At 69.1% G+C, this 55,011-nt stretch carries 59 protein-coding genes, 4 pseudogenes and 1 riboswitch (1 of these 64 only partly in view); of the genes and pseudogenes, 38 read left to right on the forward strand and 25 right to left on the reverse strand.

Going from position 1 to position 55,011, the window contains the following annotated elements; translation table 11 throughout:
* Positions 1-253: 253 nt before the first annotated feature.
* The 5 genes from ACTWPV_RS47060 to ACTWPV_RS47080 form a co-directional block, all read right to left on the reverse strand.
* Complete coding sequence (locus tag ACTWPV_RS47060) at positions 254-2,644, reverse strand: PEP/pyruvate-binding domain-containing protein (protein WP_443156824.1); 2,391 nt, start codon at positions 2,642-2,644, stop codon at positions 254-256.
* Entirely contained in the window at positions 2,550-3,032 is a 483-nt protein-coding gene (locus ACTWPV_RS47065; RefSeq protein WP_443156825.1) for a MarR family winged helix-turn-helix transcriptional regulator, read from the reverse strand. Before ACTWPV_RS47065 ends, ACTWPV_RS47060 begins: the two co-directional genes overlap by 95 nt.
* A gap of 729 nt (positions 3,033-3,761) precedes the next feature.
* A complete protein-coding gene (locus tag ACTWPV_RS47070; RefSeq protein ID WP_443156826.1) occupies positions 3,762-4,982 on the reverse strand; it encodes a glycosyltransferase in 1,221 nt (406 codons plus the stop codon).
* 156 nt (positions 4,983-5,138) lie between these two features.
* A complete protein-coding gene (locus ACTWPV_RS47075) occupies positions 5,139-6,368 on the reverse strand; it encodes a cation:proton antiporter (protein ID WP_443156827.1) in 1,230 nt (409 codons plus the stop codon).
* Positions 6,369-7,025: 657 nt separating this feature from the next.
* Positions 7,026-7,940, reverse strand: a complete 915-nt coding sequence (locus tag ACTWPV_RS47080; protein WP_443156828.1) for an NAD(P)-dependent oxidoreductase — start codon at positions 7,938-7,940, stop codon at positions 7,026-7,028.
* Between the two features lie 104 nt (positions 7,941-8,044).
* On the opposite strand from ACTWPV_RS47080, the gene ACTWPV_RS47085 reads away from it, so the two are divergent.
* From ACTWPV_RS47085 to ACTWPV_RS47095, 3 genes are all read left to right on the forward strand, one after another.
* Positions 8,045-8,371 (forward strand): MerR family transcriptional regulator, encoded by a 327-nt coding sequence (locus tag ACTWPV_RS47085; protein ID WP_443156829.1) that lies wholly within the window; start codon positions 8,045-8,047, stop codon positions 8,369-8,371.
* Between the two features lie 152 nt (positions 8,372-8,523).
* Positions 8,524-8,742 (forward strand): hypothetical protein, encoded by a 219-nt coding sequence (locus tag ACTWPV_RS47090; RefSeq protein WP_443156830.1) that lies wholly within the window; start codon positions 8,524-8,526, stop codon positions 8,740-8,742.
* Between the two features lie 888 nt (positions 8,743-9,630).
* Positions 9,631-10,128, forward strand: coding sequence for a hypothetical protein (locus ACTWPV_RS47095; RefSeq protein ID WP_443156831.1), 498 nt, complete (start codon positions 9,631-9,633; stop codon positions 10,126-10,128).
* Here the strand turns inward: ACTWPV_RS47095 and ACTWPV_RS47100 are convergent.
* Positions 10,085-11,065, reverse strand: coding sequence for a PucR family transcriptional regulator (locus tag ACTWPV_RS47100; RefSeq protein ID WP_443156832.1), 981 nt, complete (start codon positions 11,063-11,065; stop codon positions 10,085-10,087). The genes ACTWPV_RS47095 and ACTWPV_RS47100 overlap by 44 nt on opposite strands.
* 274 nt (positions 11,066-11,339) lie before the next feature.
* Between ACTWPV_RS47100 and ACTWPV_RS47105 the strand changes: the two genes are divergently transcribed.
* Complete coding sequence (locus ACTWPV_RS47105) at positions 11,340-11,516, forward strand: hypothetical protein (RefSeq protein WP_443156833.1); 177 nt, start codon at positions 11,340-11,342, stop codon at positions 11,514-11,516.
* 3 nt (positions 11,517-11,519) lie between these two features.
* Here the strand turns inward: ACTWPV_RS47105 and nhaA are convergent, their stop codons facing one another.
* Positions 11,520-12,935, reverse strand: a complete 1,416-nt coding sequence (nhaA, locus tag ACTWPV_RS47110; RefSeq protein WP_443156834.1) for a Na+/H+ antiporter NhaA — start codon at positions 12,933-12,935, stop codon at positions 11,520-11,522.
* Positions 12,936-13,828: 893 nt separating this feature from the next.
* Here nhaA and ACTWPV_RS47115 point away from each other — a divergent pair.
* The 9 genes and pseudogenes from ACTWPV_RS47115 (at position 13,829) to ACTWPV_RS47155 (ending at position 20,192) form a co-directional block, all read left to right on the forward strand.
* Positions 13,829-14,226, forward strand: a pseudogene (locus ACTWPV_RS47115) (metalloregulator ArsR/SmtB family transcription factor).
* Complete coding sequence (locus tag ACTWPV_RS47120; protein ID WP_443156835.1) at positions 14,223-14,357, forward strand: NAD(P)-binding protein; 135 nt, start codon at positions 14,223-14,225, stop codon at positions 14,355-14,357. Before ACTWPV_RS47115 ends, ACTWPV_RS47120 begins: the two are co-directional and overlap by 4 nt.
* 761 nt (positions 14,358-15,118) lie before the next feature.
* Entirely contained in the window at positions 15,119-16,441 is a 1,323-nt protein-coding gene (locus ACTWPV_RS47125; RefSeq protein WP_443156836.1) for a M28 family peptidase, read from the forward strand.
* Between the two features lie 343 nt (positions 16,442-16,784).
* Entirely contained in the window at positions 16,785-17,120 is a 336-nt protein-coding gene (locus ACTWPV_RS47130) for an ArsR/SmtB family transcription factor (protein WP_347648626.1), read from the forward strand.
* 12 nt (positions 17,121-17,132) lie between these two features.
* Positions 17,133-17,561, forward strand: a complete 429-nt coding sequence (locus tag ACTWPV_RS47135; protein ID WP_443156837.1) for a hypothetical protein — start codon at positions 17,133-17,135, stop codon at positions 17,559-17,561.
* The gene (locus ACTWPV_RS47140) at positions 17,558-18,124 is read left to right on the forward strand and encodes a GNAT family N-acetyltransferase (RefSeq protein ID WP_443156838.1); all 567 of its coding nucleotides are present in this window, start codon (positions 17,558-17,560) and stop codon (positions 18,122-18,124) included. Before ACTWPV_RS47135 ends, ACTWPV_RS47140 begins: the two co-directional genes overlap by 4 nt.
* 151 nt (positions 18,125-18,275) lie before the next feature.
* A complete protein-coding gene (locus tag ACTWPV_RS47145) occupies positions 18,276-18,692 on the forward strand; it encodes an ArsR/SmtB family transcription factor (RefSeq protein WP_443156839.1) in 417 nt (138 codons plus the stop codon).
* Complete coding sequence (arsB, locus tag ACTWPV_RS47150) at positions 18,692-19,783, forward strand: ACR3 family arsenite efflux transporter (RefSeq protein ID WP_443156840.1); 1,092 nt, start codon at positions 18,692-18,694, stop codon at positions 19,781-19,783. The genes ACTWPV_RS47145 and arsB overlap by 1 nt, the downstream gene beginning before the upstream one ends.
* On the forward strand, positions 19,776-20,192 hold the full coding sequence (locus tag ACTWPV_RS47155) for an arsenate reductase ArsC (RefSeq protein WP_443156841.1): 417 nt from the start codon (positions 19,776-19,778) through the stop codon (positions 20,190-20,192). Before arsB ends, ACTWPV_RS47155 begins: the two co-directional genes overlap by 8 nt.
* Before the next feature lie 250 nt (positions 20,193-20,442).
* On the opposite strand, the gene ACTWPV_RS47160 is transcribed toward ACTWPV_RS47155, so the two are convergent.
* The gene (locus ACTWPV_RS47160) at positions 20,443-22,203 is read right to left on the reverse strand and encodes a SpoIIE family protein phosphatase (RefSeq protein WP_443156842.1); all 1,761 of its coding nucleotides are present in this window, start codon (positions 22,201-22,203) and stop codon (positions 20,443-20,445) included.
* Between the two features lie 660 nt (positions 22,204-22,863).
* The gene (locus ACTWPV_RS47165; RefSeq protein WP_443156843.1) at positions 22,864-23,706 is read right to left on the reverse strand and encodes an SDR family oxidoreductase; all 843 of its coding nucleotides are present in this window, start codon (positions 23,704-23,706) and stop codon (positions 22,864-22,866) included.
* Between the two features lie 196 nt (positions 23,707-23,902).
* Between ACTWPV_RS47165 and ACTWPV_RS47170 the strand changes: the two genes are divergently transcribed.
* A complete protein-coding gene (locus tag ACTWPV_RS47170; protein WP_443156844.1) occupies positions 23,903-24,793 on the forward strand; it encodes a helix-turn-helix transcriptional regulator in 891 nt (296 codons plus the stop codon).
* Between the two features lie 368 nt (positions 24,794-25,161).
* Here ACTWPV_RS47170 and ACTWPV_RS47175 read toward each other — a convergent pair whose 3' ends face one another.
* Positions 25,162-25,491, reverse strand: coding sequence for a hypothetical protein (locus ACTWPV_RS47175; RefSeq protein ID WP_443156845.1), 330 nt, complete (start codon positions 25,489-25,491; stop codon positions 25,162-25,164).
* 136 nt (positions 25,492-25,627) lie between these two features.
* Positions 25,628-26,575, reverse strand: coding sequence for a quinone oxidoreductase family protein (locus tag ACTWPV_RS47180; protein WP_443156846.1), 948 nt, complete (start codon positions 26,573-26,575; stop codon positions 25,628-25,630).
* 137 nt (positions 26,576-26,712) lie between these two features.
* Here ACTWPV_RS47180 and ACTWPV_RS47185 point away from each other — a divergent pair, with 137 nt between their 5' ends.
* The 3 genes from ACTWPV_RS47185 (at position 26,713) to ACTWPV_RS47195 (ending at position 28,091) form a co-directional block, all read left to right on the forward strand.
* A complete protein-coding gene (locus ACTWPV_RS47185) occupies positions 26,713-27,135 on the forward strand; it encodes a MarR family winged helix-turn-helix transcriptional regulator (protein ID WP_347648616.1) in 423 nt (140 codons plus the stop codon).
* A 34-nt stretch (positions 27,136-27,169) separates the two neighbouring features.
* On the forward strand, positions 27,170-27,409 hold the full coding sequence (locus ACTWPV_RS47190; protein ID WP_443156847.1) for a hypothetical protein: 240 nt from the start codon (positions 27,170-27,172) through the stop codon (positions 27,407-27,409).
* A gap of 277 nt (positions 27,410-27,686) precedes the next feature.
* Positions 27,687-28,091 carry a hypothetical protein gene (locus ACTWPV_RS47195; RefSeq protein ID WP_443156848.1) on the forward strand — a complete coding sequence of 135 codons (405 nt, stop codon included), beginning with the start codon at positions 27,687-27,689 and terminating at the stop codon, positions 28,089-28,091.
* A gap of 220 nt (positions 28,092-28,311) precedes the next feature.
* On the opposite strand, the gene ACTWPV_RS47200 is transcribed toward ACTWPV_RS47195, so the two are convergent.
* Positions 28,312-28,845, reverse strand: a complete 534-nt coding sequence (locus ACTWPV_RS47200; RefSeq protein WP_443156849.1) for a VOC family protein — start codon at positions 28,843-28,845, stop codon at positions 28,312-28,314.
* Between the two features lie 84 nt (positions 28,846-28,929).
* Here ACTWPV_RS47200 and ACTWPV_RS47205 point away from each other — a divergent pair.
* A pseudogene (locus ACTWPV_RS47205) lies at positions 28,930-29,049 on the forward strand (hypothetical protein); the annotation flags it as partial.
* Between the two features lie 335 nt (positions 29,050-29,384).
* Here the strand turns inward: ACTWPV_RS47205 and ACTWPV_RS47210 are convergent.
* Entirely contained in the window at positions 29,385-29,810 is a 426-nt protein-coding gene (locus ACTWPV_RS47210) for a hypothetical protein (RefSeq protein WP_443156850.1), read from the reverse strand.
* 392 nt (positions 29,811-30,202) lie between these two features.
* On the opposite strand from ACTWPV_RS47210, the gene ACTWPV_RS47215 reads away from it, so the two are divergent.
* The 5 genes from ACTWPV_RS47215 to ACTWPV_RS47235 all read left to right on the forward strand — a co-directional run bounded on the left by ACTWPV_RS47215 (position 30,203) and on the right by ACTWPV_RS47235 (position 34,045).
* Positions 30,203-31,150, forward strand: coding sequence for an NADP-dependent oxidoreductase (locus tag ACTWPV_RS47215; RefSeq protein WP_443156851.1), 948 nt, complete (start codon positions 30,203-30,205; stop codon positions 31,148-31,150).
* 17 nt (positions 31,151-31,167) lie between these two features.
* Positions 31,168-31,644 carry an ester cyclase gene (locus ACTWPV_RS47220; protein WP_443156852.1) on the forward strand — a complete coding sequence of 159 codons (477 nt, stop codon included), beginning with the start codon at positions 31,168-31,170 and terminating at the stop codon, positions 31,642-31,644.
* Positions 31,641-32,333 carry an alpha/beta fold hydrolase gene (locus tag ACTWPV_RS47225; protein ID WP_347648609.1) on the forward strand — a complete coding sequence of 231 codons (693 nt, stop codon included), beginning with the start codon at positions 31,641-31,643 and terminating at the stop codon, positions 32,331-32,333. Before ACTWPV_RS47220 ends, ACTWPV_RS47225 begins: the two co-directional genes overlap by 4 nt.
* 40 nt (positions 32,334-32,373) lie before the next feature.
* Positions 32,374-33,306: an LLM class flavin-dependent oxidoreductase gene (locus ACTWPV_RS47230; protein WP_347648608.1), complete on the forward strand. Its 933-nt coding sequence runs from the start codon at positions 32,374-32,376 to the stop codon at positions 33,304-33,306.
* Between the two features lie 79 nt (positions 33,307-33,385).
* Entirely contained in the window at positions 33,386-34,045 is a 660-nt protein-coding gene (locus ACTWPV_RS47235; RefSeq protein ID WP_443156853.1) for a TetR/AcrR family transcriptional regulator, read from the forward strand.
* Positions 34,046-34,496: 451 nt separating this feature from the next.
* Here ACTWPV_RS47235 and ACTWPV_RS47240 read toward each other — a convergent pair whose 3' ends face one another.
* From ACTWPV_RS47240 to ACTWPV_RS47250, 3 genes are all read right to left on the reverse strand, one after another.
* A complete protein-coding gene (locus tag ACTWPV_RS47240; RefSeq protein WP_443156854.1) occupies positions 34,497-34,889 on the reverse strand; it encodes a hypothetical protein in 393 nt (130 codons plus the stop codon).
* Entirely contained in the window at positions 34,843-35,598 is a 756-nt protein-coding gene (locus ACTWPV_RS47245; protein ID WP_443156855.1) for a hypothetical protein, read from the reverse strand. The genes ACTWPV_RS47240 and ACTWPV_RS47245 overlap by 47 nt, the downstream gene beginning before the upstream one ends.
* Positions 35,599-36,171: 573 nt before the next feature.
* A complete protein-coding gene (locus ACTWPV_RS47250; RefSeq protein ID WP_443156856.1) occupies positions 36,172-36,753 on the reverse strand; it encodes a TetR/AcrR family transcriptional regulator in 582 nt (193 codons plus the stop codon).
* A gap of 93 nt (positions 36,754-36,846) precedes the next feature.
* On the opposite strand from ACTWPV_RS47250, the gene ACTWPV_RS47255 reads away from it, so the two are divergent.
* The 12 genes and pseudogenes from ACTWPV_RS47255 (at position 36,847) to ACTWPV_RS47310 (ending at position 45,688) form a co-directional block, all read left to right on the forward strand.
* Entirely contained in the window at positions 36,847-37,710 is an 864-nt protein-coding gene (locus tag ACTWPV_RS47255) for an NAD(P)-dependent oxidoreductase (RefSeq protein WP_443156857.1), read from the forward strand.
* An 88-nt stretch (positions 37,711-37,798) separates the two neighbouring features.
* Complete coding sequence (locus tag ACTWPV_RS47260) at positions 37,799-38,197, forward strand: hypothetical protein (protein ID WP_443156858.1); 399 nt, start codon at positions 37,799-37,801, stop codon at positions 38,195-38,197.
* A gap of 185 nt (positions 38,198-38,382) precedes the next feature.
* Complete coding sequence (locus ACTWPV_RS47265; protein ID WP_443156859.1) at positions 38,383-38,718, forward strand: carboxymuconolactone decarboxylase family protein; 336 nt, start codon at positions 38,383-38,385, stop codon at positions 38,716-38,718.
* Positions 38,719-38,731: 13 nt separating this feature from the next.
* Entirely contained in the window at positions 38,732-39,115 is a 384-nt protein-coding gene (locus ACTWPV_RS47270; protein WP_443156860.1) for a DoxX family protein, read from the forward strand.
* Positions 39,116-39,492: 377 nt separating this feature from the next.
* On the forward strand, positions 39,493-40,743 hold the full coding sequence (locus ACTWPV_RS47275) for an FAD-dependent monooxygenase (RefSeq protein ID WP_443156861.1): 1,251 nt from the start codon (positions 39,493-39,495) through the stop codon (positions 40,741-40,743).
* A 218-nt stretch (positions 40,744-40,961) separates the two neighbouring features.
* On the forward strand, positions 40,962-41,861 hold the full coding sequence (sigJ, locus tag ACTWPV_RS47280) for an RNA polymerase sigma factor SigJ (protein WP_443156862.1): 900 nt from the start codon (positions 40,962-40,964) through the stop codon (positions 41,859-41,861).
* Positions 41,862-41,965: 104 nt separating this feature from the next.
* The gene (locus ACTWPV_RS47285) at positions 41,966-42,262 is read left to right on the forward strand and encodes a hypothetical protein (RefSeq protein ID WP_443156885.1); all 297 of its coding nucleotides are present in this window, start codon (positions 41,966-41,968) and stop codon (positions 42,260-42,262) included.
* Between the two features lie 146 nt (positions 42,263-42,408).
* The gene (locus tag ACTWPV_RS47290) at positions 42,409-43,827 is read left to right on the forward strand and encodes an MFS transporter (protein ID WP_443156863.1); all 1,419 of its coding nucleotides are present in this window, start codon (positions 42,409-42,411) and stop codon (positions 43,825-43,827) included.
* A 38-nt stretch (positions 43,828-43,865) separates the two neighbouring features.
* Positions 43,866-44,357 (forward strand): redox-sensitive transcriptional activator SoxR, encoded by a 492-nt coding sequence (soxR, locus tag ACTWPV_RS47295; RefSeq protein WP_443156864.1) that lies wholly within the window; start codon positions 43,866-43,868, stop codon positions 44,355-44,357.
* 132 nt (positions 44,358-44,489) lie between these two features.
* A riboswitch (ZMP/ZTP riboswitch) is annotated at positions 44,490-44,582 on the forward strand.
* A gap of 69 nt (positions 44,583-44,651) precedes the next feature.
* Positions 44,652-45,312 (forward strand): annotated as a pseudogene (locus tag ACTWPV_RS47300) (dihydropteroate synthase).
* Positions 45,299-45,484, forward strand: coding sequence for a hypothetical protein (locus tag ACTWPV_RS47305; protein ID WP_443156865.1), 186 nt, complete (start codon positions 45,299-45,301; stop codon positions 45,482-45,484). The pseudogene ACTWPV_RS47300 and the gene ACTWPV_RS47305 overlap by 14 nt, the downstream one beginning before the upstream one ends.
* Before the next feature lie 72 nt (positions 45,485-45,556).
* Positions 45,557-45,688: a hypothetical protein gene (locus ACTWPV_RS47310; RefSeq protein ID WP_443156866.1), complete on the forward strand. Its 132-nt coding sequence runs from the start codon at positions 45,557-45,559 to the stop codon at positions 45,686-45,688.
* 199 nt (positions 45,689-45,887) lie between these two features.
* On the opposite strand, the gene ACTWPV_RS47315 is transcribed toward ACTWPV_RS47310, so the two are convergent.
* The 5 genes and pseudogenes from ACTWPV_RS47315 to ACTWPV_RS47335 all read right to left on the reverse strand — a co-directional run bounded on the left by ACTWPV_RS47315 (position 45,888) and on the right by ACTWPV_RS47335 (position 50,032).
* Positions 45,888-46,880, reverse strand: a complete 993-nt coding sequence (locus ACTWPV_RS47315; protein WP_443156867.1) for a threonine ammonia-lyase — start codon at positions 46,878-46,880, stop codon at positions 45,888-45,890.
* Between the two features lie 248 nt (positions 46,881-47,128).
* Positions 47,129-47,347 (reverse strand): annotated as a pseudogene (locus ACTWPV_RS47320) (NADPH:quinone oxidoreductase family protein); the annotation flags it as partial.
* Positions 47,348-47,580: 233 nt separating this feature from the next.
* Positions 47,581-48,063, reverse strand: coding sequence for a serine hydrolase (locus ACTWPV_RS47325; RefSeq protein WP_443156884.1), 483 nt, complete (start codon positions 48,061-48,063; stop codon positions 47,581-47,583).
* A complete protein-coding gene (locus tag ACTWPV_RS47330; protein ID WP_443156868.1) occupies positions 48,018-48,857 on the reverse strand; it encodes an SDR family NAD(P)-dependent oxidoreductase in 840 nt (279 codons plus the stop codon). The genes ACTWPV_RS47325 and ACTWPV_RS47330 overlap by 46 nt, the downstream gene beginning before the upstream one ends.
* Positions 48,854-50,032: a cytochrome P450 gene (locus ACTWPV_RS47335; RefSeq protein WP_443156869.1), complete on the reverse strand. Its 1,179-nt coding sequence runs from the start codon at positions 50,030-50,032 to the stop codon at positions 48,854-48,856. Before ACTWPV_RS47335 ends, ACTWPV_RS47330 begins: the two co-directional genes overlap by 4 nt.
* Positions 50,033-50,268: 236 nt before the next feature.
* On the opposite strand from ACTWPV_RS47335, the gene ACTWPV_RS47340 reads away from it, so the two are divergent.
* Positions 50,269-50,853 (forward strand): TetR/AcrR family transcriptional regulator, encoded by a 585-nt coding sequence (locus ACTWPV_RS47340; RefSeq protein ID WP_443156870.1) that lies wholly within the window; start codon positions 50,269-50,271, stop codon positions 50,851-50,853.
* Positions 50,854-51,013: 160 nt separating this feature from the next.
* Here the strand turns inward: ACTWPV_RS47340 and ACTWPV_RS47345 are convergent, their stop codons facing one another.
* Positions 51,014-51,187, reverse strand: coding sequence for a hypothetical protein (locus ACTWPV_RS47345; protein ID WP_443156871.1), 174 nt, complete (start codon positions 51,185-51,187; stop codon positions 51,014-51,016).
* A gap of 92 nt (positions 51,188-51,279) precedes the next feature.
* Here ACTWPV_RS47345 and ACTWPV_RS47350 point away from each other — a divergent pair, with 92 nt between their 5' ends.
* The gene (locus ACTWPV_RS47350) at positions 51,280-51,447 is read left to right on the forward strand and encodes a hypothetical protein (RefSeq protein ID WP_443156872.1); all 168 of its coding nucleotides are present in this window, start codon (positions 51,280-51,282) and stop codon (positions 51,445-51,447) included.
* Positions 51,448-51,621: 174 nt separating this feature from the next.
* Here the strand turns inward: ACTWPV_RS47350 and ACTWPV_RS47355 are convergent, their stop codons facing one another.
* On the reverse strand, positions 51,622-52,302 hold the full coding sequence (locus ACTWPV_RS47355; RefSeq protein WP_443156873.1) for a recombinase family protein: 681 nt from the start codon (positions 52,300-52,302) through the stop codon (positions 51,622-51,624).
* Between ACTWPV_RS47355 and ACTWPV_RS47360 the strand changes: the two genes are divergently transcribed.
* Complete coding sequence (locus tag ACTWPV_RS47360) at positions 52,291-53,688, forward strand: recombinase family protein (RefSeq protein ID WP_443156874.1); 1,398 nt, start codon at positions 52,291-52,293, stop codon at positions 53,686-53,688. The two genes, ACTWPV_RS47355 and ACTWPV_RS47360, sit on opposite strands and share 12 nt — an antisense overlap.
* A gap of 228 nt (positions 53,689-53,916) precedes the next feature.
* Here ACTWPV_RS47360 and istB read toward each other — a convergent pair whose 3' ends face one another.
* Both istB and istA read right to left on the reverse strand, forming a co-directional pair.
* A complete protein-coding gene (gene istB / locus ACTWPV_RS47365; protein ID WP_443156875.1) occupies positions 53,917-54,738 on the reverse strand; it encodes an IS21-like element helper ATPase IstB in 822 nt (273 codons plus the stop codon).
* On the reverse strand, positions 54,738-55,011 hold the final stretch of the coding sequence (istA, locus tag ACTWPV_RS47370) for an IS21 family transposase (protein ID WP_443156876.1). 968 nt of this gene lie beyond the right edge of the window; the window shows 274 of its 1,242 coding nt (coding positions 969-1,242); its start codon lies beyond the right edge, outside the window — the gene reads right to left on this strand; its stop codon occupies positions 54,738-54,740. The genes istB and istA overlap by 1 nt, the downstream gene beginning before the upstream one ends.

A 55,011-nucleotide genomic window follows, 5' to 3' on the forward strand; every position in this document is an offset into this window, starting at 1 on the left:
ACTACGGTGAGCACGGGTGTGCCTTCCCGACCGACGTTGGCGCGTCGGCCTTATCTCGAAACCTTGATCAGATGATTCGGGAAGGTACACCCCTTCCCGTCAGATCCACAGGTTTCGATCATTGCTCGACATGGCGCGGGAGAAGGCGACAGCCGCAGGGGCGCGCCACCTTCATCCGGAAGGGACATCTCACAAGCGAGACTTGACCCGCCTGGGAAGCGACGTCCAGTCGGCGACCGGATCGAACCCCTGGTCAACCCTCGTCTATGCGCACGGTCCCCGCGGCGCCGTCGATGGTGATGAGCTGCCCGGTTTTGATCTCGTGGGTGGCGTTGCGCACGCAGATGACGGCGGGGATGCCGTATTCCCTGGCGACGGTCGGGCCGTGCGCGACCGGGGAGCCGGTCTCGGTGACCAGGCCCGCCGTGGTCAGGAAGAGCGGCGTCCAGCCGGGGTCGGTGGTGGGTGCGACGAGGATCTCGCCGGGCTCGATGTGCGCGTCGGCCGGGTCGCGGATCACGCGCGCCCTTCCGGTCGCCCGACCCGCCGCTCCGGCCATGCCGGTGAGCACTCCGTCCTCCGTGGGGCCTTGCGGCGCGAGCGCCTCCACGTCGGTGCCGTCGGACAGCAGCGCTCCAGGTACGGCGGGCCGTCGCAGTTCGCGCTCGTACTCGGCCCGACGGGCCGCGATCAAGGGTCGGAGATCCGCGCCCTGAACGGCCTGGCGTGCCTCGACCAGGTCGAGGAACATGATGTCGTCCGGTTGCTCGAACAACTCCTCGCCGACGAGCAGCAGTTGCTTCCGCGCGGCCTGCAGCGGGATCAGCCAGGCGAACTTGCCGATCTCGCGCAGGCCGGTGAGCTCGCGTGACCTGCGCATGAGGAAGGTCGCGACCCTGCCGCGGATCGGCCGTTTGCGTCGGGCGCGCCGCGCCAGCGCGGTGAGCATGCGCTCGGCTCTCGCCGCTGTCTGCTCGAACCGCCGGTCCGGTGCCTGGCCGGGGTCGTCCACGCGCAGGTAGTTGGCGATCGTGGAGAACAGCGGGGCCTGGTCCTCCGCCCACCGTGGCGTACCGACGTCGATCTCGGCGGCGGCGCGCATGCCGTACTTGTCGAGGAACGCGGCCATGCCGATGTCGGGCAGGTCGCCTTCCCGGTAGCGGGCGGCGAGTTCAGCCGTGGGGGTGGTCGCGAACAGGTCGCGGTGCTCGCGCGCCTTCACCGCGAGCTTCCACAGGGCCAGGTCCATCTCCGTGGTCACGTTGTACGGCATGCCGCCGAGAACGGTGTCCAGCTCCTCCTCGGTGGCCACGCCCTCGAGCAGAGCGGCCGGAGCGGTGCCTGCCATGATGCCGGCGACCAGCGGCCACATGATCCCCTGCATGTCCAGGGTCATGACCGCCTTGTGCGCGTCCTCCGCCGCCCAGCGCAGCCGCTCGGCGGCGGTCGCGTTCTTCCCGGGCGGGACGGTCAGTCGCCTGATCTTCTCGACTCCACGGTAGGCCTTGGCCCGCGCGGCCTCCGGCCGGGCCAGGGCGGAGACGAGCCCGGCGACGGCTCGGGGCGCGATGAGCGCCGTCGCCCTGATGACCGTGCGCATCCTGAACGGCAGGCCGGGCCGCGGGGCGAAGCGCGGATCGTGCAGCATCCGCTGCACCGCGCCCTGCACGCGCGGACCGTACACCTCCAGTGAAGCTCCCAGCCGTTTGCGAATCGCCTTGTTGCGCAGGAAGTCGGTCAGGTCGAAATAGAGCCTGCCGCCGATGGGAACCATCCGGGGCAGCGGATCACGCTGATCGAGCTTCGCGCCGACCGCTTCGAACCACGGGGCGGCGCCGGCCTTGAGTATCGACACCCCCATCGGGGTCATCGGCCGCAGCATGCCCTGGATGTGTCCGAACTCCAGGTAGAGCCGGGGCTCGCCGGTCGCGGGCGGCGCCGGGAACAGGGTCGTGATCGGGCGGGACTGCAGTAACCACAGCGTGCCGTCTCGATCGATGGCCCACTCGATGTCCTGCGGCGACCCGAAGTGCTCCCGCAACCGCAGCCCTGCCGTACGCAGGTCCTCCAGCCAGCCGTCCTGGACGGCATCGTCGTCGAATTCGTAGTGGTCGGGCACCACGGACCCGTCGACGATCGCGGTGCCGAGTCCTTTCGCGGCGTCGACGACCATCTGGGTGCGACGCCCGGTGATCGGGTTGGCCGTGAACAGCACGCCGGCCCGCTCGGGGTCGACCATCCGCTGCACCACGACGGCCATCGCCGCGTCCTCGATGCCGGCGTTGGCCCGGTAGGACACGGCGCGCTCGTTGTGCAGGGAGTCCCAGCAGCGGCGGACGGCGTCGATCAGCGCTTGGCCGCCCTCGACGTTGAGGTAGGTGTCCTGCTGCCCGGCGAAACTGGCCTGAGGGAGGTCTTCGGCGGTGGCGCTTGAGCGCACCGCCACCTTGCCGCCGCCGAGTCGCTCGTAGGCCTCGACCAGCTCTGCCTCCGGGACCTCTCCAGTCGCATGGGCTTCGACGGTCACGCAGAAGCCGTCAGGGACCCGCTCACCTGCCTTGATCATCTCCCCCAGCCCGGCGGCCTTCCCGCCCACCAGGTCGACCATCGAGGCGTCGATCTGAGACAGTTGGATCAGCTTCATCCCGTACCCTCCTCGCAGCCTTGGCGAAAAGCTCCAGCGCCTGGAGCACGATCTGCTGCTCCTGCTCGGTGAAGTGCTCCCAGAGCCGCATCTGCGCATCGACCCTGACCCGGCGGATCCGTTGCAGCAACGCGGTGCCCTGCTCACTCACCCGGATCCTGCGGGCGCGGCGATCCCGCTCGTCCTCATACCGTTCCACGAGCCCGCGCCGCACCAGCCCGTCGACGATCCGGCTGGTCCGCGAGTCGGAACGGCCGATCAGGGCGGCCAGTTCCTTGACCGTGGGCTCCTCACCGCGGTCGAGCACCTGCAGCATGACGTTGTCGATCAGCCGCAGGTCGTCGTCTTCATGGACGTGCAGCAGCGAGGGCAGCAGGTCGCGCTGCATCGCGGCGAGCAGCTGCTGAACGTGGTTACGTGTATTCATCTGCTTTTCCGCATTAGATGCTAACTAGCAGGCAAATTAGCACGTAGGCGGGCGCCCGTCCATCCTCCTGGGGTCCCCAGCAGCGATGAGGAAAGTTTCACCGGATATACCGCTGAACTGCGATAGCGCCGGAGCTCGCGCCTGAGGTCTCGAAAGTGGCCGGCCCGGCGAACATCGGCAACTACCCTGGCAGGCCTCGGGATCGAGGCCACCGCCGGGTTCGGCGTCGACCACACCGGACTGCACGCCACCGACGAACGTGTCCGCCTCGGCTCCATCCCGCCGGTCCAACCGCCTACCATCACGCGCTGCTCACCCTCCCGCATCCCGCCCGCGCTCGCCGCCGACCTTGCGCGCGCGCCGGATTCGGTCTCATCGCCGAACCCGGTATCGGAGCGGGCGTCGGCATCACCGATGACGCCTGCGGTCGCTACGCTGCGGTTTGATCTGCGGTGGAAGGCCGTCTGCGGGCTGGGACTGTTGTTTGACATCCTCCCCCGCCTGAAGGCGGGGATCTCCTCGGAGGTATCCGATGAACCGTGCGGTGAAACAGGACGGAGCCGACGACAACGTTGCATCTTCGATGTGGCGGCGGCCTTCCCCGAGCCTGCTCAGGGAAGGCCGCGCTGATCGCGGCCGTCGGCATTGAGCACGATCAGGACCAAAGAAGATCGAATATCACGACGGTGCTCAGGAACGGGAGTTGACGCAGCCAGCGACGCGAGCCACGGCGGCGGCGACGCCGTTTTCAGCGCCGACGTGTCCGGCCAGCATACGGGCGGCCGGCGCCAGCTCCGCCGCGTTCTCAATGGCGGCGGCCAACCGGGCGGCGGTGAGACGGCCGCGCAACGGAGCTGGGGCGACGCCGAGGTGGTGCAGGCGGGCGGCCCAGAACGGCTGATCGCCGACGAACGGGCGGACCACCTGAGGCACCCCCGCGCGCAGGGCCGCCGCGGCCGTGCCGACGCCTCCGTGGTGGACGGCGACGGCGACGCGTGGCAGCAACCAGTCGTGCGGAGCCTCCTCTATCACCAGGACATCGTTCGCGACCGCACCCGGCCGTAGCGCTCCCCATCCAGTGGCCAGCACGGCCCGACGCCCCACCAGCCGGACCCCCTCCAGAACCGCGGCGGTCAACGACTCGGGATCATCGGTGATCGAGCTGCCGAAGCCCACGTAGACGGGCGGTTCGCCCTGATTCAAAAAGCGGCTCAGCCGCTCGGGCGGAGTCCAGGTGTCGTCCGCAGGCGTCGTCCAGAACCCGAGGGGGCGAGCGGACGCGGGCCAGTCGGCAGGCGCGGGCAGCAGATGCGGGCTCCAGGCGTGCAGCACGGTGCCCGACTTGACCAGTTCGGCCATCGGCAGGAAGCCGTCCTGCAGGCCCAGCGCCTCGGCTCGCCACGTGCGGATGGTGCTCCGGTACGGGGCCTCGATCGCGGCGGCGACCCGCCAGCTCGCCCGGTTGAGCGGGCCTGGCGGCCGGATCGGGAAGATCGGAGAAGGAAAGGCGGACGTGGGCACGTACAGAGGGATGAGCAGACCGGCGAGCGCCGGGACGCCGAGCTTCTCTGCGACGTAGGGCCCGCCGAGAGACTTGGGGTGGTACACGACGACATCAGCCGGACGTGCCGCGAGCGCTGCCTGATCGTCCAGGAGGCGGCGCAGCATCGGCCTGACCGATCGCGCGGCGGTGATGGCCGCGCGCACGCCCTGCCCCTTGACCGAGCCCTGCAGTGCGAACATCTCGTCGCTGAGCGGCGCGAACTCCACCCCACACCCGGCCACGAGCGGCTCGAACCGGCGGGGCGCGGCCAGGACCGGCCGGTGCCCAGCGTCCAACAGCCCGCGCGCCAGCGCCATGAACTGCTGGACGTCTCCACGGCTGCCCACGCTGATCAGCAACGGTCTCATTGCTTGTCGCTCTGTTCGTCCCACCCGCCCAGCCGTCCGGCTCGATCACCACTGTGTAGGGCAGAGCCCCGTTCCCTCCGTCGATCCGCGCTCATGAGGGCCATTGTATCAATTTGTTCGGATCAATCCGAACAAATCGATGGCTTGCTCGCGGGCTCATGACGGGGCATCCTCCTGGGCTCGTCCGCGGAGCCGGCGTGCAACACCGAACCAGGCGGGCACGTCACGCTCGTCGTCGAAGCCACGGGCCACCACGATGTCGGTGGAGGAATGCAGGAAGATCGAAAGGACGATCGTCACCGCGACGAGCTGGAAGACGTTCTGGGCCGCGCTGATGCCGGAGGCGAGGACGATCAGCCCGTAGACGACGGAGGCGAAGCCCTTAGGGCCGAACCAGGCCACCGCGGCTTGCTCCCGTACGCTGAGCCCGGAACCGAGGAACGACACCCAGATCGCCACCGGCCGGGCCAGCACCAGCGCCAGGATCGCGAACAGCCAGCCCTGCCAGCCGACCGAGCCGAGCAGGGCGGGAGTGATGAGCGCGCCGAACACCAGCAGCGCCGCCAGCTTCAGCAGCTCGGCGATGAGCTCGCCGAAATGTTCGAACGACTCGCGCTGCCGCTCGCCGAAGGTGGCGACCGTGATCCCCGCGGCGAAGGCCGCCAGGAAGAGGTTGCCGTGTGTGGCCTTGCCCACCGCCAGCACCAGCAGGCCGATGGCCAGGCCGTTGAGTGGTTCGTACTGGGTGGAGGCGGAGAACCAGCGGGTCTGCTCCAGCTTGATCGCCAGCCACGGGATGGCCACCCCGATCACGATGCCGAGGCCCAGTTCGAGACTGAGCTCACCCAGATGCAGGTCCTCCGAGCCGGCTGCGACGGCCAGGAACACCATCACGAACGGCAGCGCCAGGCCGTCATTGACGCCCGACTCAACGTTCAGCAGCTGCCGCAGCCGGGGCGGCACCTTGTCGTTGCCGACCAGCGCGGCGGCGAACACCGGGTCGGTCGGCGCCAGGATCGCGCCGATCAGCAGCGACTCGACCCACCCGAGACCGAGCAGGTAATGGGCGGCCAGCGCGGTGATGATCAGCGTGAGCGGCAGCCCCCACCCCAGTGCCCGGCCGGGCAGACGCCAAGCGCCACGCAGGTCCTTCCAGCCGACCCGCATGCCGTCGGTGAACAGCACGGCGAACAGCGCCAGCTCCGCCAGCGTGGCCACCAGATCGTCGCCGGGCCGCAGTGACACTACGCTCAGCGCGCCATCACCGAGCACGAACCCGGCCACCAGGAACAGGGCCGCCGTGGACAGGATGGTGCGGTGGGCCAGGCTGGACAACAGCACGGCCACCATCAGCATGCCCGCGAACGCAAGCGACAGCGCACCCATCAGCTGGCCCCTCCTTTGTGACACACACCGACGAATGCCACAGGCCGAACCTGCCGGCTCACCACGCAGACCGCGACAGAGCCACCCCGGCCCGGATGGCGATCCGAGGGTCCTGTCGCTCGGCTGGTCTCGGAGGCCAATGCCTCCCCGGCATCGGTGACACCGGCCGGCACGCTCCCGGCGCCGACAGCCGGGCGGCCTCGATGACGAAGTACGGGCGATGATCGGGGGAGGACGGCAAAGAACTCGCTGGTGTGCACACCAGGCCCCCTCTACACGATCGGCGACAGAACTGCCGACCAGACTTCCCGGCGCACCTGCAGGGAACCTATCAGGACGCGTCAAGACGGGCGCGGCAGAGGGGCGGTCGGTGCCGTCTGGCGCCGCTCGGCCGTCGGCGGCGCTCCCGGTCCCGTTGGTCGGGGAGCTTGGGGAACTCGCGGCCCATGAAGGCGTACATGGGGGTCGGGGACTCTACTGACGTGTAACAACGCAAGGGTCGAACCGCAGGTCAGTGGAGGGTTTCTCTGTCAGGATGATTGACGGGCTGGGACGCTCGGGTTGGGCAGGAGATCGCGGTGTCCAAGGATGCAGTGCTGCGCGGCATAACCAACCTCAGCAGCCTATCTCGGGATATCCGCCTGATTTTCCCGAGTACTACGGTAACCCCGTGTGGCCGCGGCTGAGGAACTCGGCGAGGCGGGCGGCGGAGTCGCCTCCGTGGCCGGCTGACACCGCAGCGTCGACGGCGTTCTTGGCGGCCTGGGTGACGGCCGGGGAGACCCCGTCCTCCTCCAACGCGTGAATGATGTGGCCCAGGCTCGCGGTGACCGAGGTCAGCAAGGCTGATTCCGCCTCTGAGAAACGCCCGGCGTCAATATCGGCCGCGAGTCCGGGCAGCAGGTCGGCGACCAGACCCGCCATCTGCTGGGCGTGCGGTGCCAGCGCGGTGGCCGGCACGTTCTGCCGCGCCGCGAGCGCGAAGGAGTGCATCAGACCGGCGATCGAGGTCCAGAACAGGTTCAGCAAGGCGACGTCGAAGCTCGCCGCCCTGCCGGGATCGTCCCCGAGATGGACCGCCGCGCCGCCCAGCGCCGCCAGGGTGTGGCGGTGGCGGTCGAAGAGGACGGCGGGCCCGCTGTAGAGAATGCGGGTCGCCTGCGTACCGATGGCCGCCGCCGGAGTCACGATCGAGCCATCGAGGTAGCGCACGCCCAAGTCGCCCGCCTTGGCGGCCAGCTCGCGCGTGCGCCCCGGCCCTTCGGACGTGAGATTCACCAGTGTGGTGGCGGGCAGCCGTGACCGGCCCGACTCCGCCAGCGCCCGGTCGAGGATGGCGTCCACCGCGTTCGCGTCGATGACGCAGACGATGACCATCTCGGCAGCGTCGAGCGCGCTCAGCGGGCTGTCGGCCCAGACGGCCCCGCGGGCGAGAAGCTCGCCGGCCTTACTGGCGGTCCGGTTCCACACCGTGGTCGGGTGACCGGCGGTGAGGAACGCCGCAGCGATGGCTCGTCCCATGGGCCCCATCCCCAGAACGGTCACCGGCGCAGGCGAGAGTTGCTGAGTCACTGTCGTGTTCTCCCATCATTCGAGGACGCCGGGGTGCCCGGCGCGTCTCCGTTAAGCTAAAGCTTCACGTTGACGTGAAGGTCAAGTCTGAGAGGCAGCGACGGGTGCAGATCGGTGCTCTGGCACGGCGCGCAGGCGTGAGCCCTCGCGCGTTGCGCTATTACGAGGAGAAAGGACTGTTGGTTCCCGGGCGAACGGCCGGCGGCTACCGCGTTTACACCGAAGAACACGTCGAATCGGTGCGCCGCATCCGAATCCTGCTCGCGGCAGGCCTCAACAGCGACATGGTCAGAGAGATCCTGCCCTGCATGGTCAACGTCCGACGGACGTTCCTGTTCACCGGCGTGGTCACCGTCGGCCGCCACCTGGGGAAGCGCTACGGAAATCACCTCCGGCACCAACTGCGTCGGCAGCGTCACCGATCTCGGTAACCCTCATGTACGTGACAACAGACCGTTGTCACGTACATGAGCGATCACGAGTCGGCGGCGAGCACGGCATCGGCCCGCCGGACCGCTGCGCGACTCCGGCACGTTTTCCAGTACATCGCCGCGCCCGGTCTCGCACCGGCGCGGCGGCCGGCATGAGCACCGCGGCGCGGGCCGCTTCCTGGAAGGTCACCGCTCTGCGCGGCGAGCACGCCGATCTCACCGCGGCCGCCGACGCCTACCTGTCCACCACCCGCGTCGACAACCCCAACACCCACCGCGCCTACGCCTCGGCCATCGATCGCACCATCACCCAGTTCGGAGCCGATCGACACCTGGCCGACGTCACGACAGCGAGAGAGGCCAGGCCCTGACCGAGCTGTGGGGCAGCCGCGCACCGGCCACTTGGCGCAACCGCGCCGCCGTCGCCTCCTGGCTCACCTGGTGCCGCACCAAGAAGGACTGGCCCGCCCCTCGGTCCTCGCCGAGGCGGAACGCCGCAAGGAAACCCCGACGAGACCCGGGCCGTAGCCAAGACGACCACCCACCGGCTGCTGTCGCCGCCGCGACATCCCGCTCCGCGAGAAGACCCGCTGGCGGATGCTCTACGAGACCGCGGCCAGAGCTGCCGAATTCTCACTCTCAACGTCGAGGACCTCGACCTGGAGAACCGGCGCGCCCCCGTCCACTCCAAGGGCGGCTGATTTGGCTGGTGAGCAGCAGCAGCGTTTGTCGGGTCAGTTTGGACAGCACTCGAGGGCTGCTCGGGCCCGGAATGTCGGTGAGAAGTAGCAGCAGCCGGAGGCTGGGCAACTCACTTAGCGTGTTCATGTGATTGCTGACAGGGGGCAGCGGCCCGTCCTGGTGCTCGTCTCCAGCGCCAGGCGCTGATCCTCTCGGCCAGCCCCTTGAGGGACTCGACCGTGTGGTCTTGCCCGCACCGTTCGGGCCGACCAGGGCATAGATGTCACCGGGGGCGACCTGCAGGCTGAGCTCGTCGACCGCGACCCCATCCCGGTAACGCTTGGCCAGCCCGGCGGGTTCGATCGTCAGCATCCGTCCACTGTCCTCCACCGTGGCGGCCCTCGCTACGTTGCGGCCGACGGGGGACTCACCTGGCACACGGCCCGCGTGCTGTACTCCTGGTTGGACTTTGCCGCTTGACGGCAAGAATCGACGTTCATACTGGTCCGGCACGTACATTGTCCTCCCGCCACAAGGCTTGTCAGCATCGAAACTGAAAGCTTCATACGGGTGAGGGGATGATTCATATGATCGCCCGGGACCTGGCGCACGATTTTCCGGCCATGCGGTCCGACGCGAGATTGATGGACGTGCTGGCGGTCCTGGTCCGCGGCAATCTTCCCGGAGTCGTGATCCTGGACTTCTCCGGGCGTCCCCAGGCGACGCTCTCGCTGCCGAGGGTGCTCGATCTGCTGCTTCCGTGGCCGTTCCGTGAGAGCCCGAACCTGGCGAAGGTTTTCCCGGACGAGACCGGCGAGCGCATCCTGACCGAGGCGCTCCAGCGCCCGATCGGCGACCTGCTTTCCGCGCTGCCCAGCCGGGAACTTTGCCGCGTACCGGGCCACGCCACGACCTTGGAGATAGTCACCGCGATGACGCGACAGCGTAGCCCGCTGGCCACGGTGTCGGACGCCGGTGCCGGCTCCAACGTGATCTGTGCGAACCGTCTGCTCGCGCGGCTCTTGCGGGCCCTCAGCGAGGGCTCCTTGGGGCAGGGGTCCGGGTGCCGCTCATGATGGCCCCCTCGCCAGGCCAGCCCAGCAGCCGCGCGCCGAGAGTCGCCGTCTCGAGCGCGTGTCGCTGTATCGGGTTGTTCAGGTCATAGCCGGTGAGCTCGCGGATTCGCTGCAGGCGATAGGTCACCGTACGCACGCCGATGTGCAGGCGGCGTGCCGTCGTCGTTGCCACGCCCTGGGCGGCGAAGTAGGCGAACAGCGTTTCCAGCAGCGCACCGGGGCCTCCTCTGGCGGTCCGCAAGGGGCCGAGGACGGCTTCGACCAGTTCGCTGATCGCCGCGTTGTCCCTCAGCAGCACCTGCAGAACGAGCAGGTCGGACGCATGCAGGATCCGCTCGGGGAGTTCCAGGCGGTGGGCGAACGACACCACGCTGCGGGCTTCCTCGAAGGAGCGCACCACGCCGCCGAAACCGTGGTGGGTGCGGCCCACGCCGATCCGTAGCGAGGGGTCGCCGTTCATCATCTCCTGCACCGCCGCGCTGAAGGCTTCGCTCACGCCTTTCACGTAGCCGGGGGATATGCAGACCAGCAGGCCTTCCTTGGTGGCGATCAGGATGTCACGCAGGCTGAACCGGGACAGCAGGGACGCTTCCACGTGACGTGAGACTGGCCCGCCGTCGAAGAAGGGCTGTCCGGCCGCGGCGATGGCGACCACGTGGGCGCCGGCGAGGCGCAGCCCGAAGCGCTCCGCTCGCTCGGCGAGGGCACCCACGTCACGGCGTCCGTGGAGCAGGTCGTCGATGAACTCCCGGCGAAGTGCCTCCTCGCGGCGGATCATCAGGCGCTGGGCCGCCTCGTAACCCTCCACCAAAGCCACGATCGACCGGTCCGCGGCCTTGAAGACCGCTTCCCCGGCGGACCGGAGCTCCTCCGCCCGCCTGCTTCGGACGATGCCTGGCAGAGCGGGCCACGCCAGCCATGTCGCGCTCAGGTGCACATCGATGATGGCGCGCAGGGGGACGCCGTCCCGCGCCGCGGTCCCACCACATTCCCGCATGCGTGCCAGCGCGGCCGCTCCTGGGCGTCGCCCGGTCCGACTGACGTCGGCCAGCAGCGGGAGATAGTCCCTCAGCCACTGGGCAGGAACACCCCCGGCGTCAGCGCTGGCACGAGCGGCGATCTCAGCGAAAGGCAAGTGATCCGCGTGTCCGCCGGTGCCGTGCTGATGTTCCCTGTCCCAGTAATCCGTCATAGTTCCAGATTCTCCCGAAATGAGACTGTTCGGCAAGATAAGGATGGCTATAGGCCAGATTTGTCGGTTCCTGCTTACCGAAGTCCGGCAATGGGAGTTGCAGCGATCAACCGGAGAAGAAGCGGTCTGGAATGGTCCCTGCGGCGGTTCTCACGCCTATGCCGGCGACCACGGCCACGTGCTGCACACGGATTGAGGGTCACACCGGCTTGTTCCGTTGCCCGTGCCGCGCATGGTTCCCGCGACCGTGGTGGGCAGGATGGTGACGGCCGGCGCGGTTGCCATGATCGACATGGTGGTCCAGGGGAGCGACGTGGCTCTGATAGACATCAGGAATGCTGTCACCGTCCTGGTCTGCGGTCTCGGCCTCGTGCAGGCGCCGGTAGACACGGTTACGCAGGCGCAAGATCACAGACGCCAGCAGCGCTGCGGCGACAGAGCCGCCGAGCACGGCTATCTTGACGTAGTCGCCGCGCGCGCCACCGGCGCCGAAGGCCAGCTCGCCGATGAGCAGCGACACTGTGAAGCCGATGCCGGCCAGAATCGACAACCCCAGCACATCGACCCAACTCAACCCCTCGTCGAGGTGAGCACGGGTGAACCGAGCCACCAGCCAGGTCGCGACCATGATCCCGATGGGTTTGCCGACGACCAGACCGACCACGATGCCAAGGGCGACCGGGTCGCTCAGAGCGGCGAAGGCACCGTTCAGCCCACCCAGCTGCACGCCCGCCGACAAGAACGCGAACAAGGGCACCGCCACCCCGGCTGAGAGCGGCCTGAACCGGTGCTCGAAGTGCTCGGCCAATCCCGGCCCGGTTTCCGGCCCGCCTGCGCGCCGGCTGCGCATGACCGGCACGGCGAAGCCCAGCAGCACGCCGGCGACGGTGGCATGCACGCCCGAGGCGTGCACCAGAGCCCAGACCGTTATCGCCAGCGGCAGCAGCAGCCACCAGGAACGCAGCCGGTGCTGCACCAGCACGGTGAAGATCGCCAATGGAACCAGCGCCACCAGCAACGGCATCAGCGCGAGGTCGCTGGTGTAGAAGACGGCGATGATGACGATCGCCAGCAGGTCATCGACCACGGCCAGGGTCAGCAGGAACGTGCGCAGCGCCGCGGGCAGGAATCGGCCGATCACCGCGAGCACCGCCAGCGCGAAGGCGATGTCGGTCGCGGTGGGGATCGCCCAACCTGCGGCGGCGCCGTCGACGTTACGGGTGAGCAACAGGTAGAGCGCGGCCGGGACGATCACGCCTCCGAGGGCGGCGGCGACCGGCACCGCGGCCCGCCGCGGCTGGCGCAGATCCCCGGCGACGAACTCGCGTTTGAGTTCCAGGCCGGCCACGAAGAAGAAGATCGCCAGCAGCCCGTCGGCGGCCCAGGTGGCCATGTCGAGGTTCAGGTGCAGCCAGGCAGGGCCGATGGTGAAGCTGCGGACCTCCTCATAGGCGGCTGACCACGGGGAGTTGGCGCACGCCATGGCCAGTGCCGCACCCGCCAGCAGCAGGGCGCCGCCGATGGTCTCCTTGCGGAGAATGTCTGCGATGCGACGGGCTTCAGCCCAGGAGCGCCGTCCGAACAGGCGGGGTGCGCTACGCGCGGGGCCAGTCATGAATACTCCACGTTGTACGGCAGGCGGGACCTCGTCCTCCTGCGACCGAGCCGAAACGCTGCGACCGCTTCAAGGTCGTCGCCGCAAGCGGCCCGGCTCGGTGTCGGCGCTGCATCGGCTCACGCGGCTGCAGACGTTCACGCAGGTGCGACCACACCCTCGCCTGCAATCGCGACACGTGCACCTGGCAGACGCCACGTTGCGGTGCGATCCCCGGCCGGCGTCGGTGGCCATGCACCGCGACAACGACACCACGCGCGGAGGTGCCGTCGAATCTCACCCAGGCTCAACGGGACCGCATCAACAGTGAAGGTGCTGCCGCTGCTGATGTCGAAGCTGTCATGGGCCCTCACCACGCCGACATGGCCCGACTGGATGAGATCCATCCGCCTCTTGCCATGCGCGGCCCAATGCGCCTCGCCACACCGTGACGTCCGAACCGTCACAGCAGTTTTCTCCAGCACAGTTTCACCCCCGGCTGTTGTCCCCAACCGAAGACTGCCGGGAGAACGCGACATACGACTAGGACTACCGGCCGCAGCCCTGACGGGTACTACGTTGCCGTACAGCGGCAACTTCCGCAGCCCCTCTCGGCCGCGGCCGGCCCGACGGCGGCCCGGGGCGGATCGTGGGTAGCGCAGCGAGATGATCTCCTGCATCTCGGCCCGCGCCTGCGGGGTGTCTGCATCGCGCCGCCCATCTGTGCGATGCCACCGTGATCCGCGGCAACGAGACCGAGATCGACACCGGCGTCGGTGCGAACCGTGGGAGCAGACCATCGCGGCGCTGTTGCGCAGCGCCTGCCGCACGCCCGCCACTACTCCACTGAACCGGCCGACAGGGCCTTGAGGCGGAAGGCGTGCAAGACATAATTCGAATTAGAAGGGGTTGTCATGACCGTCCCCACCGGCCAGTGCTGCGCCCCGATCGCCCGTGAACCGCTGGCCGAGGACACTGCTGCCGAACTCGCCGTCATGCTCAAGGCGGTCGCCGACCCGGTACGGCTGCGCCTGCTGTCCATGATCGGCTCCCACGCCGGCGGCGAGGCATGCGTCTGCGACCTGACCGACGCCTTCGACCTGACCGCCCCCACGATCTCCCACCACCTCAAGGTCCTGCGCACCGCCGGGCTGATCGACGGCGAACGCCGCGGCACCTGGTCTACTACCGCATCATCCCCGAGGCGGTGAACAAGCTTGGCGCCCTGTTCGCCCCGCTCACCGAGTCCACTCCTGGACCCGCCCCCCGGCCTGCGGCGGGACGCACTGAGCTGGAGCTGCTGCCCGCATGACGGTCGCCCCGGCCCGTCGACGTCCCGGTGTCGGCGGCGGGCCGGCGGGCCGGGCCGCCAGCTACTATCTGCGCCGCGCGAGAGCCGACTTCGTCATCCTCGACGCTCAGGACAGCGCCGGCGGCGCCTGACGGCACCTCTGGGACAGCCTGCGCCTGTTCTCGCCGGCCCAGTACAGCTCGCTGCACAGCGGCACACATGTGCACACCGCGCGGCAAGCGCGTGATCATCGAGATCGACGGCCGCGCCCTGTTCGACCTGGCCACCCGCCGCCACCGCCCGCCCAAGCGGGCGAGCAGGCCGGGAGCATGGCCGTCCCGCCCGTGCGCGAGGCCCGCGAGCGGGGCGTGCTCAAGGCCAGAGCCCATGTCCATCCCGCCTGCACCTGCCGGCTATGGCGACTGGACCGGGCCGCCTCGGCCGCCCTGATCGGCGCCGGCTGTACCGCCCGGCAGCTCGCCGCCGAGATCACTCACCCAGCCGCAGTACGCTTCGCGCCGCGCCTAGCAACTAGACCCATCATGATTAGATGCTCATCTATCTTGACGGATATCAAAATGTTCTGAGATCGTGGCATCTGCTTCGACATCCATCTAATTTTAGGGCTGAGGTGGGCACTCCGCCCTGCTCAGTAGGGAGACACGATGACGAACCAGGCCAGCGGCGGCTTCCTCGGGAACCTGGATGAGGCATTCGCCCCGCCCGCTGCGGGAGGTTGCTGTGGCGGCCCCTCCGCCTCCACCGGCGAGCCATCCGCCCTCGCAGGGCAGAGCGCGGAGCCGGCCGCCGCCGAGCAGGCGGCTCATAGAGGTTGCTGCGGGCAGGACCCGGCTCCGGCCGGTCTCCGGGCCGACTCTCAGGCCGGTTTTCAGGGCGCCGCCGGGTGCTGCGGATGACCTGCACAACATCCGACCTCGGCCAGGGCGAGCCGGATCTGGCCGCTCTGGTGGAGGCGGTGTCGGCCACTCGCATGCACGCCACGGTGCGCGAGCTGGCCGGCGACCGCTACGCCGGGCGGCGTGTGGGCTCGCCCGGCGGCCGCGCGGCCGCTGTCTGGCTAGCCGAGCAACTCGGCGAGCTGGGCGCGCAGGTGCAGGTGTCGGAGTTCGACGTTGCAGGGCTGCGCGAGCTGTATGAGACGCCCGTGCTCGAATGGAGCAGCGCCGGGCAGACGCGGCGCCTGGAACACCGCCGTGACTTCGTCGAACACCTGGCCTCCACCGAACTCTCGCACCCGCGCACCGCCCTCCTGACCAAGGCCCCCGAGACCGGCTCCGAGACCGGCTCGCCGGCCGGCCTGCGCGGCCGATGGGTACTGGCCGACGCCACCACCTGGGGGCGAGCGTGCGAGCTGGCCGAGGCGCAGGGCGCGGCCGGAGTGCTGACCGTACGCGGCACCGACGCCGAAGGCTGGATGCCCAAGATGATCGCCGGTCCGGCTGCCCGCACGGTGGCCGTCATCGCCGTGCATCCTGAGGTCCACAGGCGCCTGGCCGAAGCGCTGGATGGCGGCCCGGTTCAGGTGACCGGCTCGATGCCGTTGCGGCAGGTCGCCACCCGAGGCCGCAACGTCTACGCCCGCTTCTCGCGCCCTCCTCGTACCGAAACGAGCACTCTGACCGGCAGCCCAGCCGACGGCGGCAGAGGCGGCACCGATCACGGTGGCGCGCAGGCCGGGCTGCGCATACTGCTGAGCGCGCACTACGACGGCGTCGGCGACGATCCCGGCCGGCGCCTGCCCGCGGCCGCCGACAACGCCTCCGGGGTGGCCGCGGTCCTGGAGGCCGCCCGCGTGCTGGCGGCCGCTGCGCCACCCGGGGAGCTGGAGCTGACGGTGGCCTTCCTGGACGCTGAGGAGGCGGGCGCGTGGGGCTCGGCCCATCACGCCGCCGCCCTGCCACCGGACACGCTCGTGATCAACCTCGACGGTGCCGCGCAGTTGCACGAGGCCGCCGCTGTCGAGGCGGGCGGACCCGCCCACGCTCTGCTGGCCGCCCTGGACCAGGCCGCCCGCCTGACCGGCGTGCCATTGAAGGCGGGCGCGATGGCCTCCGACAACCGCCGCTACGCCGCCGCCGGCCTGGCCTCGATCGGCATCGGCATGGGCATGCCCGGCTACCAGACTCCCGCAGAGACTCCGGATCGCGTTGAGCCGGACACACTGATGGCCGCCGCCCGGCTGCTGGTGGCGACCGTCATGCTGCTCAACGCGTAGGAGGAGCGCCAGAGCGGGAAACAGCTCTCGTCACCTGGGCCATCAAGCTGGCGCCAACGCCGGTTCGATGGCTGACCGGAGAGCTGGCCAGTTCACAGTCCGGATGATGACGGATGACGGCCAGCGGGGTGTGGCGCTAGCCGGTCGGCGGCGCGCCGTCTCGCGCGGCGAGGGCGGCGAGAGCCTCGGCGCACCGCCCAGTGGAGGAGTTCTCCTGGTCGCCGCGCCGTCGTGATCGTCCATGTACGTGATAACAGTTCGTTATCACGTACATGGAAGGCCTGGGCGAGAAGGAAGAACCGGGCTTCCGCTCGCCTAATTAATCGAATATCGTCGATGAACGATGAACGAGAACAAGGGGCCCTTGCCGCGTGCGGAGGCCGAGGAGTACGCGAGCTGGTTCAAGGCTTTGGCTGACGCCACCCGCATCCAGATCGTTTCGCTGCTGGCGCGGCGGCGCGCGCCGATGAGCGTGGGGGAGATCGTGGCCGCTTCCGGGGTGGGCCAGTCCACCGTCTCCCACCATCTGAAGATCCTGGCCGAGGTGCGGTTCGTCCTGATCGATCGGCAGGGCACGTCCAGCCTGTACCGGATCAACGAGAACTGCGTGAACTGTTTCCCGACCGCCGCCGACGTGGTCATGGGCAACCCCGTCCCGGCAGCGCCCACCTGCGAGTGAAGGAGCCTGGTCATGGCGCACGACGAGATCATCGACCACTACTCGGCCCTGGCCCGCGCCGCGGACGCCGGCCGGACGGTCGCCGACTGCCGGCAGGACGCCTTCGTACAGGGCGGCTTCGGCGCGGCCGGCTACGACGACCTGACCGTGCTCCCCGAGGGGGCGGTGCGGGCCAGCCTGGGCTGCGGCAACCCGGTGGCCGTCGCCGACCTGCGACACGGCGAGACGGTGCTCGACCTCGGCTCGGGCGGCGGCATCGACGTGCTGCTGTCGGCGCGCCGCGTCGGCCCGTCCGGGACGGTGTACGGACGCACGTCCGGGACGAGCGGGCGCGGCAGCGGGCTGAGCAGCGCATCGGCTGCGCGGCCGGGTCGCTCGCCGTACGGGAGTACCGGGACCTGCTGGCCGCTGCCGGCTTCGTCAAGATCGCCATCACGTTGACGGCCGATCACGGCGACGGGGTGCACTCGGCCATCGTCCAGGCCGTCAAACCCGCCATCGGGCCCGGCCTGGAGATCCGGCCGATGCGTGAGGGCGACGCCGCCGAGGTGCTGGCGATCTACCAGGCCGGGCTGGACACCGGCCAGGCCAGTTTCGAGACCACCGCGCCCAGCTGGGAGGGGTTCACCGCGAGCCGGTTGCCGCATCTGCGGTATGTGGCGGCCGATAGCGACTCCGGCGAGGTGCTCGGCTGGGTGGCCGCCTCGGCGGTCTCCGGCCGCCCGGTCTACGCCGGGCTGGTCGAGCACAGCATCTACGTCCACCCCGGCTGCCAGGCCCACGGCATCGGCCGCGCGCTGCTGTCGGCGTTCATCGCCGCAAGCGAGGACGCCGGCGTGTGGACCATCCAGTCGGGCGTGTTCGGCGAGAACGCCGCGAGCCTGAGTCTGCATCAGGCGCTCGGTTTTCGGATGGTGGGCACGCGCGAACGCATCGGCCGCCACCGCGGCGTCTGGCGGGACGTGCTGCTGATCGAACGCCGCAGTGCTGTGATCGGAGCCTGAAAGACCGCAAGGGCCGCCGTTGGCCCGGCGTTCACCTGCGCGACCTATCCCCGCCGGCTGAGAGCAGCCACCCTTGTTCCAAGCGTGTAGAGACAGATGTCAACATAGACATGCGTCAATTTCGATGAACATCTATACGGGAGGGTAGTGGATGGAACTGCTGGAGATCTTGGAGTGCAGCCCGCCGCTGGCCCGCGAGCCGCTGGACGCCGAGCAGGCGGCCGGGGTGGCACGGGTGTTTAAGGCGCTGGGCGACCCGGTACGGCTGCGCATCCTGTCGATCGTGGCCAGCCGCGCCGGCGGCGAGGTGTGCGTATGCGACATCACCGACGCCTTCGAGCTGTCCCAGCCCACCATCAGCCACCACCTGAAGGTACTCAAGGAGGTCGGCCTGCTGACCTCCGAGCGGCGCGCTTCGTGGGTGTATTACCGGCTGGTGCCCGAAACGCTGGGCGAGCTGTCGGCGCTGCTGACGTTGCCCGCTGGTGGGCCCGCCAGCGGGTCTGCCAGCGGGTCTGCCAGCGGGTCTGCCGGCCTGCCGGGCGCTGCAGCGGCGGTGTCACGGTGATGTCGGCTCAACCCGCACAGGCCACCGCGCCACCGGCCGGCGTGATCGGCGCTCTGTCGATGCTGGATCGGTTCCTGCCGATGTGGATCATCGCGGCCATGGGCGTCGGGCTGCTGCTCGGGCGTCTGCTGCCCGGCCTGGACACCGCGCTGGACGCCGTCAAGATCGGTGAGATCTCGCTGCCGATCGCGCTCGGCCTGCTGTTGATGATGTACCCGGTGCTGGCCAAGGTCCGTTACGACCGCCTGAACACTGTCACCGGCGACCGCCGTCTGCTGGTCTCCTCGCTGGTGCTCAACTGGGTGCTCGGCCCGGCGCTGATGTTCGCGCTGGCCTGGATCTTCCTGCCCGACCTGCCCGAGTACCGCACCGGCCTGATCATCGTCGGGCTCGCGCGCTGCATCGCCATGGTGCTCATCTGGAACGACCTGGCCTGCGGGAACCGGGAGGCCGCCGCCGTTCTGGTCGCGCTCAATTCCATCTTCCAGGTGGTCGCGTTCGGCGCGCTGGGCTGGTTCTACCTGCAGGTGCTGCCCGGCCGGCTCGGCCTGCCGGGCTCGGAGCTGGAGGTGTCGGCCTTCGACATCGCCTTCTACGTGCTGGTCTTTCTGGGTATCCCGCTGGCCGCCGGTTACGCCTCGCGCAAGCTGGGCGAACGCTCCCGTGGCCGCGACTGGTACGAGCAGCGCTTCCTGCCGCGGGTCGGCCCGATCGCCCTGTACGGGCTGCTGTTCACCATCGTCATCCTGTTCGCCCTGCAAGGCCACACCATCACCTCCCAGCCCGGCGACGTGGCCCGCATCGCGCTGCCGTTGCTGGCCTACTTCGCCCTCATGTGGGGCGGCGGCTTCCTGACCGGCAAGGCGATCGGCCTGCCCTACGACAAGACCACGACGCTCGCCTTCACCGCCGCCGGCAACAACTTCGAGCTGGCCATCGCGGTCGCGGTCGGCGTCTTCGGCGTCACCTCCGGCCAGGCCTTGGCCGGAGTGGTCGGCCCGCTCATCGAGGTTCCCGTCCTGGTCGCCCTGGTCTACGTCAGCCTGGCCGGCCGCCGCCTGTTCACCCGCAAGGAGCCCACCCGTGCCTGACCGCACCCCCGACAAGCCCAGCGTGCTGTTCGTCTGCGTGCACAACGCCGGACGCTCCCAGATGGCCGCCGGCTGGCTCACCCACCTGGCAGGGGACCGCGTCGAGGTCCGCTCCGCCGGATCGGCTCCGGCCGATCAGGTCAACCCGGTCGCCGCCGAAGCGATGCGCGAGGTCGGCATCGACATCACCACTGAGCAGCCCAAGGTTCTGACCGTCGACGCCGTACAGGCCAGCGACGTGGTCATCACCATGGGCTGCGGCGATGCCTGCCCGATCTTCCCCGGCAAGCGCTACGAGGACTGGAAGCTCGACGACCCGGCCGGACAGGACATCGAAGCGGTCCGGCCGATCCGTGACGACATCCGCCGCCGTATCGAGAAGCTGCTGGCGGAACTCGTGTCTGCCTGATTCTCCGCCGCAGCCCCCGTCGTAATCAGGTGGTGGGGCCTGCGTCATGTCCGGGGCACGGTAGGTGATCCAGACGCGCGCACCCGGCCACCCCTTGCTGTCGTGGGTGAGCTACGGCGGCGGGGAGCGGCGAACGGCCGGGTGCAGGGTCGTTGACGATGCCGTGGGCACCCTACGCGTGTTCGGCCGCGCTACATTCCGCGCTTACCTCGGGCCATCTGGTCGGCGAGGTATCCGGGGTGGTGGGGGGTCAGGCCTGGATGCGGGCCATGAGCACGGCGATGTCGTCCTCGGCCGGCGCGTCGCCCACGATGGAGCCGATCACTGCCGCGCACACCCGTTCGAGCGTCGCCGTCTGCAGCGTCGCTTGGACGAGGGCGTCGCCGAGCCTGGCCATGCCCGCGTCGAGGTCGGCCTGCCGCGTCTCGATCAGGCCGTCGGTGTAGAGGGCCAGCAGGGTCCCGGCCGGCAGGTGGAGGTCGTGCGACTGGAAGGTGCCCAGCCCCACGCCGATCGGAGTGCCGGTGGGCAGTGACGGGAAGGTCACGTCGCCGGACGGGGTCACGATCGCGGGCGGCGGGTGCCCGGCCGCGGCCATGGTGCAGCGGCTGGTCTGCGGATCGTAGACGGCGTACAGGCAGGTGGCACCCGTGGCGTCGAAGCCGCGGGCGTCATTCGCCATCAGGTGGTCGAGGTGGGTGAGCAGCCCGTCCGGCGGCAGGTCCAGGTAGGCCAGGGTGCGCACGGCGGTGCGCAGCCGGCCCATGGCGGCTGCGGCGTTGATGCCATGCCCGGTCACATCGCCGACGACTAGGGCGATGCGGTCGCCGGGCAGGTGGATGGCGTCGTACCAGTCGCCTCCCACCCCCTCGTGCGTGTCGGAGGGCAGGTAGCGCGAGGCCACCTCGACGTTGCTGCTGCCGCACAGGTCGTGCGGCAGCAGGTCGCGCTGGAGCGCGAGCGCGGTCAGCCGCTCGCGCGTGTACTGGCGCGCGTTGTCCAGGCTGAGCGCGGCCCGCGTGACCAGCTCCTCAGCCAGGAGGTCGTCCCTGCTGAACGGCGCCGGGTTGGAGGTGCGCCCGAACACCGCGACGCCGAGCACGTCGCCGCACGCCTCCAGCGGAATGACGATCAGCGAGTGCATGCCGGTCGCGTGGATGGTCCGCGCCCGGTCGGGGACCAGGTCCAGCCAGGTACCGGGCGAGGTGTCCAGCACGGGCTCGAAGTGCGGCCGGCGCGAGTGCAGGACCTCCATGAACGGGGATCCCGGCGGCACGAACACAGTCTCCTTGCGCTCCCGGAGAGACTCGGGCACCCCGTCGTGCACCGAGGCCGCGCCGGCCCGGCGGAAGACGGGGATGCCGGCCTCTGTCGCGGCCGGCCGCTGCAGCGGCTCTGCGCCGGGGAGCATCGCGTCCGGCAGATCGACGGTCACGTAGTCGGCGAGGACCGGAACGGCCAGCTCGGCCAGCTTCTCGGCGGTTTCCATGACATCCAACGTGCTGCCGAGCCGGATGCCGGCCTCGCGCAGCAGGTCGAGGTGATCTCGCGCCTTGCTGTTGCTGAAATCCAGGGCCACCGAGCACACGCCCCACGGCCGGCCGTCCGCGCCCTCCAAGGGCAACAGCGAGATGGACATCGCGCGCTCTTGACTCCTGTGGGACCAGCGGGCCTCCCGGTCGATCGTGGGCCGGCCGTCGGCGAGCACCTTGCGCATCGCGTCCTGCACCGCTTGCGTGTCGATCCCCTCGATGACCTCGGTCAGGGAGCGGCCGATCCGGTAGAACGGGTAGCCGTCGCTGAGCTGCTCGGCCGCCTTGTTGAACCAGACGCAGCGCAGGTTCTTGTCCCAGATGGCCATGGCGACGGGGAAACTGCTGATGAGCGACTCCCGCAGGGTGCCGATGCCGATGGACAGGTCGATGGTGGCCGGGATCGCCGACACCAGCCAGGCCCCCTGTCGGCTCCCGGCGCCATCGCCGAGAGTGAGCGGGGCGGCCTCGGCGCGCACGACGACCCACCTCGCCGTCCCGCCATCGCACCTCCGTCAATCCCGTTCGCGGCAGGGGCGCGCCGGGCCGTTCACCGTCGCGGTCGTGGCTCTCGGACGGAGGCTGCCGGCTGCTTTCATGCCCATCACCTCCGGTGGGGACGAGTTCGCTGCCAAGCCATTACTCAGACTAGCTGCGCTTAACCTGCAACTATTTCAAGCGTGACCAAATTTTGACGTGACATATACGGTTACACCGCGCGTACACGCAAGGATTTTCGGCGCAGCCGACTCCAGGGCCGGGGATCTACCAGAACCTTCGGCCCGCGCCCGCGCCCCGGCGCCTACCCGGACCGAACTCCAGGAGCTGACGCGGAGGCCCATGCAACGGACGCTTCCGCCACAATCGCGAGGTTCGGTTCTTCAGCTCGCCGTCCGTGCCGGATGCATCAGGAGCTCAGGCCGGCGCTGATCAGCCAGATGTGTTCGCAGGTCGCGGACACCTTTGTGCAGCTTCTCGCAAGAGTCTTGCGAAGCGTGGTGGAAGGTCCTTCGATCATCCAGCTCAGGGCGCGTCAGACGACCTGCGCGGTGGCAGGACGGTGATCTCGGTGAGGTTGACGTGGCGGGGCGGGGCGGGGCGGCGACGAACGCCACCGTTGTGACGGTTACGGCCTGTGATCACGCAGCGGCGTCGTCGTGCGCGGTGGCGGCAGACTTCTCACGCCAAGGGGCCGCATCCTGCTCGATCCGGTCCAGTTTGACCTGCAGCCGCTCGAGCGTGTCGGGCCCGAGGTACAGGTGCCCCGGCAGCTTGTCCTGGCAGGTGACCTCGTAGATCAGAGCGGCGCTCTTGACCGGGTCGCCGAGCTGCGTGTGGTTGGCCGTACCGGCCCAGTCCAGGGTGACATGAGCGGGAGTGCCGTTGTAGGCGCCGATGCGGTGCTTGGCGGTGGACAGGGAGCTGGCATCGAGGAAGTCGGTGCGGATGACGCCGGGCTCGACGACCATGCACTGGATCCCGAACGGTGCCAGCTCCGCCGACAGCGCTTCGCTGATGCCCGCGACGGCGAACTTCGAGGCAGCGTACATGCTCACCCCAGGCTCGCCCTCGAAACCGGACCGAGACCCGATGTTGACGATCTTCCCGCGACCCGCGGCGCGCATGCCCGGCAGCACGGCGCGGATGAGGTTGATCAGGGCGAAGACGTTGAGGTCGAACAGGGAGCGCGCCTCGGCGTCGGTGATCTCCTCCAGCGCGCCGAGCAGGCCCCGGCCCGCGTTGTTGACCAGGACGTCGATGCTCCCGAAGCGCTGGGTGGCCGACTCGACGGCCTGGACGATCTCCTCGCTACGGGTAACGTCGAGCCGGACGCCGAGCACCCGGTCGGACCGCTTGAGATCGTCGGGCAGGCCGGCAGGGTCACGGACCGCCGCCACCACGGTGTCGTCGTGCGCCACGGCGGTGCGGGCGATCTGCAGACCGAGTCCCCGGGAAGCGCCGGTGATGAACCACGTGGACATGTGAACAGCTCCTTCGTGCTGATGGGGAGAACGGGCCGGAACTGGTCGCGGCGCGGTGCGCCCCGCTTCCGGCCTGGCTTCCACTGAACCAGCTCTGAGCAGCGATAACAGGCTCGAATATAGCCCAAGCGATCGGGGGACAAACTGGGCCACCCTTACGGAGCGGTGCCCTGCGGGAAGCGGCGACACTAGAGGTATGGAGCGTGACCACACCAGCACCCCGCTCGCGGGGTTCCTGCGCTCGGCCCGCGCCCGGCTCAGCCCGCACCAGGCCGGGATCGACGAGCCGGCGCTGGGCCGGCGCCGCGTGTCCGGGCTGCGGCGCGAGGAACTCGCCCGGCTGGCCGGAGTGAGCGCGGACTACTACACCCGTCTGGAACAGGGCCGCAGCCGCAGCGCCTCACCCGAGGTGCTCGACGCGCTGGCCACCGCGCTCCACCTCGACGACGCCGAACGCGAGCACCTACACACCCTCGCCCGCCCGCAGCCCGCCCGGCGCCGTCGGCGACCGCGCCCGCAACGCGTCCACCCCGCCACCTGGCGGCTGCTGGACACTCTGGAGGAGGCGCGCCGGCCCGCCTTCGTCCTGGGCCGCCGCCTGGACGTCCTGGCGCACAACCGGCTCGCCGGGCGCCTGATCGCCGATTTCCGGGCCCTGCCCGCGGACGAGCGCAACCAGGCGCGCTTCGTCTTCCTCGATCCACACGCGCGCGAGCTGTACGGGAACTGGGCCGCCGTCGCCGCCGACACGGCTGCCATGCTCCGCCGCGACGCCGGCCGCCACCCCGACGACCCCGCCCTGGATGCGCTCGTCGGCAACCTGTCCATCCACAGCGCATCATTCCGCCGCTACTGGTCCGACAACAAGGTCCACCAGCGCACCACCGGCAGCAAGGACTACCACCATCCCCTCGTCGGCGACCTCACCATCACCTACCAGGCCCTCACCCCCGCCGACGACCCCGACCAAACGCTGTTCATCTACGACGTCGAGCCCGGCAGCTCGTCCGAGACCTCGCTGCACCTGCTCGCCCAGTGGAACGAGCAGACCACTGACAACCACCTCACCACGAACAGAAAGGGGTGACGAGCATGCGGACGAAGAGTCGCGTCAGTGAGTTGGACGGGAGCGGCTTGGCGGGACTTTCGTTCCGGTGCTTGTCGGCCCCCGAAGCGATCACGCACGCCAGATGACTGAGACTTCCTCCGCATCACGCCCCGCCTGCTCGAACGAGACGCTCCAGCAAGAGGCCAACGGCCCGCGCTGCCGTACGCCGGCACCATCGACATGGGCCACCTCGAACCCGTCACCGGGCCTCGCCAGGAAACCGCCTCAGGTCTCGCCGCCATCAGGTGGGGGTTCATCACGCGGCCTCTCATCGGCGCGGTCTCGCTCCCGGCAGGCGGATCACAGCCGGATCAGGTCGGCGACCTCCTCGGGCAGGCCCGGTGAAGTCATGACATGGCCCATCCCGGACACGACGTGCAGTATCGCGCCCGGAATCGCGGCAGCAGGTCAGGGGCGTCCATCCACGCGGCCCGGCCATGGTCGGCCGCGGCCGCCGGGTCGGTAGCCCGCGACAGCGCCAACTCCGGCATCGCTCGGGCGGCCGGCTCGTCGAACGGCCGAGGCGCCCCGTTGAAGACCCGGAACAAGGCCACGTCGGACTCCACACCCAGCGGCAGCCCGGCGACCAGATGAGCGAGAAACGCAGGCGACGGCGGCGGCAGATCATCCGGGTCGGCCGGCTCCCCGGCCCTCGCCCGTGCCCACAGGCCAGCCATCCGACCCACCAGTTTCCCGGGCTGATCTCGCGTTCGACCTGGTCACGTCCGCCGAACAGCGCGTGGTCGCTCAGGGCCGCCGACATGTCAGGGGCCGGTCAGAGGTTGGGACCGGTACGGAAGCTCGGCGTGCTTCCTACCTGACCTTGAGGGCCAGCTTCCCGACATAGTGATCCTTCAGGGCACGATGCGCGTCTTCGACCCGCTCCATCGGGAAGGTCCGGGCGACGTGGACCTCGAAGGAACTCGCCTGGACGATCGCGTTCAGCCGATCGGTGGTGGTGCGGCTCCGATCCCCGTCGTAGTAGGACACCGGCGCGCCCGGCGACGTCGCGAGCACGGGCAGGACACCGTTCGGCCAGGCGATCCGTCCCGAGTTGTTGATCGCGCGAAGAGATCGTTCAGCGATCTCGCCTCCCACGGTGACCAGAGCCGCATCGAGCCCGCCCGGTGCGAAGTCGAACGCCGCAGCCAACACATCGTCTTTGCGGCCGTCGACGGCGTGGTCAGCGCCCAGCCGCCGGGCCAGGGCGACACCGTCGTCACCCGAGGCCACGGCCAGCACTCGGATGCCGTTGTGCCGCGCCAACTGCACGGCCAGGTGGCCGATACCCCCGCTGGCCCCGAAGACCATGAGCGTCTGGTCCGGCCGCAGGCCGAGCAGATCGAGGCCGCTCAGTGCGGTCAGGGCATCCCAGGCCATCGCGCCGGCCTGCTCCGTCGGCAGCCGGTCGGGCACGCGCGCGACGTACTCCGCCTCGACGACGCCGTACTCGGCGTAGAAGCCGCCACGCGGCACCGGCATCGTCGCAGCGTAGACACGCTCGCCCACGTCTAACCGGGTGACGTTGCGCCCGACCGCGGCCACCGTGCCCGCCGCGTCCCAGCCGAGGACATAGGGGAAGGCCGACGCGACGCCGAAGGCGCCGTCGTAGTCCCCCTCGCGCTCGACCGCGTCCCAGGATCCGACCCCTGCGAACTCCACCCGGATGAGGACGTCGTCGTCGCCGACCTGCGGGAGTGGTATCCGGCGCGCTGAGAGTTCGTCGATTCCGCCGAAGCGGTCAAGGACGACCGCGTTCATCTGCGGCGCCACGTTCGCGCCGCCCGCTCTGCGCTCGGCTGTGCTGTCCATCGGCCCTCCATGTTATTTGAGCGAATCAAGCATCATTGGACCACAGCTATTTGAGTGAATCAAATAACTCCGCTAAGCTGGCGGCCATGGCGCTGCCGAACGGCCCCGTAGCCACCTCGTCCAAGGCCGAAGCCGTCTTGTTCGACCTGGTGGACATATATGACCGCGCCTACGAAGCAGCCGCGGCCGAGGTGTCGCTCAGCTCGGCGCAGGCATGTGTGCTCGGGCGACTCGACGAGCGACGCGGCATGGGCGCCCTGGCCGAGGAGCTCGGCTGCGATGCCTCCAACATCACCCAGATCGTCGCGCGTCTCGAAGCGCTCGGCCTCGTGACCCGCGAGCCGAATCCCCGGGATCGCCGCGCACGACTCGTCGCGCGAACTCCCCGAGGAGACGAGACCAACCAGCGGTTCGCCACGGCCTTCACCTTCGCCCGTACGGCGGTCGGACGGCTCTCACCCGACGAACAGGACCAGTTGACGGCGCTGCTGCGCAAAGCGCTGGGCTGACGCGCACCCGCGGCCGGTAATCATGTTCGGCGTCGTGGGGCTGCTGGTCACAGGGCGCGCGGGGGAGGGCCCCGACTCCAACGACGCCGCTGCCCGGCCGGCATCGGCTGCCACCGTGCTTCCGCAGAAGTTGTCCGAACCGCCCGCGATGCCGAAGGAGGAGCCGTCTCCTGCCGACGACGCCACGTTGAGCGAGAATCTGACGTACGAATTGCGGCGCAAGACCCTTGACATGGCCGAGGCCGCGGGCGAGGTCACCGCCCGGTGCCCCTAGAAGGTGGCGTCGAAGAACGGTACACGGGTCACGCTACCGCGACAGCATCGACTATGCCCTCTGCAACGACATCCCAGATGCCGTGCTCGTGCCGTTGAACGCGAAGACCACGTACACCTGCGAGGTCGTCTTCAAGGGCAAGCAGCCGACGGGATATGCCGAGGCGGTGCGGGTTACCGAGGTCGGGCCGCGAGTCTCCTGACATACCGGGACCACGAGGGGTGTTCGGAGGTCATGCTGCGGCCGTCCGGATGGTGCCGGGCAATGCACGTGCGCGGTGTCACCGGCACGCCACCCCATCCGCTACGGCCGCAACGACCTCCTGCGGCGCGGGGAATCCGTCCGCACCATCGCCGCCGGGGTGAAGGTATCCGTCGGCGTCGTCCACGAAACCCTCGCGGCCGCTGCCGAGGGCAACCCCACTGACCAGCCCCGACTTCCCGAGGAGCGCGCCGTGCCACTGCCGCGGATCCCGCTCGACGACCCGCGTGTGCTGGCCCTGGCCAAGGCCCGCCAGCAGCTCGCCCACGACTGCGCGTTTCTGCCGACGTGGGACGAGCCGACCGACAAGGAACGCGAGGGCTCCCTGCCCGATGCCCGCAACTACCTGGAGTCGGCGGTCAACGCCGGGCTCGTCCCGGCCGTGGAACTGATCGACAGCGGCTGGCGCGCGCGAGCCTGACCAACATCAACGACGAGATCGAGCGGCAGGCCACCGCCATGGCCACTGCGGCCGCCGACCTCCCGCCGCGCCGTGAACATCATCGGCTCAGCCGAGGCCCCCGTAGGCCCACCGACATCAGGACGGCCAGTCACGTTGAAGAGCCCGCCGCGCTCCTCAACGTGACTGACCGTAGCGGAGGTTGCAGAGAGCTACTTTGGGGCTGGACCCGAGCGGGGCCTTATCCGGTGCCATCAGCACCGGGGTCGGCCAGCTTGACCATCGTATCGAGCAGCGTCGTGTAGACAGTGCTGGGTTCAGCGGATTCCTCCCAGCTCGACTCCTCCGCGGCCACCGGACTGGTTTCCGCCGCCGGAAAGAACAGCCACCACAGGTTGTGCCACGGGTCGAGGAACCGGGCGATACCGTACCCGCCGTAGAAGGGAGACGCCGGAGTGACGACGGTCGCACCGCGTTCGACCGCTCTGCGCATCGTCTCCTCGGGGTCGGCGACGTACACCTGGGTCAGGGCCGGGGTGAACGGCCAGCCGGCCTTACGGTCAGCGACCATGAGCAACGAGTTGCCGAGTTTGACTTCGGCGTGGATCAGCGTTCCGTCTCCGGCGTAGAAGTCAGGGGTGCGGGCTTCCTCCCGCTCAGTCCCATCAAAGACAACGACGAGGAAGTCGATGAAAGACGCGGCTCCGTCAACGACAACGAATCCGTTAACGGTGTTCTCACCTCGGGGTTCGGGATCTTGCTTAGTCATCTCCATGCCGCGAGGCTAGAGAGAATTGCGGTCTGTTTCTTGCCGCGATAACCGGCCCAGACGACGCCCTGCCGGGTCCAGCTCGCTGGCGTGGATCGTGCTTCTCGCGGTCCGGACTGGCGGGACCAGCTGCTGACCGAGCAGATCCGCCGGCGCCACCGGGCCTCCGATGAGTTCTACGGGGTGCCGCGCATCCACGCCGATCTGCGCGAGCTGGATGGGGTCCGGGTGGGTCGCAATCGGGTGACCCGGGTGATGCGGGTGATGCGGGCCGCCGGGTTGGCCGAGGTGAGCAGGCGCAGAGGCTGCCGCACCACCATCGCCGACCGGCAGGCTGTCGCCCCCGTCCCACCTGGTGAAGCGAAAGATCACCGCGGCCGAGCCGAACCGGGTCTGGACGGCCGACATCACGTACGTTCCGACCTGGCAGTGCTTCGTCTGTCTGGCGGTGGTGCTGGATGTGTTCTCCCGCCGGAGCTGATCGTGCAGGTTGGCGTAGGAGTCCGATCCGGTCACCGCGATGTCGCCCGAACGCAGCTCGGCCGTCAGGTAGGAGAACACTCAGCCTCCAAGAGGCGGTGCACCGGCGTCCCGGGACGGTTCTCATCCCGCAGGAACTTCACCGCCTCCAGCACGCTGCGCTCGGGGGTGCCGGCTTCCAGCTCGATCGCCTCCTGCGCCACCGTCCGCGCGGCCGCGTCCAGCTGCCCGGTCACGGTCTGGAAGAACCCGGTGTTCACCTCCGTGCGGATCGTCTCCTCGGCGACCTGCCGGACTCGGGCCGTGTCGTGGACCACCCCCAGCCGCTTGCGGACGAACGCTCGATGTCGGCTGGCCGACATCGGCGCCGCTCGCCGCAACTCCACCTCGTCGGCCAACCCCAGCGCACCGCGAACGTGCCCGACCACTACCGCCGGAACTTCCCAGACCTTCGGGAAGTACCCGAGCCGCTGGTATGACTTCAGCCACACCGCTCACGCCACAGATGGTTCTCATCCTGCGTCCGGCCACGCGCCCACTCGATCTCGGCCGCTATCGGCGTGAACGCCTCCGCCGGCTCCCGCGCCGACGCCAGCCTGGCAAATCCCGGGCGCGCAGTCCGATCAGCCGAGTTCACCCGTAACCCCCAAGGCCACCACCAACACGACGACGATCGACCGTCAGGTTCCGCGGTGTCCCTCGGCCGTTCCCCGAAAGGGCGCACAGGGCTGTCGTAGGCGGCGATCGGAAGCACGTAGGCCGAGGTCTGCGCGCCGACGGCACGCCCGTTGCCGATCCGATGCGCCTGGGCGGGCTGCGCGCGCATTTACATACATGTGGTATGTATGTAATCTCCTGAGGGATATTTCCTGGAGGAACGCTTATGCAGGCGATACAACAATCGGCGTGGGGCGACACCGAGACCATGGCGCTGGTCGAGGTGGCGAAACCGGCGCCGGTCTTCGGCGAGGTGCTCGTCAGGGTCGTGGCGGCCGGGGTCAATCCGGTGGACGTCTACACACGCCGCGGGCAGGCGTACAACCGGGTGCTCGACCTGCCGTTCATCAATGGCTGGGACGTCGCCGGGGAGGTGGTGGAGACCGGCTACGGCACGCCCCGGTTCCAGCCGGGCGACAAGGTTTTCGGAATGCCGTGGTTCCCCCGCGCGGCAGGCGGCTACGCCGAGTACGTCACCGCCCCCGCCCGTCATTTCGCCCGTATGCCGGAGGGCCTGGCCTTCACCGAGGCGGCGGCGCTGCCGCTGGCCGGCCTGACGGCGTGGCAGATGCTCGTCGAGGTCGCCGCCCTCGCCCCCGGACAGCGGGTTCTGGTCGCGGGCGCGGCCGGAGGCGTGGGGCACCTGGCGGTCCAGATCGCCAAGGCCCGCGGCGCGCACGTGACCGGCACCGCGAGCGCCGCCAAACACGCCTTCGTCCGCGGACTGGGCGCGGACGAGGTGATCGACTACACCACGGCCGAGGTGTCCTCCTTGGTGCGGGACGTGGACGTCGTCATCCAGATGTTCGGCGGCCGGGCGGTACTCGCGACGCTGGAATGCCTGCGGCCGGGCGGCGTCCTGGTCAGCGGCCAGGCAGCCTGGACTCCGGGGTTGCACGAGCGTGCCGGCGAGCTCGGGGTGCGCGCCGTGGACTACCTCGTCGACCCCGACGGGGCGGGGCTCGGCGCGCTGGCCGAGCTCGTCGCCGGCGGGCGGCTCAAGGTGCATGTCGACGCGGTGTTCCCGCTGGCGCAGGCGCTCGCGGCCCACGACCGCATCGCCGACGGCCACACCACCGGCAAGATCGTGCTCGCCGTGGGTGAGCCCGCGTGAGACGAGGAGACACGGAGATGTCCGAGAAGCACGTCACGCCGACCGAGGTCGTACGGGCCTACGCACGGGCGAAGAGCCGTGCCGACATCCCGGCGGCGATGCGGTTCTGTCACCCGGACGTCGTCTTCGAGACGATCGCCTTCCGGGCCGTCGCGACCGGCTGGGACGAGGTCGCCCGGCAGAACACCGCGTTCCTGCGCACCTTCCCCGACTACGGCGTGGAGTTGGAGTACCTCGTCGAGGCCGGGGAGCTGGCCGTCGGCGCCGGGACGGTCCGGGCCACCATGATGGAGAGCCTGGTGGGGATCGAACCCACGGGCAGGTCCTTCGCACTGCCGTTCGCCTGCCACTGGACCGTGCGGGACGGGCTGATCGCACACGAACGGTTCTTCTTCGACTTCCATCAGATGTGCGAGCAGCTCGGACTGTCCACCGAGGCCGCGGCGGCACAGTTCACCGCCTGGCGCGAGCGGGCGGAAGAGGCGGCGCGATGACGACGTACGTGCTGGTTCATGGTGCTTGGCACGGCGGCTGGTGCTGGCGCCGCGTGGCCGCGCGGTTGCGGGAGGCCGGGCACGAGGTCCACACCCCGACGCTGACCGGCCTCGGTGAGCGCGCCCACCTGGCGGGGCCCGAGATCGGCCTGCGGACGCACGCTGACGACGTCCTGGGCCTGCTGAGGTACGAGGATCTCCGGGACGTCGTGCTCGTCGGGCACAGCTACGCCGGTCTCGTCGTGCGCGAGGCCGCCGACCGCATGCCGGAACGCGTCTCCCGCATCACCATGGTCGACGCCTGGGCGGGCCGGGACGGGGAGTCACTGGACGACCTGGCCCCCGCCTTCTTCCGCGACTGGATCGAATCGGTCACCGTCGACGGCCTGATCCCGCCCGCCCCCGCGGCCACCGTCGGCGTGACGGAACCGGACCAGGTCGCATGGCTGGAATCCAAGCTGACGTCCCATCCGCGGCGAACATTCTCCGAGCCGGCCCGGTTGTCCGGGGCCGTCGACGCGATCCCGTGCCGCGCCGTGCTCTGCACACCCGGTGGCCCCATGCCGTTCGCTCGGATCGCCGACGAGCACGGCTGGGCGGCCACGGTCCTGGACGCCGGCCACGACGCCATGGTCATCGCACCGCGCGCCCTGGCGGACGTCCTCCTGCAGGACGCATGCGGCTCCTGACCCGATGCCAGGAACGAAATCCCGTGCAGAAAGGTGCGACGTGGCCGAGGTGAAGATCGGTTACCTGTTGCCGACCCGCGACCGTGCCGCGGGCGGTGACGACGACCTGGCCCGGCTGATCGAGCTTGCCCGCCACGCCGACGTCCTCGGGTTCGATTCCGTCTGGACCGGAGACAGCCCCCTCACCCGGCCCCGCGCCGATCCCCTGCTCCTGCTGTCCGCTGTCGCCGTCGCCGCACCGCGGCTCACGATCGGCACCGCGACGATGCTGCCCGCACTCCGGCATCCGATCCTGGTGGCGCACCAGCTCGCCACGCTGGACCGGCTCGCCGGCGGACGGCTGATCGTCGGGATGGGAGCCGGATTCCCCACCGCCGGCACCCAGGTGCAGTTCGACACGATCGGCGTCCCCTTCCGGACCCGCTTCAGCCGTCTCGAGGAGTCGATCGAGGTGATGCGGCGGTTGTGGAGCGGTAAGGACGTGTCGTTCACCGGCCGGCACTTCGACTTCAGCGGGGTCACTCTCGCCCCCGCTCCGGCCCGTCCCGGCGGCCCGCCGATCTGGCTGGCGGGAAGCGGCGAACCCTCCCTGCGGCGGGTGGCCCGCCTGGGCGACGGCTGGTTGCCCTATCCGCCCGACGTCGCCGACTACGCTCGCGAGCGGGCGGCCGTCCACCGGCTGGCGCCCCGTCCGGTCACCGCCGCCCTGTACGCGACACTCTGCCTTGACGACGATCCCCAGCACGCGCGCACGCTCCTGCGCAAGAGCATCGAGCGCTACTACAACGCCCCGTTGGAGACGGTGGAGAGAATCCAGGCCATGTTCGCCGGCCCTCCGGCGGACGCCGCCGCCTGGCTGAACCACTACATCGGGGCAGGGGCCAGGCACCTCGTCATCCGCCTGGCGGCCGGCGACCACCACGCGGCCGTGGAACGGTTCGCCGCCCGTGTCCTGCCCCTGCTCGATGTGTGAGGGCGACCGGCCACGGCTCGTCCGGGACGGCGGCGCCGCGTACGTTCTTCTATCCTCGGTTCAGATCGGGAGGATAAGGGTGACAACGAACACAAGCGCGCGCCGGAGCCAGCAGGAACGCACCAGGGCGACCACGGGCGCCCTGGTCGCGGCGGCGCGCGAGCTTTTCATCGAGGAAGGTTTCACCGCCACCTCCCTGGACGCGATCTGCGCCAGGGCCAAGGTGACGCGCGGCGCCTTCTATCACCACTTCAGCAACAAGGAACACATCTTCCGCGAGGTCTACGCCGCCGACCAGAAGGAGCTCGGCGCCACCGTCCTGCAGGCGTTCCGAGCCCAGACAGATCCATGGGACGGAGTGTTCGCGGGCTGCCGCGCCCTGCTGGAAGCGTCCTTGGAACCCGCCGTCCGCCGGATCACCCTGCTGGAGGCGCCGGGCGCGCTCGGCTGGTCCGCCATGCGCGACATCCAGGCTGGATGCAAGGACCAGATGCGGCGCGGGCTCGCCATCGCGGTCGAGGCCGGGTGCATCTCCGAACGGCCGCTGGATCCCTCCACCTCGCTGCTGTACGGCGGGATCTGCGAAAGCGCCCTCGACATCGCGCGCGCCACGGACCAGCGTGCCGCGCTGGACGACTGCCTGACGGAACTCCGCCGGGTGCTCGCCGGCATCTCCGGCCGTTCGACCGCGGGCTGCGCCCACAAGGAGCCTTCCGGCACTGCCGTTCCGCCTACCTGACCATCGATGACCTCGACCGCGAAGCCGACTCGCGCAAGACGATGCGGCTGCGCGGCCGCATCCTCGCGGCGGCGCGCAGCGCCGACTGGAACAGAACCGCAGCCAAGGCCGCCCCTCTCGTCGACCTGGGCGCACGGCACACCGACGCCGCCTCGTTCGTGAACCTCTTCGTGGCCGCCGAAGGCCACGACGCGGACCTGGCCGAGGAGGCGGACGTCGACACGTCTTGGCTCCAATGCCGTTTAGATAGGAAAGGATCATGGTCTCGCCTGTGTGGTCGATGGCGTGGGCAAGAGTGCGACCGTCGGTGGTCCTGCGTATCGGATGCCTTTGTCGGAGGGGCGTCGCTCGCGGTAGCTGCTCGTGCGAGAGCGTTTGACGGCTCGCGGGCAGGAACGGTGGCGGCGGTGCGGGTCAGCGTGCATAACGCCCAGTGCGTGAGCAGGAAGGCTCAGATCTCCTGACAGGCCAGCTCGGGGGTGCGGGAGCGCAGGATCCGGCCCGGCCCGCGCAAGTGCGTCTTGAGCTGATCGATGCCGGTTTCGGCCTCCCAGCGATCATGGTAGCAACGGGCCAGCTCTTCGGCGGTGGCCTCAGCCGGGTCGAGGATGCTGGTGATCAGCTGGATGTGCTCGCCCTTGCGGTCGGGCACGGTGTAGTCGACCACCCGGACGATCACCGCATCGTCGGGATCGAGGTCTTGGCCCTGGCGGGCGGCCTCGCGCAGCCGGTCCTTCTGCGATCGGCGCAGGCCGGTGGGTTGGGTGATGACGGCGAGCCAGGACCCGTCGGCCAGGTCACGCAGCCAACACGGGCGAAGCCCGGCCTGGACACGCCACAGCAAATGCGCGCCACTGCGAAACCATGGCGAGCAAGCTGGGAAGCCAGAACGCCAGCCCGGCCGCGATGGTGATCGCGAAGACGGTCCACGGACTGGCCGATGTGGCCGGGAGGAGGGGGCGGCGGAATCGAACGGACAGGAACGCCGCGATGATCAGCGTGGCGGCCGTGATCAGCGTGCAGGTGATCTGAGCGGCCGACAGCGGGTATATGGCAGCCGGACTTGCCAGGGCGATGGGCACCGCGCCGCCCAGCAGGAACAGGACGGCTGACACGGTGAGGCCGACCTTGCCGAGCCAGGGGGTGTCCGGCCGGCGTGAGCCCGCCTCCACGATCGAGATCGGCACCGCGATGCTCCACACCCCATGGATGGCCAGAACGAACACGGTCCAGTAGGCGCCGATGCCCAGCGCCGGGATGAACCCGTAGTCGGCCTTCAGCTCGGCGATGAACTCTCGGGGGTCCAGCGGTTTGCGCAGCTCGGCGTAGTTCTCCACGCGGCGGGCCGCGAAGTCCTTGGGCAGGTCCTCCTCCGGGTCACGGAAGGAATGGGCGCCGACCATCCAGATCTCCTTGCACCGCAGCGCGTCGCGCAGAGCCTGGAAGGTGACGATCTCGTACACCATCCGCACCACCCGTCGGGGGCCGCGCTTGTCGTTCCTGAACACCGGCTTCTCCCAGTCGCCGGCGGTGCCGCGGTGCTCGGGCACCACTTCGCCGCGCGGATAGTAGGTGGTGTTGCCGGCCTTGGCGTAGCAGCGAATCAGCTTCAGCGCCTCGATCGCCAGCTGTGTTGTTGCTCCTGAACTCCAGGGTGGCCAGCAGCGCGATCAGGCCACGCCGGTAGTGATTGGTGTAGGAGGCGCGCAGCGTGGTCTGCACCGTGGTGCGGTAGGCCGGGCCCTTGGTCTTGAACTCGTGCACCAGATCGCGCAGCGTCTGCTCGCCACCGCTCACGGCCGGAAGATGACCGCGCGGACCGGATCGTCGGGGTGGCCCAGGGCGGTATCGGCGACCTTGAGCCGTCAAACGCTCTCGCAAGAGCAGCTACCGCGAGCGACGCCCCTCCGGCAAAGGCATCCGATACGCAGGGCCACCGACGGTCGCACTCTTGCCCACGCCATCGACCACACAGGCGAGACCATGATCCTTTCCTGTCTGAACGGCATTGGTCTTGGCTCACCCCTGCACGATCTCGTACGGCGGGCGGCCGCGGCCGGTCACGGCGAGCACAGCATCACGGCTCTCACCGAGGTGTTCAAGATGCCGGGTGAGGGCGGCCCGGCTCAGCGGTAGGAGTCGATGAGCCGGGCGAGGTGCCGACCGGCGATCTCCAGCGGCGCCTCGCTCTGCGCCACCTGTGCCGACAGCTCCGCGCCCTCCAGCAGGTTGATCACAGTGTGCGCGAGGTCGTGCGCCACGTCGGCGGCGAAGCCGGAGCGCTCCAGCTTCTCGCGGACCAGCCTGCGCCAGTTTTCGTAGGCGTCCTCCGCGGCCTGCTGGATCTCCGGCTCCCGGCCTGCGCTCTCCAGCGCCGTGGTGGTGACCGGGCAGCCGTCCAGCCACCCGGACTCGCGCAGCCCGCTCGCCAGGTCGCGGGTGCAGGCAACCATCGCGGCGGCGGGGTCGTCGTCCCGATCGAATGCGGCCCGCAGGAACTCGGCGAACTCACGGTCGCCGTGCCGGACCGCCTCGATCGCCAGCTCCCGCTTGCCGCCTGGGAAGAAGTGGTAGACCGAGCCCAGGGTGGCCTTGGCCTCCTGGGAGATCTGCTTGAGACCGGTCGCCTCGTATCCCTGTCGCTGCATCAGGCGAGAGGTGGTCCGGACGATCCGCTCCCGGGTGCCGAGCTCGTGCTGGGTTCGCATGGTTCCCATCGTACTGGATAGAGCGTTCGTTCTAATTACCTGCTACGGTCGTTACTAGATAGAGCGTTCGTCCTAGCGATGAGGAGTATTCAAATGGAGTCCGTGACCGTGATCGGGCTGGGCCCGATGGGCCATGCCATGGCCGCCGCCTACCTCGACAACGGCTACGAGGTGACCGTGTGGAACCGCACCGCCGGAAGGGCCGATGACCTGGTGGCGCGGGGCGCGAAACGGGCGGAGTCGGCCGGTGCCGCGCTCGCCGCCAACGAGCTGGCGGTGCTGAGCCTGACCGACTACGACGCGATGGACGCCATCCTGGCGCAGGCACCCGAGGCCGCGCTGGCCGGCCGTACCCTGGCCAACCTCACCTCCGACACCCCGGACCGGGCCCGCCGGGCGGCCGCGTGGCTCGCCGAGCGCGGGGCCGTGCAGATCACCGGCGGCGTGGGGGTGCCCCCGCCGGGCATCGGCACGCCGGGCGCGATGACCTACTACAGCGGGCCGAAGGACGCGATCGAAGCGCATCGGGCCGCCCTCGAGGTGCTGACGGGGATCGACTACCTTGGCGAGGACCAAGGGCTGGCCGCGCTTTACTACCAGATCGGGATCGACATGTTCTGGACGGCGCTGGCAGGCTACCTGCACGGCCAGGCGGTCGCGGAGGCCAACGGCATCTCGGCGGCCGACTTCCTGCCGCGCGCGGTGCAGACCCTGGACCTCCGCTATTTCCTTGAGTTCTACGCGCCGCGCATCACTGCGGGCAACCACGAGGGGGACACGGACCGTATCTCCATGGGCGTGGCGAGCGTGGAACATGTACTGAAGACGACGCGGGCGTCCGGCGTGGACGGCTCGCTCCCGGCCGCTGTCCTGGAGCTCTTCCGTCGGGGCGTCGCCGCAGGCCACGGTGGGGACAGTCTCACCAGCCTGATCGGCGTGCTGCGGCAGCAGCGCTGACGGCACACCGGCCAGGCCCGTCGTGGCGCGCTCAGCGGACCTGGTCGTAGTGTGGCGATCTCGCCCAGCTTGTCGGCTTCCTGGTGGGGTGAGCGCCCACTTCGTCGCCGGCGGGCCGTCGTCGAACGGGCGCCCGCCGTCGGCGATCTCGGGGAAGATCATGAAATGTGGCGCGGACACTGCCTGGCGGGTGCGCTGGTCGGCCACCGAGCGTGCTCTGATCGCGGTGCACGAAGAGAGCGGCTACTGCGAAGCGACCGGCCCGGCGATCGATGCCCGCAACCGTGACGACCGCTGGCTCTGCCAGCTGCCCGAGGGCCATTTCGGCGCCCACAGCTGGCAGATGCCCAGCATCACCACCGGCAGCGTCCCGTCGTCCACCCTGCCGCAAACGCATGCTCGAGCGACCCCTTCGACACCTACGGCGGAGGGGTCCCGTCCGTGCCTGGCATTCAGTAGAAGTCGTGCTGCCCCGTATGCCCTTTGAAGAGCATGCACAGCTGCGGGTCCTCGATGTCGGCGGGATCTTCGCTGGGGGCGTTCGCCTGTGCGCCCCCCGGTAGATGGTCGTCGTCCAGGACGGAGAGACGCACGTCACACTTGGCTGCCGTCACAGGTCGCCGGGCTGTTCTGTCTGAGAGGAGCGACAGGCAAACACGCTGGGAGCTCACCATGGATGCTCGTTTGAACCTCTTCGGCAACCAGGTTGCAGGCAAGTCCCTGAAGCAGCTCGTCGCGGCGGGCAAGGTGCTCGCGGACTCGACGCTGCCGGCCGCGACGCGCGAGCTGGTGATGCTCCGCGCCAGCCAGATCAACGGCTGTGCCGTCTGCCTTGACATGCACACCAAGGACGCCCTGCACGCCGGGGAGAGCAGCCCGCTGGTGACTACCAGCCCGGCCGGCACGGATAACGAGCACGGCGCTGCCGGACGCTGTCTCGCGTCAGTCGTCCGGCCGTGCACCGATCGCCGCTCCGGTTCCAGAACCGGATTCCCCTACAACCCGTAAAGGAAGAGCTCTCATGAACCTCGCCCTGTGGATCTGTGCCGGATTGCTGGCCGTTGTCCTCCTCACCGGTGGCGTCGGCAAGCTGATCGTCCCTCGGGAGAAGATGGCCGCCATGCGCGGTGCGGGTTGGACCGCGGACTTCAGCGCCGGGTTCCTGAAGGTCCTCGGGGCCATCGAGGTCCTGGGGGCGGTGGGGCTCCTGCTGCCCGCCGTGACCGGTATCGCGCCGGTTCTGGTGCCGGTGGCGGCGGTCGGTGTGGTGGTGCTGATGGTCGGTGCGATGGTCACGCACCTGCGCCGTGGTGAGGTCATGTCGGCTGCGGGGAACCTGGTCTATCTCGCCTTGGCCGCCTTCGTGGCGTGGGGTCGCTTCGGCCCCGCGTCCTTCATCGGCTGATCGGGGTGCAGCCAGGGGCCGCACGTCGACATCGTGGACAAGACCGTGGACAAGACCGTGGACAAGACCGTGGACAAGACCGAGGACGGGGCCGAGGGCGGGGCGGGGATAGCCGCAAGGCCGACGCAACCGGGCGGCCGGCGTATCGGCGGGTGTCAGTGGGCGCTACCGGATCAGAGTGTCTCGGCCGATGTCCGGGTCCGAGCGCAGTTGCTCCCGTTGGTCCTCGGAGAACGCGGGTCGACGTCGCCCTCATTCACCACCACCGGTCAGGACTGTACGAACCGTGGCGGAAGTGATCGGCAACGACACATTCCCGCATCAGCGCAGGCCAGGCATTGCCCTTCCGGGCAGGCACCCCCGCAAGGAGGAAGTTCATGGACGTAACGAACGACAGTGGCCGCCGAGCTCTGGTGGTCGGGCTGGGTATCAGTGGGATCGCGGCAGCGCTGCGGCTACGGCAGATCGGCTGGAAGCCGGTCATCATCGAGCGGGCTGCCGGGCGGCGCTCCGGTGGGTACTTCATCGCGCTGTTCGGCGCCGGCCGGGCCGCTGCCCAGCGCCTGGGCATCCTGGACAGGCTCACCGATCGCGGTGCGGACGGGGCCGCCTACGACGTCAACCGGGTCGGCAGGCGCCGCGCCGGGCTGGGTTTCAAGGATTTTCCCGGCCGGCCGTGGATGATGACACGAGGAGACGTGGAAGCGGCCGGTTTCGCCGCGCTGCCGTCCGATGTCGAGATCCGTTACACCACTGTGCCGACCAAGATCGAGCAGGACGCCGACGGGGTGAACGTCACGATGGCCGACACCGCCGGCGGGACCCCGATGACCGAGCGCTTCGATCTGGTCGTCGGCGCGGACGGGCTGCGCTCCACGGTGCGGCAGCTGGTGTTCGGGCCGCACGGGAACTACCTGCACCGGATGAACTACATGGCAGTCGCCTTCCAGCTGCCCAGCGCGATCCCGGGTCACGACCAGACCGATTCGGTCATCCTGGCCGAATCCCGGCGGTCGATGTGGATTTTCCCGTTCAAGGATCGTCCGCCGACCGTGTTGCTGAGTTACCACACCGACGATGTGGATGCCGAGTTCACCCGGCCGAAGGCCGAGCGGTTGCGCGAGGTGTTCGGCCCGGAGCCGGCAGGCCCGGCCTTGGGCGCGGTGCTGGACGCGCTGGAGTCGGCCGAGGATGTGCTGTTCGACTCGGTGGAGCAGGTGCACATGGACAGCTGGCATCGCGGCCGGGTGGTGCTCGTCGGTGACGCGGCCTGGTGCGTGACCCTGTATGCGGGGATGGGCGCCTCGACCGGGATGGCCGGGGCCGACCTGCTGGGCACCATGCTGGCCCGCCACAGCGACAGCGTGACCGAGGCCCTGACGCGATGGGAGCAGCAGTTGCGCCCCTCCATCGGTTACCTGCAGGGCAACGGGATGCAGATGCGCAGCCTGTTCGTCCCGGCCACCCGTTTTGAACTCGCACGGCGCAGGATAATGCTGCGGGTGAGCAAGATGCCGGTGACCTCCCCGTTATTCCTTTGGTGGCGGACCAGGGGCAAGGCGGCACGGATGAAGGACGTGGACTTCGCTCACCCCGCCCCGGCTGCGCCCGTCCGTGTCCCCGCCTGAGGGCACGATCGATCGGTGGCACGGCCTTGGGGCCGGCGGAACAAAGCGACCAAGCCGCCCGGAGTCCGGGACCCGGCCACCATGGACAGCCATTCGAGCAGACAGGTGCGAACCGCGAGGTGCCGAGGGTGTCGAGGCCGTGGGCGGGCAGGCAGATGGGCTCCGCGAAGAGCCTCGATACGCGAGTGGGGAAGGGTCGTATGTCGGGTTCAACGGATGTGAAAGAGGCTGTCGGTTACCGGCCGCTGCTGTTTTCCATCGCCTACGGGATGACCGGATCCGTGGGCGATGCCGAGGACATCGTGCAGGACGCGTTCCTCGGCCTGAGCCGGGCGCACCAGGAGGGGACTGTGATCGTCAATCCGAAGGCGTACCTGACCACGGCGGTGACGCGGCTGGGCATCAACTACCTGAGCTCGGCGCGGGTGCGGCGGGAGACCTACGTCGGTGACTGGCTGCCTGAGCCTGTCGTCGTGCCCGCCGACAGGCCGGGGCCGGCCGAGCAGGCCGAACTGGCCGACTCGCTGTCGATGGCGTTCCTCGTGCTGCTGGAGGCGCTCTCGCCGGTGGAGCGGGCGGTGTTCATGCTGCGTGAAGTGTTCGGGTACGGCTACACGGAGGTGGCGCGGATCACCGGCAAGAGCGAGGTGAACTGCCGGCAGATCTTCGCCCGCGCCCGGCAGCGCATCGCCGCCGGAGGGCAGGTGGCCGACAGCACGCCGCCCCGCGAGCGACGGGCGGAAGGCGAGAAGCTCGCCCGCAGGTTCTTCGAGGCCGCCGCGGGCGGCGACATGGACGCGCTGCTCGGCATGCTCGCGCCAGACGTGGTGCTGCACGGGGACGGTGGCGGCAAGGTTCAGGCCTTCGGTAAGCGGCTGGCCGGGCGGCTGCCCGTCGTGCGGCTGCTCCTCGGTGTTTTCCGCCGGGCCGGGATCTTGGGGGTCTCCCTCCGGCCGGCCTGGGTCAACGGCCGGCCGGGCGCTGTCAAGTTCGACGCCGAAGGCCGCGTGATCGGCGTGATCGAGCTCGACATCGCCGACGGCGTGGTCAACGCGATCCACTCGGTGGCCAACCCGGACAAGCTTGCCCACATCGGAATGAAATCAGATAGGGCGTGAGTGCCGGAGGAACCATCTAGGGATGTCTTGAAGATCTTGCTCGGCATGAGCCGGCTCACCCTCTTGTCTGGGGTGGTCGGGGTGAGGGTCCAGGTGCCGCCGGTGTGGGTGAGTCCGAGGTTGATGAGGCGGTGGATGTTGAGGGCGGCGGCGCGGTGGTGGAGCCGATGGGCCTGATCTACACGATCGGGCGCAGCCCGTCGGACCATCGGCTGTTCGACGCCGAGACGCTGTGGTGCGTGCGCTCCGTCCCCGTAATGGCCGCCCACCACACCCGCGGGCGCCACGGTTCCGGCGACCACGACCTGCACCAGGGAAATGTACTGGAAGGTGGCAGGAGTTCCCAGATCGACGACGCCGTCGTGGAGGGGCCGTCACGAGAGCCGATGGCTCCGTGCTGACCAGCGCATTTGACCTCAACCACAGTTGAGCTGATGGGCTGCTCGCCAGAGTTTGAGGACCAGAGAAAGCGAGCAGCATGGACACCACTACAGACACCTCCCAGCCGCCGCCCACAGCCGACCGGCCGTCTCCGCTGACACTCCCGGTGGTCCTGGTCGGTGTCGTCCTCGTGGCGATGTCCATCTCCGGGACCGCGGTCGCGCTGCCAAGCATCGGACGCGATCTCGATACCTCGGGGGCCCCGCTGAACTGGGTTGTCGCCGGATACAACCTGGCCTTCGCGGCCATGACACTCATCGCGGGTTCGGCCGCCGACCGGATCGGCCGCCGGCGGGTGTTCATCGCTGCGGCGCTGGTCTTCGCGGCCGGATTTCTCGCGACGGCGCTGAGCCCGGCGATTATCGTCATCGACATCGCCCGCATCATCTCCGGCGCGGGCGGTGCCGGGATCATGGCCGCCGGCGGTGCCATGCTCGCCTCCAGCTATGACGGCGCGGCCCGCAACCGGGCCTTCGCCCTGATGGGCACCATGGCCGGAATCGGCATCGCCATCGGCCCCACCTTGGCGGGGCTGCTGATCGATGCCACGGGATGGCGGGGCGGTTTCGCGGCCTTCACGGTCGTCAGCCTGCTAGTCGCCCTGGGCGCGACCCGGGCCCGCGAGTCCCGAGCCAACGTCAGCGGCCCGGTCGACTGGGCGGGCAGCGCCTTGTTCGTCGCCGCGCTGTCCCTGCTCATGTTCGCGCTCCTGGAGGCGCCCGCGCTCGGCTGGCTCCACCCGGGCATCCTGATCAGCGGGATCGCCGGTCTGGTCGCCCTGGCCCTGTTCGGCCGCGTGCAGCGGCGCAGCCCCGCTCCGGTGCTGGCCCCTGCCTTGGTCGCCAACCGGGGCTTTATGGGCTGGAGTCTCGCGACCCTGACCACCTCGATCGGGTTCCTCGGCGTACTGGTCTTCCTGCCCACCTACCTGCAGGCGGCGGCCGGGCTGTCCGCCTCGGCGGCAGGGGTGGCGATGCTGCTGCTGACCGCGCCCGTACTGGTCGTGCCCATGGTCGCCGTGACTCTGGTGAACAAGGGCGTGTCGGCTCGCTTGCTGATCGTGATCGCTCTGGCGCTGGTCGTGGCCGGGAACCTGTGGCTGACGGGGCTGAACGCCGACCACGCGGTCACGGCAGTCGCGGCACCGCTGGTGATGATCGGCGTCGGCATGGGAGCCTCCTTCGGCATCACCGACGGCCAGGCCATGGCTCTGGTCCCGGCCGACGCCGTCGGCATGGCGGCCGGATTCCTCAACACCCTGCGGGGCGCGGCCGAAGCTCTCGTGATCGCCGCATTCAGCGCCTCCCTCGCCGGGCTCCTCGCCGCGAAGCTCGGCGACACAGGCCGCGCCGCCGCAGTCGGTGCCGGACGCCTCACCAACGGGGCCGAAACCGAGGAACTCGACGCGTTCACCTGGTCCTGGCACCTGACCCAGTTCGGTGTCGGGCTACTCTGCCTCGTACTGTCGATCGTCGTGGTCACCCTGATCCGCGGCCGCGCCGCGACGTCTCGAGGCACTGCCTGACCCCACCGCTGTCTCGATCACGACGAAGGAGAGATACCGTGCGCGCCAGTCCGGACGACCACCTCACCATCGGTGAGATCATCCGCCGGACCGGTATGCCCGCTTCCGCCCTGCACTTCTACGAACGCAAGGGCCTGATCTTCAGTGAACGCGGCAGCGGCAACCAGAGGATCTTCTCCCGGCACATGCTTCGCCGGATCTCCTTGATCATCGTGGCCAAGCGCCTCAATATCCCGCTGTCGGATGTCGCCGAGGTCTTCACCACCCTGCCCACCGATCGAGCCCCCACCCACAAGGACTGGCAGCGGGTCTCCCGCATCTGGAAGAAGCAACTTGAGGAACGGCGCCGAGCCATCGAGTTCCTCGAACAGGAGCTCACCGGCTGCATCGGCTGTGGCTGCCTGTCGATGAAGGCCTGCCTGCTCCTCAACCCCGACGACGCCCTCGGCGGCCAGGGCCCCGGCCCGGTACGGCTTCAGGAGCCCAACGTCACCCTTCCGGACGGACCATCCACACGACGAGCTACGTGATCAGAGGCGGCAAAGGGGGGCGGGGACTGCGCGTCGGTGCTCTCGATCGCCGGCGGCTGACCCTGCCCCGACTCGCTCAAGCAAGGATGAATACCTCCAGGCACCTGCCTACGCGCAATCTGGGCTACAGTGATCTCGGGTCGTGACTGGCGTGTCGAGATGGAATGAACCATCGGGGAGCGGCCCCATCACGGTGATGCAGCGCCGGGCGCCTGGGTCTTCAGTATCGGAGTCGGAGGTTCCGTCGTGGCCCGGAGTTCGGTCGTCCCTTCTGCTTCTCGTGTCCGGCCTCGGCTGGTCGGGATCGTCAACATCACCGCGGATTCGTTTTCCGACGGCGGCAGATTCCTGGCAGCCGACGACGCGTTGGCGCACGCGCGGCGGCTGCGCCTGGACAGGGCCGACGTCATCGAGCTTGGCGCGGTGGCCAGCAACCCGGACGCTGAACAGGTGCCGGTGGAGGAGGAGCAACGGCGGCTCGGCGGTGTGCTGGAGCCACTGGTTGCGGAGAACGTACCGGTTTCGGTGGACTCCTACGCGTCCCCGACGCAGCGTTTCGCCGCCGCGTGCGGGGCGGCCTACCTCAATGACATTCAGGGTTTCCGGACCCGCGCCGGTACGAGGAGCTGGCCGCGACCTCATGCCGGCTCATCGTCATGCATTCGGTTCGGCGCATCGGCCCGGCCACCAAGGTACTGACTGATCCGGAGACGGTATGGGCGGGTATCGAGCGCTTCTTCGCCGAGCGGCTGGCCGCGTTGTCGCGCCCTCGCGCAAGTCATTCCTGCGCGAGCTGACCGGACGCGACCTGGACCGGATCGGCTCGGCCACGCTGGCGGCCGAGCTGTACGCGGCCCGGCAGGGCGTGGACTTCATCCGCACCCATGATGTCGCCGCGCTCAGCGACGCTCTGGCTGTGCTCGCCGCCCTGGAGTCCGCTCATGACCTGCCGTGAGAGCCAGGCGAAGCCGCCCAACGCCGAGGCGATGACCGACACTCCGCCCGCCGTCACCGACCACCTGGTCTCCGCCCTGCTTGGCCATCTCACCGAACCCCAACGGGCGGAACTCACCACCATCATGGCGACCGAGAACCTGCGGGCCAGAACCTTCCCCACCCTCTCCTGACCACTCAACCCTTCAAGGAGCACTGCGAGGTTCGCGGCTGCCGGTGATGCACGGTTCGCCTCTGGTCCCCGCTTGGAGACGGCCTTCCTCGCCGACAGGAGCGTACTCGACCAGCACGATCCCGGGATCGGCCCGTTCGGCATCGTCGAGCACCGCTATCCGTGCCTCTCCGATCCGCGCCGCCGGCACCAGCGTGCACAGTGAGACCCGTCCCGGGCTGGGACGGGCCCCGCGCCGATAGGCGACCACGGCCGGTCCCAGCGCCAGCGCGTAAGGGTGCGGATCGGCCAGTTCGTCCAGATCGAGCCTGCTGAGCAGATCCCCCCGCGCCTTCCGGACGGCTGGCCCAACCCGGCTCGACAACCGATGAGCGCAGTACTTCACGCCCCTGGATGAGCAAGGGTCAAACCCCGTGGATGGGAGCCACACCGATCCAGCGGTGATAGGCGTCCACATCGACGTTGCTGCCGCACACGATGGTGACGACGTGCCGGCCGGCGAAGCGGTCACGGTCTTCGAGGATCGCCGCGACGCCGAGCGCGGCAGACGGTTCGACGACGAGGCCGGCGTGGTCGAGGAGCATCCGCATACCGGCGATGATCGACGCCTCCCGGACCAGGACGGCGTCGTCGGCGACCAGGAGGAGGTCGTCCAGAACGGCCGGGATGGGACATCGGCCGGCGACGCCGTCGGCGATGGTGTCGGTCGAGTCGGTGGTGATGACGCGCCGCTGGTGCCACGAGTGCGTCATCGCCGGTGCGCCCAGCGGCTGGACGCAGATCACCTCGACGCCGGGCGCCAATGCCTTAAGCACATGACCCACCCCGGTGGCCATCGCCCCGCCGCCGAGAGCGATCAGGACGGTGTCGAACGGCGCCGCGGTGTCCGCCAGGGCGTCCACCAGTTCCAGGCCGATGGTCGCCGCGCCCTCGCAGGTCTCGATGTCCAGGCTGTCTTCGACGAGCCGGATGCCGTCGTGCCGCGCGATGGCCGCCGCCCGCTCGCGCGCCATGTCGAAGTCGCCGTCCACCAGCTCCAGCCGAGCGCCCAACGCGCGGATGCGATCAAGCTTGGCCACGGGCGCGAACCGGGAGGCCACAACGGTGACGTCAAGCCCCCGGCCATGCCCGGACCACGCGAGTGCTTGCCCAAGATTGCCCGCGCTGGCGCACACCGCGGCCCCCGAGCCCTCGTCGGCCAGCAGGCTCGCAACCAACTCGGTGCCACGCCCCTTGAAGCTGCGCACCGGGTTTGCGGTTTCCAGCTTGATGCTCACCGTGCACTCGAGACCGGGCTCCAGCGCCTGGCAGCGGTACAGCGGAGTATCGAGAAAAATCGGGTCGATCATCCGGCGAGCCGCCCGGATCCGAGCAGTGTCGAGGCGCGTCTCCTGCATGACACAGCAGCGTAGTGCCGCGGGCGCTGTTCCATTCGGGTGGACGCCTGGCGACCTCGTACCCCCATGAAAGGTCTGCGGCGTTGGAAGAGATGCTCGCCGCGGCAGGCCATCACGTCGGTGTAGCCGACCCCGGCTGGCCAACACCTGACACCAAAGGCGGTCCGCTGTCACGGGCGCCGGATGACCTTGCCGACGGTACGGCGGGCCACCAGGTGTGCCAGCGCCCCCTGCCACCTCCTCATACCGGCCCCGATGTCCAGGCCGAGCACCAGTTCGCGCTTGCCAGGGGTGGAGGCCGTGCCGATTACCCGGCCCGCGCCGAACTCCCTGGCGAGCTGCACTGCCAGATGGCCCACGCCTCCGGCCGCGGCGTTGATCACAAGGCTCTCACCGGGCTCGAACCGCGCCGCCGTACGCAGGAGGTGCCACGCGGTCAGCCCTTGAACCAGCAACGCCAGCGCCGCGCCGGGCCGGTGGTCGGAGATGACGGGGTGGTGATGTCGATGGTCGGGCACGGGCTCGGGGCCGCGATCGTGCCGCGGCTCTCGACGGTGGGTGCGCCGCCCAAGGTGGCCACGGCCGTGCTGGGGACGACGCGCCGTTGCGGCACGTGGGCTATGTGACGACGCCTGAGCTCGTCGGGTCGGTCGTCGTCCGTGACCTTCTCGGAGAGCTCCGGACACTCAAGGCTTGATCCTCATCTGACCGGGGCCACGCCTGGCCAGTACGCACACGAGCACGGCCGGTCACCGGTCGCGGAGCCAGGAATGCCGTTCCAGTCGTGCAGTGTCCACCCCAGGTCCCAGCCGTCGGCCGACATCGACCACCCGTCCGGGCTGTCAACCTCGCGGCGCTGCATCGCGGCGACGGTGTCGGTGGACAGGACGCGGGTGCCGTCGGCGGCGAGGCCGCCGTCCAGGTGCATCTTGGCGAACCGGGCGACATCGCCGGCCGAGACGATGACCCTGCCGTACGGCCCAGCCGGGCGCGGCATCAGGTCCCAGACCGGTGCCGACTCGGAGTCCTGTCCGGGTTCGTCCTGGTGGCCCATCGCCATCCGGAAGCGCAGCGCCTCCTCCGGGAGCGTTGTCGAGTGCTCCAGCCCGAGCGGGGGCGGGGCAGAGCTCGAACGGGTCAGTCCACGGAGAACGGCACCATCCGGCGCATGAAGGCGTCCCAGCCGCGATCGCCCGCGAGACGTCGGGCCAGTGGCGCCAACCGGGCCTGGGGTCCGATCTTGTACCGGGGCTTCGGGTGGCGTGCGGCGACCGCTTTGGCGATCACCTTGGCCACGTCCTGGGCGCTGAGCACGCCGCGGGCCCCGTCCCGGTGGGCCCGCTCGATCATTCTGGCCACGCTCTGCTTGAACTCCTTGTAGGGGCCCTCGCCGCCGGTGAGCGGTATGTTCCGCTCGCTGCTCGCCGTGAACTCCGTCCGCACCGCGCCCGGTTCTATGAGCGCGACGCTGATGCCGAACGGTGCGACCTCCGGCCGGAGCGCGTCACTGAACGATTCGAGTGCGTATTTGGTCATCGCGTACGGGCACCCGGTCGGGGGTGTCACGAGTCCAGCGGCGGAACCCACGTTGACGATCGTGCCGGAACGTTGTCCCCGCATCCCGGGCAGGACGAGCTGGCACATCCGGATCACGCCGAACACGTTGGTCTCGAACGTCTCGCGCACCAGTGCGAGTGGAACCTCCTCCACAGGTCCGCTCCCGCCGCGCCCGGCATTGTTGATCAGGGTTCCGACGGCGCCGTGCTCCTCCTCGACAGCCCGTACGACCCGCGCCATGTCGTCCTCGTCGGTCACGTCCAGCCGCCGCACCCGGCAGCCCGCGTCTTTCAGCTCGTCCAGGGTGTCCAACCGCCGTGCCGTGGCCCAGGTGGGATAGCCGGCGCGGGCCAGGGCCAGTGCGGTGGCCCGTCCGATGCCCGTTGAGCATCCGGTGATCAATACCGCGTTGGATGTCATGCCTCTCCTTCGGGATCCCAGGTGACGGGGAGACGGCGCACGCCGTAGGTGATGGAGTCGGTGCGGAAGCCGATGTCCTCCTGCGGGACCGCGAGCCGCAGGGTGGGGAAGCGGCGGAGCAGGGCGTGCAGCGCGACGCGCAGCTCGACTCGGGCGAGCTGCTGGCCGATGCACTGGTGGATCCCGTGGCCGAATGCGACGTGGCCCGAGGTCGTCCTGGTCAGCCGGAGCTCGTCTGGGTCGGGGAAGCGGCCGGGGTCGCGGTTGGCGGCGGGAAGAGAGATCGTCACGGTCTCGCCCGCGGCGATGCGTACGCCGTGCACCTCGATGTCCTTGAGCGCGGTGCGGGTCGGGCCGAGGTGGACGATGGACAGGTAGCGCAGCAGCTCCTCGACGGCGCCGTCGATCAGCGGCGGGTCGGCGCGCAGACGGTCCAGTTGGTCGGGATGGGACAACAGGGCGAGCGTGCCGAGGCCGAGCATGCCCGCGGTGGTTTCGTGACCGGCGACGAGCAGCATGACGGCCACGCCGGTCAGCTCCTCGTCGCTCAGCTCGCCGCCCTCGATCAGGCCGCTGATCAGGTCGTGCGCGGGTTCGGCGCGCTTGCGCTGGACCAGTTCGTGGAGGTAACGGGTGATGTCGGCGGTGGCCGAGCGGGCGTGTTCGGCGGTGGCGTCGAGGCTCGCGATCACGGTCGTGTCCCGCTGGAACCTCTCGCGGTCGTGGTAGGGCACGCCGAGCAACTCGCAGATGACCAGTGACGGGATGGGCAGAGCGAAGGTCTCGATCAGGTCGATGGGCGGGCCGAGCCGTGCCATCGCGTCGAGGCGCCCGGCGGTGATTTTCTCGACTTCGGGCTCCAGCTCCTTCATCCGGCGCACAGTGAACTGGCCGGTGATCAAGCGCCGGTACCTGGTGTGGTCGGGCGCGTCCAGGTTGATGAAGATCCCCGGTCCTGCGGGCTCTCGCGGGCCGTGCCCGACCGGTCGGTGCTGGAGCTCCGATCGTGCGCTGACGTCGGGATGGGCGAGGACCGCCCGGGCCGCGGCGTGACCGGTCACCAGCCAGCCGAGGTGGCCGTCAGGGTAGGTCATGCGGCTGATGGGACGTAGCGTCGCCAGCTCTGCCGGCGGGTCGAGGGGGTGGGTGCGGGTCGTGGGCAGAGGGTGGGCCATCTCATTCCTCGCTTGCTGCAAGAGGCTTCTCCGGGCTGATCGGCAGGTCGAGGGCGCGGACGCCGGTGACGAGTTCGCCAGGGCGGAGCCGGTTTCCCGGTGCGAACCATCGGCGGGGTCTGGATGTGTCATCGGTCTTCACTCGCAAGTGAGACAGGGGTCTCTTTATCGAGACAGACTGTCTCAATTATGGGATCCTGTGTCAAGCAAACCGGCGGCGACGTATGATGGCGACAATGATCAGAAGGTCGCCTTTGCGCGAGCACGCCGCCGCCGGGATCCTCGACATCGCCGCGAAGGTCCTCGCGGAGCACGGCGAAGCGGCCAGCATGGCTGACATCGCCAAGGCGGCCGGGATGGGGCGCGCCACGCTCTACCGCTATTTCCCGAGCCGGGAGGCGCTGGTCCAGGCGCTCTACCAGACGGCCGTCAGCGATCTGTTCGACAAGATCGACGACGCCGACCTCGACGCCGTTCCCGCGACGGAGGCGCTGGCCCGGCTGACCAGGGCCGCCGTGAGCGTCATCGGCAAATATCGAGCACTGGCCGTGCTCGACAGCAGGATGGACGGGCTGGAAGAGGCCAACGGACGGATCGGGTCGACGCTCCAGGGCGTCTTCGACCGGGGTGCCGCCGAGGGGACCTTCCGCACCGATCTGCCTCCGTCCACCCTGATGGGCGCCTATGGAGGGCTGCTCAGAGGGATCGGCAACCTGGTGATTCAAGGGCAGATGGGAGTGGAAGACGCCAGCTCGACGATCATCGCCATCTTCCTGGACGGAGGTCGCGCCCGAGACGACGTGCAGAGTGAACGGGCGTAGGTGGCCGTGCCCAACCGACCGACCGCCTGAGACCGGTTGCGTCCACGGGAGTGGTGTACGAGTTGGACCCGGGCATAGGCGGGGCACCGTGAAATGGAGACGGCCGTCGCTTCGACCGTGCGTGAATGCGAACGACGGGAGAAGGAGCAGCTGGTGGGGATCAGGGCGGCCGCGGCAGGAGCGGCGAAGCACACGAGCGTGCAGGCGGTGAGCACTCCGGCGAGCACCTCGCTCCGGCCGCCGGCATGACGCCGTACCCGCCCTCCGACCTCCGCATCGGCCCCACGGCCAGCAGCACCAGCGTCGACTCCCAGGCCAGCGTCACGAAGTTCATCACGCAACCGGCCAACACCACCGTCCGCACCAGATGGGGCGCCGATCGCGCCCTCCACCCTGCACCGCATCCACGCCACGCTGCGCGCGGCTTTGAACGCCGCGGTGCGTGAGGGCCTGATCGCCTGGCGGCGCGAGGGCGAACACCCGACGGTAGCGGTGTGGACCGCCGACCAACTGGCCGAATTTCTCGCCTTCGCCGGACACGACCGGCTGTACCTGCTGTGGCAGTTGATCGCGCTGCGCGGGCTACGGGGTTGAGGAACCCGGGAACAGCCGTTATCGATGAGAATGATCTTGTGCGGGATGGCGACGGTTCGCGTCGGGTTGGTCTGGAACTCCTGAAGCCTGGCGAGCCGCAAAGTAGGACCGGGACTTCTATGGCTACGGCCAGGGGCAACGTAGAGCGTGAGCTCTGGTGGATCGTGGGGCCGCTTAGATCTGTCTGTCGGCTGGGCCGTGGATGATGCTGTGGATGGTGGAGCGTCCGACGCTGTACTCGGTGGCCAGGTCCGCCAGGGAGACCTCGCCTCCGGCGTATCGGCGGCGGATGGAGCGTCGGGCGGGTTCGGGCAGTTTGGGTTGCTTGCCCTTGAGTTTGCCGTTCTTCTTGGCCAGGGCCATGCCTTCGCGGGTGCGCAGGTGCCCGAGGTTGGCCTCGAACTCGGCGACCATGGCGAGGGTCTGCAGGAACAGCCGCCCGAACGGGTCGTTCCAGTCGTAGACGGATGCGCCCAGGCCGAACAGGACGCCGCGGCCGGACAGGCCGGTGAGGATGTCGTTGGCCTCGGCCATGTTGCGGGCGAACCGGTCGAACTTCGTCACCGTGAAGACGGTGCCGTCCCAGACGGCGGCGAGGGCCTGGTCGAGTCCGGCGTGGTTGCGGCGGGTGGTGCCGGAGAAGCCGCGGTCGATGTAGATCCGGTCGGCGGGGACGCCGAGGGCCAGGAGCTGCTCGGTCTGGATGATGACGTCTTGTTCGTCGGTGGAGCAGCGGGCGCGCCTTACGGAACACCACCGGACCTCCCGCGCGAGATGCGACTGCCGCCCGGCGGGGGACGGCGTCCTGCTCCCAAAGCTGTCTCGAACCTCAATGAGTCCCCATTGTTCGAGCACTTCGGCGTGCCCCTGTGGGTGCCCGAGGTGGGCGGGCCGATCGATCCGGCGAACGAAGCCCACGACATGATCATGGGTGTCTTCGGCGGGCTGTCGAAGGGGGAGCGAAACCGGATCAAGATCAGGGTGCGGGCCGCGATGGCGGCGATCACCGCGACCGAAGGCCGGTTTCTGGGCGGGCGTCCGCCGTACGGGTACAGCCTTCAAGACGCCGGTCCGCACCCGAATCCTGGTAAGGCGGCTGACGGGCGGAGGCTGCGGCGGCTGGTGGCTGATCCGGTCACCTCGCGAGTGGTGCGGTGGATCTACAGCGAGTTCCTCAAAGGCCGGGGCTACCTGGACATCGCCGAGGATTTGACGCTGCAGGGCATCCCGTCACCCTCGGCCAGCGATCCCGGTCGGAACAAGCACCGTGATCAGCGGGCTTGGTCGAAGTACGCCGTACGGGTCATCCTTACCAACCCGCGTTACACGGGTCACCAGGTGTGGAACAAGCAGCGTAAGGACGAGATTCTCCTGGACGTGGAGAACGTCGCGCTGGGCACGACGACCAAGCAGCGGTGGAACGCCAAGGATCAGTGGATCTGGTCGGAGCATCCCGTGCATGACGCGATCGTGAGTGTCGAGGAGTATCAGCGGGTCCAGGAGATCCTTGCCACTCGTGCCAGAGGTCAGTACAGCCAGCGTCCCCACCCGACCCAGCGACCATACGCCTTCCGGGGCGTGCTGTTCTGCGGTTACTGCGAGCGTCGGATGCAGGGGAACTGGAACAACCGGCAGGCCTACTACCGGTGCCGGTTCCCTGCCCAGTACGCCATCACCAACGACCTCGACCATCCCAAGGTCGTCTACCTGCGGGAGTCGGAGATCTTGGGTGAGGTCGATGGCTGGCTGGGGACCGCGTTCGGCCCGGACAGGTTGGAGCACACGGTCGCGGCGATGGCCGAGCAGGCGATCGACCCGAACGAGGCGGCTCTGATCGACTTGCGCAAACGGCTGTCGAAGTGTGACCGCAAGCTCAACCAGTACCGATCCGCCCTCGACGCCGGAGGCGACCCCATCGAGATCTCCTCGTGGATCAACGAGACCAAGAGCGAACGCGCCCGCCTGGAAGGGGAACTGAAGGCCGTCCCAGCCGCTCAACGCATCAGCACCGCCGAGATCAGGGCCATGATCGAGGAGGTCGGGGACCTAGTCCGGCTGGTCTCGGAAGCGGACCCGGACGACAAGGCCCAGCTCTACAGCCAGCTTGGACTGAAGCTCACGTACTACCCAGAAAAGCAATATGTGGAGGCCCGGATCGAACCGGAACCCCCACATGTGCGAGCGGTGTGTGTCCGAGGGGGGACTTGCACCAAATCACTATGCCAGAATCGCTGCGGCTGATCTCCCGCTCCATCAGGAGGTCTGATCAGCGATGGCTCCGGACAGTACGGCTGTACGTCGTATCCAGCGAACAACGGTTGCCGGGGTCATCTCTCTCGCGGCGATTGCGGCGGTCGTGTCGTTCCGCCACATGCACGAACTCTGCCTCCGGCACGGTGAGTGTCAACGACGGCTGAATCCTGACCCCCTGGCGTCGTCTGAATTTTGACCCCCTGATGTGCTTGATTGTTAGTGGTCGTTGGTGTGGCCGGCTGTGGGGACGCGGCCAAGGTCGCGGTTTTTGAGGCGGTAGCTGTTTCCTTTCAGGTTGATGACCTCGGCGTGGTGGACGAGGCGGTCGATCATCGCTGCTGCGACGACGTCGTCGCCGAACACCTCGCCCCAGCGTCCGAATGGCTTGTTGCTGGTGACGATCAGGCTCGCTCGTTCGTAGCGGCTGCTGACGAGTTGGAAGAACAGGTTGGCGGCTTCGGGCTCGAACGGGATGTAGCCCACCTCATCCACGATGAGCAGCGGGATGCGCGACAGCTTGGTGAGTTCCTGCTGCAGGCTGCCGGTGGTGTGGGCGTCGGCCAGGCGGTCGACCCAGGCGGCGGCGGTGGCGAAAGCGACCCGGTGTCCGGCCTGGCAGGCTCGGATTCCCAGGCCGATCGACAGGTGGGTTTTGCCGGTGCCGGGTGGGCCGAGGAAGATGATGTTCTCGCGTGCAGCGACAAAGTCCAGCGTGCCCAGATGAGCGATGACCTCGCGTTTCAACGAGCGTTGGTGATCGAAGTCGAAGTCCTCCAGTGCTTTGCGGGCGGGGAAGCGGGCCGAGCGGATGCGGGCCTCGCCGCCGTGGGACTCCCGGGCGGCGACTTCACGTTGCAGGCAGGCGGCCAGGAACTCCTCATGGCTCCAGGACTCAGCCCGGGCTCGCTCGGCCAGCCGCTCGATGGCGGCGTGCAGGGACGGCGCCTTCAGGGCCCGAGACAGGTAGGACAGCTCGGCCTGCAGGTTGCGGCCGCTGGTGGGGGCCGTGTCGGCTGGGGTGGTTCGCGTGGTCGCCATCACGCCACCACGCCCTGGCCGGTGTCGATGCCGAGCGCGGTGTCGTAGTCGCTGAGCGGGCGCTGCTGGACCGGGGTGTCAGCTGCGGGGGTGGTGGCGAGTTGGAGGCGGGCGCGACGCATCGCCGCAGCGGCCTGGGCGTGCGCCGGGTCGGTGATGGTTTGGTGGGCGGCCCAGCATCGGGGGTGTGCCGCGACGCTCTGCCCGCCGCAGGTGACCCTCACCTGCTGCACGTCGGCGACCACCTCGACCAGCCGGCCGATCGCCGAAGGG

Origin of the sequence: Nonomuraea sp. KM88, assembly GCF_052245635.1 — a bacterium.
Lineage (GTDB): Bacteria > Actinomycetota > Actinomycetes > Streptosporangiales > Streptosporangiaceae > Nonomuraea.

Bases quoted from the DNA above. Each gene is read 5' to 3' on its own strand.
- ACTWPV_RS47065 (WP_443156825.1), bottom strand. From the start codon at position 3,032: ATGCAGCGCGACCTGCTGCCCTCGCTGCTGCACGTCCATGAAGACGAC.
- ACTWPV_RS47120 (WP_443156835.1), top strand. From the start codon at position 14,223: ATGACGGTCGCCCCGGCCCGTCGACGTCCCGGTGTCGGCGGCGGGCCG.
- ACTWPV_RS47125 (WP_443156836.1), top strand. From the start codon at position 15,119: ATGACCTGCACAACATCCGACCTCGGCCAGGGCGAGCCGGATCTGGCC.
- ACTWPV_RS47180 (WP_443156846.1), bottom strand. From the start codon at position 26,575: ATGAACGCGGTCGTCCTTGACCGCTTCGGCGGAATCGACGAACTCTCA.
- ACTWPV_RS47275 (WP_443156861.1), top strand. From the start codon at position 39,493: ATGGACGTAACGAACGACAGTGGCCGCCGAGCTCTGGTGGTCGGGCTG.
- ACTWPV_RS47335 (WP_443156869.1), bottom strand. From the start codon at position 50,032: ATGGCCCACCCTCTGCCCACGACCCGCACCCACCCCCTCGACCCGCCG.
- ACTWPV_RS47170 (WP_443156844.1), top strand. From the start codon at position 23,903: ATGGAGCGTGACCACACCAGCACCCCGCTCGCGGGGTTCCTGCGCTCG.
- ACTWPV_RS47185 (WP_347648616.1), top strand. From the start codon at position 26,713: ATGGCGCTGCCGAACGGCCCCGTAGCCACCTCGTCCAAGGCCGAAGCC.
- ACTWPV_RS47130 (WP_347648626.1), top strand. From the start codon at position 16,785: ATGAACGAGAACAAGGGGCCCTTGCCGCGTGCGGAGGCCGAGGAGTAC.
- ACTWPV_RS47265 (WP_443156859.1), top strand. From the start codon at position 38,383: ATGGATGCTCGTTTGAACCTCTTCGGCAACCAGGTTGCAGGCAAGTCC.
- ACTWPV_RS47225 (WP_347648609.1), top strand. From the start codon at position 31,641: ATGACGACGTACGTGCTGGTTCATGGTGCTTGGCACGGCGGCTGGTGC.
- ACTWPV_RS47250 (WP_443156856.1), bottom strand. From the start codon at position 36,753: ATGCGAACCCAGCACGAGCTCGGCACCCGGGAGCGGATCGTCCGGACC.
- ACTWPV_RS47315 (WP_443156867.1), bottom strand. From the start codon at position 46,880: ATGCAGGAGACGCGCCTCGACACTGCTCGGATCCGGGCGGCTCGCCGG.
- ACTWPV_RS47255 (WP_443156857.1), top strand. From the start codon at position 36,847: ATGGAGTCCGTGACCGTGATCGGGCTGGGCCCGATGGGCCATGCCATG.
- ACTWPV_RS47165 (WP_443156843.1), bottom strand. From the start codon at position 23,706: ATGTCCACGTGGTTCATCACCGGCGCTTCCCGGGGACTCGGTCTGCAG.
- ACTWPV_RS47345 (WP_443156871.1), bottom strand. From the start codon at position 51,187: ATGAACTTCGTGACGCTGGCCTGGGAGTCGACGCTGGTGCTGCTGGCC.
- ACTWPV_RS47145 (WP_443156839.1), top strand. From the start codon at position 18,276: ATGGAACTGCTGGAGATCTTGGAGTGCAGCCCGCCGCTGGCCCGCGAG.
- ACTWPV_RS47075 (WP_443156827.1), bottom strand. From the start codon at position 6,368: ATGGGTGCGCTGTCGCTTGCGTTCGCGGGCATGCTGATGGTGGCCGTG.
- ACTWPV_RS47330 (WP_443156868.1), bottom strand. From the start codon at position 48,857: ATGACATCCAACGCGGTATTGATCACCGGATGCTCAACGGGCATCGGA.
- ACTWPV_RS47340 (WP_443156870.1), top strand. From the start codon at position 50,269: ATGATCAGAAGGTCGCCTTTGCGCGAGCACGCCGCCGCCGGGATCCTC.
- nhaA (WP_443156834.1), bottom strand. From the start codon at position 12,935: ATGACTGGCCCCGCGCGTAGCGCACCCCGCCTGTTCGGACGGCGCTCC.
- ACTWPV_RS47060 (WP_443156824.1), bottom strand. From the start codon at position 2,644: ATGAAGCTGATCCAACTGTCTCAGATCGACGCCTCGATGGTCGACCTG.
- istB (WP_443156875.1), bottom strand. From the start codon at position 54,738: ATGGCGACCACGCGAACCACCCCAGCCGACACGGCCCCCACCAGCGGC.
- ACTWPV_RS47270 (WP_443156860.1), top strand. From the start codon at position 38,732: ATGAACCTCGCCCTGTGGATCTGTGCCGGATTGCTGGCCGTTGTCCTC.
- ACTWPV_RS47095 (WP_443156831.1), top strand. From the start codon at position 9,631: ATGATTCATATGATCGCCCGGGACCTGGCGCACGATTTTCCGGCCATG.
- ACTWPV_RS47070 (WP_443156826.1), bottom strand. From the start codon at position 4,982: ATGAGACCGTTGCTGATCAGCGTGGGCAGCCGTGGAGACGTCCAGCAG.
- ACTWPV_RS47200 (WP_443156849.1), bottom strand. From the start codon at position 28,845: ATGGAGATGACTAAGCAAGATCCCGAACCCCGAGGTGAGAACACCGTT.
- ACTWPV_RS47220 (WP_443156852.1), top strand. From the start codon at position 31,168: ATGTCCGAGAAGCACGTCACGCCGACCGAGGTCGTACGGGCCTACGCA.
- ACTWPV_RS47215 (WP_443156851.1), top strand. From the start codon at position 30,203: ATGCAGGCGATACAACAATCGGCGTGGGGCGACACCGAGACCATGGCG.
- ACTWPV_RS47105 (WP_443156833.1), top strand. From the start codon at position 11,340: ATGAGACTGTTCGGCAAGATAAGGATGGCTATAGGCCAGATTTGTCGG.
- ACTWPV_RS47175 (WP_443156845.1), bottom strand. From the start codon at position 25,491: ATGGCTGGCCTGTGGGCACGGGCGAGGGCCGGGGAGCCGGCCGACCCG.
- ACTWPV_RS47090 (WP_443156830.1), top strand. From the start codon at position 8,524: ATGAGCACCGCGGCGCGGGCCGCTTCCTGGAAGGTCACCGCTCTGCGC.
- ACTWPV_RS47135 (WP_443156837.1), top strand. From the start codon at position 17,133: ATGGCGCACGACGAGATCATCGACCACTACTCGGCCCTGGCCCGCGCC.
- arsB (WP_443156840.1), top strand. From the start codon at position 18,692: ATGTCGGCTCAACCCGCACAGGCCACCGCGCCACCGGCCGGCGTGATC.
- ACTWPV_RS47305 (WP_443156865.1), top strand. From the start codon at position 45,299: ATGACCTGCCGTGAGAGCCAGGCGAAGCCGCCCAACGCCGAGGCGATG.